Origin of the sequence: Amycolatopsis sp. NPDC101161, assembly GCF_044768185.1 — a bacterium.
GTDB lineage: Bacteria > Actinomycetota > Actinomycetes > Mycobacteriales > Pseudonocardiaceae > Amycolatopsis.
Window position 1 is genome coordinate 899,961 of sequence record NZ_JBIWPI010000003.1, and the last position, 57,671, is coordinate 957,631.

23 protein-coding genes (2 of these 23 cut by a window edge) are annotated in these 57,671 nt (G+C 75.1%); 20 read left to right on the top strand and 3 right to left on the bottom strand.

Annotated features, from left to right (window positions below; genetic code table 11):
- The 5 genes from ACIRSS_RS25805 to ACIRSS_RS25825 form a co-directional block, all read left to right on the top strand.
- Positions 1-10,266, top strand: partial view of an SDR family NAD(P)-dependent oxidoreductase gene (locus ACIRSS_RS25805; RefSeq protein WP_400899146.1) — the 3' portion only. Its footprint begins 96 nt before the window's first position; only the last 10,266 of its 10,362 coding nucleotides appear in the window; its start codon lies off the left edge, out of view; the stop codon is at positions 10,264-10,266.
- Positions 10,267-10,278: 12 nt separating this feature from the next.
- Positions 10,279-20,052 (top strand): type I polyketide synthase, encoded by a 9,774-nt coding sequence (locus ACIRSS_RS25810; RefSeq protein WP_400899148.1) that lies wholly within the window; start codon positions 10,279-10,281, stop codon positions 20,050-20,052.
- The gene (locus ACIRSS_RS25815) at positions 20,045-27,457 is read left to right on the top strand and encodes an SDR family NAD(P)-dependent oxidoreductase (RefSeq protein WP_400899150.1); all 7,413 of its coding nucleotides are present in this window, start codon (positions 20,045-20,047) and stop codon (positions 27,455-27,457) included. The genes ACIRSS_RS25810 and ACIRSS_RS25815 overlap by 8 nt, the downstream gene beginning before the upstream one ends.
- A complete protein-coding gene (locus ACIRSS_RS25820; RefSeq protein WP_400899152.1) occupies positions 27,447-28,223 on the top strand; it encodes a thioesterase II family protein in 777 nt (258 codons plus the stop codon). Before ACIRSS_RS25815 ends, ACIRSS_RS25820 begins: the two co-directional genes overlap by 11 nt.
- A 78-nt stretch (positions 28,224-28,301) precedes the next feature.
- A complete protein-coding gene (locus ACIRSS_RS25825; protein ID WP_400899154.1) occupies positions 28,302-29,786 on the top strand; it encodes an MFS transporter in 1,485 nt (494 codons plus the stop codon).
- A gap of 90 nt (positions 29,787-29,876) precedes the next feature.
- Here ACIRSS_RS25825 and ACIRSS_RS25830 read toward each other — a convergent pair whose 3' ends face one another.
- From ACIRSS_RS25830 to ACIRSS_RS25840, 3 genes are all read right to left on the bottom strand, one after another.
- Positions 29,877-30,458, bottom strand: coding sequence for a TetR/AcrR family transcriptional regulator (locus ACIRSS_RS25830; RefSeq protein ID WP_400899156.1), 582 nt, complete (start codon positions 30,456-30,458; stop codon positions 29,877-29,879).
- 146 nt (positions 30,459-30,604) lie between these two features.
- Positions 30,605-31,438, bottom strand: coding sequence for an LLM class flavin-dependent oxidoreductase (locus tag ACIRSS_RS25835; protein WP_400899158.1), 834 nt, complete (start codon positions 31,436-31,438; stop codon positions 30,605-30,607).
- A 64-nt stretch (positions 31,439-31,502) separates the two neighbouring features.
- The gene (locus tag ACIRSS_RS25840) at positions 31,503-33,062 is read right to left on the bottom strand and encodes an FAD-binding oxidoreductase (RefSeq protein ID WP_400899160.1); all 1,560 of its coding nucleotides are present in this window, start codon (positions 33,060-33,062) and stop codon (positions 31,503-31,505) included.
- A 270-nt stretch (positions 33,063-33,332) separates the two neighbouring features.
- Here ACIRSS_RS25840 and ACIRSS_RS25845 point away from each other — a divergent pair, with 270 nt between their 5' ends.
- The 15 genes from ACIRSS_RS25845 to ACIRSS_RS25915 form a co-directional block, all read left to right on the top strand.
- Positions 33,333-34,985, top strand: a complete 1,653-nt coding sequence (locus ACIRSS_RS25845; RefSeq protein WP_400899162.1) for a beta-ketoacyl reductase — start codon at positions 33,333-33,335, stop codon at positions 34,983-34,985.
- Positions 34,986-35,022: 37 nt separating this feature from the next.
- On the top strand, positions 35,023-35,814 hold the full coding sequence (locus ACIRSS_RS25850; protein ID WP_400899164.1) for an SDR family NAD(P)-dependent oxidoreductase: 792 nt from the start codon (positions 35,023-35,025) through the stop codon (positions 35,812-35,814).
- An 83-nt stretch (positions 35,815-35,897) separates the two neighbouring features.
- Positions 35,898-43,745, top strand: coding sequence for a type I polyketide synthase (locus ACIRSS_RS25855; protein ID WP_400899166.1), 7,848 nt, complete (start codon positions 35,898-35,900; stop codon positions 43,743-43,745).
- Between the two features lie 174 nt (positions 43,746-43,919).
- On the top strand, positions 43,920-46,268 hold the full coding sequence (locus tag ACIRSS_RS25860; protein ID WP_400899168.1) for an ABC transporter permease subunit: 2,349 nt from the start codon (positions 43,920-43,922) through the stop codon (positions 46,266-46,268).
- Between the two features lie 102 nt (positions 46,269-46,370).
- Positions 46,371-47,330: a glycine betaine ABC transporter substrate-binding protein gene (locus ACIRSS_RS25865; RefSeq protein WP_400899170.1), complete on the top strand. Its 960-nt coding sequence runs from the start codon at positions 46,371-46,373 to the stop codon at positions 47,328-47,330.
- Positions 47,331-47,413: 83 nt separating this feature from the next.
- The gene (locus tag ACIRSS_RS25870; protein WP_400899172.1) at positions 47,414-47,899 is read left to right on the top strand and encodes a YbaB/EbfC family nucleoid-associated protein; all 486 of its coding nucleotides are present in this window, start codon (positions 47,414-47,416) and stop codon (positions 47,897-47,899) included.
- A gap of 23 nt (positions 47,900-47,922) precedes the next feature.
- The gene (locus ACIRSS_RS25875) at positions 47,923-48,261 is read left to right on the top strand and encodes a hypothetical protein (protein ID WP_400899174.1); all 339 of its coding nucleotides are present in this window, start codon (positions 47,923-47,925) and stop codon (positions 48,259-48,261) included.
- Positions 48,258-49,397, top strand: a complete 1,140-nt coding sequence (locus ACIRSS_RS25880) for a hypothetical protein (RefSeq protein ID WP_400899176.1) — start codon at positions 48,258-48,260, stop codon at positions 49,395-49,397. The genes ACIRSS_RS25875 and ACIRSS_RS25880 overlap by 4 nt, the downstream gene beginning before the upstream one ends.
- A gap of 29 nt (positions 49,398-49,426) precedes the next feature.
- On the top strand, positions 49,427-50,032 hold the full coding sequence (locus tag ACIRSS_RS25885; RefSeq protein ID WP_400899178.1) for a hypothetical protein: 606 nt from the start codon (positions 49,427-49,429) through the stop codon (positions 50,030-50,032).
- A gap of 66 nt (positions 50,033-50,098) precedes the next feature.
- Positions 50,099-51,271 (top strand): ROK family protein, encoded by a 1,173-nt coding sequence (locus ACIRSS_RS25890; RefSeq protein WP_400899776.1) that lies wholly within the window; start codon positions 50,099-50,101, stop codon positions 51,269-51,271.
- Between the two features lie 586 nt (positions 51,272-51,857).
- Positions 51,858-53,039, top strand: a complete 1,182-nt coding sequence (locus tag ACIRSS_RS25895; protein WP_400899180.1) for an ROK family protein — start codon at positions 51,858-51,860, stop codon at positions 53,037-53,039.
- Complete coding sequence (locus ACIRSS_RS25900) at positions 53,036-54,535, top strand: sugar ABC transporter ATP-binding protein (RefSeq protein WP_400899183.1); 1,500 nt, start codon at positions 53,036-53,038, stop codon at positions 54,533-54,535. The genes ACIRSS_RS25895 and ACIRSS_RS25900 overlap by 4 nt, the downstream gene beginning before the upstream one ends.
- Positions 54,532-55,533 carry an ABC transporter permease gene (locus tag ACIRSS_RS25905; protein WP_400899185.1) on the top strand — a complete coding sequence of 334 codons (1,002 nt, stop codon included), beginning with the start codon at positions 54,532-54,534 and terminating at the stop codon, positions 55,531-55,533. Before ACIRSS_RS25900 ends, ACIRSS_RS25905 begins: the two co-directional genes overlap by 4 nt.
- A gap of 22 nt (positions 55,534-55,555) precedes the next feature.
- On the top strand, positions 55,556-56,611 hold the full coding sequence (locus ACIRSS_RS25910; RefSeq protein ID WP_400899187.1) for a substrate-binding domain-containing protein: 1,056 nt from the start codon (positions 55,556-55,558) through the stop codon (positions 56,609-56,611).
- Between the two features lie 31 nt (positions 56,612-56,642).
- Positions 56,643-57,671: the 5' portion of a Gfo/Idh/MocA family protein gene (locus ACIRSS_RS25915; protein WP_400899189.1), read on the top strand. 120 nt of this gene lie beyond the right edge of the window; the window shows 1,029 of its 1,149 coding nt (coding positions 1-1,029); it begins with the start codon at positions 56,643-56,645; the stop codon falls past the right edge of the window.

The window sequence follows — 57,671 nt, forward strand, 5'->3', positions numbered from 1 at the left end:
GAGGACCCGGTCGTCGTCGTGGGGATGTCGTGCCGGTACCCCGGCGGGGTCGCCTCGCCGGGGGATCTGTGGGACCTGGTCGCCGCCGGCCGGGACGCGATCTCCGCGTTCCCGGCCGACCGCGGCTGGGACCTCGACGGGCTCTACGACTCCGATCCGGAGCGGACAGGGAAGTGCTATGTGCGTGCGGGTGGCTTTCTCCACGGCGCGGCCGACTTCGACGCCGAGTTCTTCGGCATCTCCCCGCGGGAAGCGCTGGCGATGGATCCCCAGCAGCGGCTCGCCCTGGAGACGACCTGGGAGGCGCTCGAGGACGCCGGGATCGACCCCGGCCTGATCCGGGGCAGCCGGACCGGGGTGTTCCTCGGCCGCAGCTACGAAAACTACGCGACCCGGCTGGCGGAGCCGCCCGCGGACCTCGAGGGGTACCTGCTGACCGGGAACACCGCGAGCGTCCTGTCCGGGCGCGTCTCCTACACCTTCGGCTTCGAAGGTCCCGCGGTCACGGTGGACACGGCGTGCTCGTCGTCGCTGGTGGCGCTGCACCTGGCCGTGCAGTCGCTGCGGCGGCGCGAGTGCGACCTCGCGGTGGCCGGCGGCGTGGTCGTGATGTCGGACCCGGCGATGTTCGTCGAGTTCTCCCGGCAGCGGGGCCTGGCGGCGGACGGCCGCTGCAAGGCCTTCGCCGCGGCGGCCGACGGCTTCGGCGCCGCCGAGGGTGCCGGGCTGGTGCTCGTGGAGCGGCTGTCGGACGCCGAGCGCAACGGTCACCCCGTGCTGGCCGTCGTGCGCGGCTCGGCGGTGAACCAGGACGGCGCGTCGAACGGCTTGACCGCGCCGAACGGGCCGTCGCAGCAGCGGGTGATCCAGGCGGCGCTGGCCGACGCCCGGCTGCTGCCGTCCGATGTGGACGTCCTGGAGGCGCACGGGACGGGGACCGCGCTGGGCGACCCGATCGAGGCCCGCGCGGCGATCGCCGCCTACGGCGAGGGCCGCGAGCACCCGCTCCTGCTCGGCTCGGTGAAGTCGAACATCGGGCACACCCAGGCCGCCGCGGGCATCGCGGGCGTCCTGAAGATGATCATGGCGATGCGGCACGGCGTGCTGCCGAAGACCTTGCACGTGGACGAGCCGACCCCGCACGTCGACTGGGCTTCGGGCGCGCTCGCGCTGCTGACCGAGCCGGTGTCCTGGCCCGGCCACGACCGTCCGCGCCGGTCGGCGGTGTCGTCGTTCGGGATCAGCGGCACCAACGCTCACGTCGTGCTGGAGCAGCCACCGGCGACGGTCGGTGCCCCGGCCGGGGCGGGTGCGGTGCCACCGGTGGTCCCGTGGGTCGTTTCGGCTGCCAGCGAAAACGCGTTGCGCGCCCAGGCCGCCCGGCTGGCGGAGGTCGCGGACGCGCACGCCGCCGAAGACATCGGCTTCTCGCTCGCGACGACGCGCGCCGCGCTGCCGTTCCGGGCGGTGGCATTGGGCGGCGACCCCGGCGCGGCGCTGGCCGCGTTCGCCGCCGGCTCGCCGTCCGGGGTGCTCACCGGCCGGGCCCGGCCGGGCCGGCGGACCGCGGTGCTGTTCAGCGGCCAGGGCAGCCAGCGGCCGGGCATGGGCCGGGAGCTGTACGCGGCCTACCCGGCGTTCGCGACCGCCCTCGACGAGGTCTGCGCGGCGTTCGGGTCCCGGCTGCCGAGGCCGCTGCGGGACGTCATGTTCGGCGAGGACGCCGCAGTGCTGCAGCAGACCGTCCACACCCAAGCCGCGCTGTTCGCCTTCGAAGTCGCGATGTACCGGCTGCTCACGACCTTCGGCGTGGCGCCGGAGCTGCTCGTAGGGCACTCGGTCGGCGAGATCGCCGCGGCCCACGTGGCCGGCGTCCTGTCGCTCGCGGACGCGTGCACGCTCGTGGCCGCGCGCGGGAACCTGATGCAGGCCCTGCCGCCGGGCGGCGCGATGGCCGCGGTCGAGGCCACTGAGGACGTCGTGCGGGAAGCGCTTTCGGCGGGGATCGAGATCGCCGCCGTCAACGGGCCGTCGGCGATCGTGGTCGCCGGCCGCCAGACCATTGTGGACGCTTTCGTCGAAGACTTCCGCGCCCGTGGCTTCCGCGCTCAGCGGCTGCGCGTCGGCCACGCCTTCCACTCGGCCCTGGTGGAGCCGGTGCTCGACGCCTTCCGGACCGTCGTGTCCGGTTTGGAGCTGCGCGAACCCGAGCTGCCCGTGGTGTCCACCGTGACCGGGGTCCTCGCGGCGGCCGGCGAGCTCACCGACCCGGAGTACTGGGTGCGCCAGGTCCGCGAGCCGGTGCGGTTCGCCGACGCGGTGCGGAGCCTGGACGCGGCCGGCGCGAACATCTTCGTCGAGGCCGGTCCCGACGCCACCCTGACAGCGATGGCGGCCGAGTGCCTCGACGCGCCGGTGCTCGCGGCGGCGTCGCGCAAGGGCAAGCCGGAACCCGAAACGTTCCTGACCGCGCTCGCGGTGCTGCACGGCGCCGGCGTGGACATCGCCTGGGACGCCGCGTTCGCCGGTTCTTCGGCGCGCCGCATCGCATTGCCCACCTACGCGTTCCAGCGCACGCGGTACTGGCTCGACGCCGGGCGCCGGACCGGCGACGTCGCGTTCGCGGGCCTCGGCGCGGCCGGGCACCCGCTGCTCGGCGCGGTCGTGGCCGTGGCGGGGTCCGGCGGGGTCGTGCTCAGCGGCCGGCTGGCCACCGCCGACCAGCCGTGGCTGGCCCAGCACGCCGTGGCAGGCACGGTGATCCTGCCCGGCACGGCCTTCGTCGAACTGGCGGTGCGGGCGGGGGAAGAGGTCGGCTGCGGGCGCGTCGAAGAGCTGACGCTCGCCGCGCCGCTGGTCGTCCCGGAGCGCGAAGGCGTGGCGATCCAGGTGGTCGTGGACCCGCCGTCGGCAGACGGCCGCCGCGCGCTGAGCGTGCACTCCCGCGACGGCGACACCTGGGTCCGGCACGCCACCGGGTTCCTCGCCGACGACGTCGTCGACGATCCGGACGCGCCGGACCTGCGCACCTGGCCCCCGCCCGGCGCGGTCGCCGAAGACGTCTCGGCGGCCTACGAGCGGCTTTCGGCGCGTGGCTACGACTACGGCCCGGTGTTCCGCGGCCTGCGGGGGCTCTGGCGCCGGGACGACCGGATCTTCGCCGAGGTGGCGCTCCCGGACGACGCGGACGCCGCCGCCTACGGCCTGCACCCCGCGCTCCTCGACGCCGCCCTGCACCCCTTGGTCCTCGACGAAGGCCACGAAGTCCTCCTGCCTTTCGCCTGGCAGGACGTCACCCTGCACGCGGTGGGGGCGACGGCGCTCCGCGTGGTGCTGACGAGGACCGCCGAAGACGCGTTCTCGGTGTCCGTCGCCGATCCGGCGGGCCGCCCGGTGGCGTCCGCGCGGTCCCTGCGGCTGCGGCCGCTCGCGCCCGGCACGCCGGCCGCGGGCAACGACCTCTTCGCCGTCGACTGGCGGCCGGTACCGGGGCCTGCCCCGCTCGACGCGGCGACGCTCGGCGACGGTGGCCTGGCCGCGCTCCCCGAAGCCGTGCCGGAGGTGGTCTTCGTCCGCGTCGAGACACCCGGCGACGACCGCCCGGCCGCGGCGCACGCGGCGGTGCGCCAGGTGCTCGAACTCGTGCGGGCGTGGCTCGCCGACGCGCGCTTCGGGCGGTCCCGGCTCGTCGTCGTCACGTCCGGGGCGACCGGGCCGGGCGACGGCCCGGTCGACCCCGCCGCGGCGGCGGTGTGGGGACTCGTGCGCTCGGCGCGGTCGGAACACCCGGGCCGGTTCGGGCTGCTGGACACCGACGGCACGCTGCCGCCGCGGGAGTCGCTGCCGCCGGGCGAACCCGAGGCCGCCGTGCGGGACCGGCGGTGTCACGTGCCGCGGCTCGTCCCGTTCACCGCCACCGGCACGTTCTCCTGGGACCCGGCCGGGACGGTGCTGCTCACCGGCGGCACCGGCGGTCTCGGCGCGGTCGTCGCGCGGCACCTGGTGACGGTCCACGGCGTGCGTCGGCTGGTCGTGGCGAGCCGCCGCGGTGCCGCGGCGGCCGGCGGGCTCGTCGAAGAGCTGACCGCGCTGGGCGCGGACGTGACGGTCGAAGCCTGTGACGTGACGGACCGGGCCGCGCTCGAAGCGCTCGTCGGGCGCGTCACGGCGGCAGGACCGTTGACCGCCGTGGTGCACCTGGCGGCGGTGCTCGACGACGCCACCGTCGGCTCGCTCACGCCCGACCGGCTGGAGCGCGTGCTCGCGCCGAAGGTCGACGCGGCGTGGCACCTGCACGAGCTGACGCGCGACCTCGACCTGGCGGCGTTCGTGCTGTTCTCTTCGGCGGCGGGCGTGCTCGGCGCGCCGGGGCAGGGCGGGTACGCCGCGGCCAACACCTTCCTCGACGCCCTCGCCCGCCTCCGGCGCGCCGAAGGCCGGCCGGCCACATCGCTGGCCTGGGGCCTGTGGGCGGCCCAGGGCATGGCGGGCGTCCTGCGGGACGGCGACGTCGAGCGGCTGGCCCGGGCCGGCGTCGCGCCGCTCGCGCCCGGGCGCGGACCCGCGCTCCTCGACGCCGCGCTCGGCGCCGATCGCGCGGACCTCGTCCCCGCCCGGTTCGCCCTGGACCGGCTGCGCGCCGACGTCCCCGCGCTGTTCCGCGCGCTGGTGCGGACGCGGCTGCCGCGGGCTGCGGCCGGGGTGGCCGGTCCGGCGCTGCCGTTCGCGGACCGCCTCGCCGGGCTGTCCAGCGACGACCGGCTCGCCGTCGTCACCGAGCTGGTCCGGACCGAGGTCGCCACCGTGCTGGGGCACGCGAGCCCGGCCGCGATCGCGCCGGACGCGGTGTTCAGCGGGCTCGGCTTCGATTCGCTGACCGCCGTAGAACTGCGCAACCGGCTCGCCGCCGGCACCGGCCTGCGGCTGCCGAGCACGCTCGTCTTCGACCACCCCACCCCCGCGGCGGTGGCCAGGTACCTGGGCGGCGAGCTCGCCGGCGAGCGCGCCCCGGTGGCTCCGGCGCGGGTGAGCGGCCCGGCCGAGGACGACCCGATCGTGGTCGTCGGCATGGCCTGCCGGTACCCCGGCGGGGTCCGCACCCCGGACGAGCTGTGGGACCTGGTGGCCGGCGGCCGGGACGCGATCGGGGAGTTCCCGGCCGACCGCGGCTGGCCGCTCGCCGAGCTGCACGACCCCGATCCCGCGCACCCGGGCACCAGCTACGTCCGGGAAGGCGGGTTCCTGCTCGACGCCGCCGAGTTCGACGCGGAGTTCTTCGGGATGAGCCCGCGCGAGGCGCTCACCACAGACCCGCAGCAGCGGCTGCTGCTGGAGGTCGCCTGGGAGACGTTCGAGCAGGCGGGCATCGACCCGGCCGCCCTGCGCGGCAGCGACACCGGCGTGTTCGCCGGGATCATGTACCAGGACTACGGCGCCCGGCTGCACCAGGCGCGGGGCGTACCCGCCGAGTACGAGGGCTACCTGGTCAACGGCAGCGCGGGCAGCATCGCCTCCGGCCGGATCGCCTACACCTTCGGCTTCGAGGGACCGGCGGTGACCGTCGACACGGCGTGCTCGTCGTCGCTGGTCGCGCTGCACCTCGCGGCCCGCTCGCTGCGGGCGGGCGAGTGCGGGCTCGCGCTGGTCGGCGGAGCAACGGTGCTGGCCAGCCCGGCGGTGTTCGTCGACTTCTCGCGCCAGCGCGGCCTGGCCACCGACGGGCGCTGCAAGGCGTTCGCGGCCGCGGCCGATGGCACGAGCTGGGCCGAAGGCGCCGGGCTGCTCCTGCTGGAGCGGCTGTCGGCCGCGGAGCGCAACGGCCACCGCGTGCTGGCGGTCGTCCGGGGCAGCGCGGTGAACCAGGACGGCGCGTCGAACGGGCTGACCGCCCCGAACGGGCCCGCGCAGCAGCGCGTGATCCGCGCGGCACTGGCGGACGCGGGACTGGCACCGTCCGATGTGGACGTCGTGGAGGCGCACGGCACCGGGACGACCCTCGGCGACCCGATCGAGGCGCAGGCCGTGCTGGCCACCTACGGCCAGGACCGGGAAACCCCGCTGTGGCTGGGTTCGCTCAAGTCGAACGTCGGGCACACCCAGGCGGCCGCGGGCGTCGGCGGCGTCATCAAGATGATCATGGCGATGCGGCACGGCGTGCTGCCGAAGACCCTGCACGTGGACGAGCCCACCCCGCACGTCGACTGGGCGGCGGGCGCGGTTTCGCTGCTCACCGAGCCGGCGGATTGGACGGACCGGGATCACCCGCGCCGGGCCGGCGTCTCGTCGTTCGGGGTCAGCGGCACCAACGCGCACGTCGTGCTGGAGCAGCCGCCGGCGCGGGTCGAGCCCGTGGCGGACGCGCCGGCCGGGTCGCTGCCGCTGCTGCTGTCGGCCAAGACCGGCGCCGCGCTGCGGGCGCAGGCGACCCGGCTGGGGGAGTGGGTGCGGCGGCGTCCGGAGCTGACCCCGGCGGAGCTCGCGCGTTCGCTCGCCACCACCCGGTCCGGGCTGGCCGAGCGGGCGGTCGTGGTCGCCACCAGTCGCGACGACGTCCTCGCCGGGCTCGCGGCCCTGGGCGAGGACCGCGCCGCGGGCACCGTCCGCCGCGGCACCGCCGTCACCGGCCGCACCGCGTTCCTCTTCACCGGCCAGGGCGCCCAGCGGCCCGGCATGGGCCGTCGCCTCCACGAGACCGTCCCCGGCTTCGCCGCGGCGTTCGACGAGGTCTGCGCGCACCTCGACGGGCCACTCGGCCGGTCGCTCGCCGACGTCGTGTTCGCCGGCACCGGCTCGCCGCTGGACCGGACGATGTTCACCCAGGCCGGGATGTTCGCACTGGAGGTCGCGCTCTTCCGGGCGCTGGAACGCGCCGGCGTCTGGCCCGACCTGCTTCTCGGCCACTCGATCGGCGAGGTCGCGGCCGCCCACGTGGCCGGCGTGCTCTCCCTGGAGGACGCGTGCGCGCTGGTCGCCGCGCGCGGCCGGCTGATGCAGGCGCTGCCGGAGGGCGGCGCGATGATCGCCGTCCAGGCGGAACCGGCCGAGGTGCGCGCGGAACTGGGCGAGCGGGTGTCGGTCGCGGCGGTCAACGGGCCGGACTCGGTCGTGCTGTCCGGGGAAACGGCCGCGGTCGAGGACGCCGCCGCCCGCTGGCTCGCCCGGGGCCGCAAGGTGAAGCGGCTCAACACTTCGCACGCGTTCCACTCGCCGCTGATGGAACCGATGCTCGCCGAGTTCGGCGAAGTCCTCGCCGGCCTCACCTTCCACGAACCGCGGATCCCGGTCGTGGCCAACCTGACCGGGCAGGTCGCCGAGCCGGGGCTGCTGACCGACCCCGGCTACTGGGTGCGGCAGGTCCGCGGCGCAGTGCGGTTCGCCGACGGCGTCACGGCGCTCGCCGCCGCGGGCGTCACGCGGTACCTGGAGCTCGGGCCCGACGGCGTGCTGACCGCGATGGTGCGCGACTGCCTCGCCGAGACCGAACCCGCCGCCGCCGTACCGCTCCTGCGCCGCGGCCGTCCCGACGACGAAGCGTTCTTCACCGCCCTCGGGGAGCTTTACGTGACAGGCGCCGAGCCGGCGTGGGCCGAGCTGCTGCCCGCCGCGCGCCGGGTCGACCTGCCGACCTACGCCTTCCAGCGCTCCCGGTTCTGGCTCGACGTGCCCCGCGCGGGCGGCGACGTGACCGGTGCCGGACTGGACTCGCCGGGGCACCCGCTGCTCGGCGCGGTCGTCGAAGTCGGGGACTCCGGCTCGGTCGTGCTGACCGGACGGCTCTCGCCGGACGCACTGCCCTGGCTCACCGAGCACGCCCTCGGGGGCGTGCCCGTCGTGCCGGGCGCGGTGTTCCTCGAACTGGCCGCGCGGGCCGCCGAGGAGACCGGTTGTGCGCTCGTCGAAGAGCTGACCGTGGAGACCCCGCTGGTGCTGCCCGCCGCCGGCGTCGCCGTCCAGCTGGTCGTCGAACGCCCGGACGACGACGGCAGGCGCGCGGTCGCCGTGTACGCGCGGGCCGGGCAGGACGACTGGACCCGGCACGCGGCCGGCGCGCTGGCCCCCGGGACCGGGCCGGCCGCGGAACCCCTTCCGTGGCCGCCGCCCGGCGCGGAACCCGTGTCACTGGAAGGCTTCTACGAGCGGCTGGCCGGCAGCGGCGTCGGATACGGGCCGGCGTTCCGCGGGCTGCGCCGGGCCTGGCGCCACGACGGCGAGGTACTGGCGGAAGCCGCGTTGCCCGCCGGGCTCGACACCGCCGGGTACGCGGTGCACCCGGCCCTGCTCGACGCCGCCCTGCACACCGTGGCGCTCACCGGCCGGCCGGAGACGGTTCTGCCGTTCTCGTGGTCCCGCGTCGCGGTGGCCGCCGCCGGGGTCGCCGCGGTGCGCGTCCGGCTGCGCCCCGGCGGCGCGGACGACGTCGCCCTCGAGCTCACCGACGAAACCGGGCGGCCGGTGGTCTCGGTGGGGGCGCTGGCCCTGCGGCCGGTCGAGCCGGCCCGGCTGCGGTCCGGCCGCGGCGACGGACTGTACACAGTGGACTGGACGACCGGGCGCGCGGCGGCCGCCGTGCCCGCCGGCGCTCCCGAGGTCGCCACCGCCGACGCGCTGGCCGCGCTCGCCGACGTGCCCGCGGTGGTCGTCCACCGGTGCCGCGCCGGCGCCGGTGACCTGCCGGCCGCGGTGCGGGCGGCCACGGGCACCGTGCTCGAGCTCCTGCGGGCGTGGCTGGCCGACGAGCGGTGCGCGACCTCGACCCTGGTGGTGGTGACCGAAAGCGCCGTCGCCGCCGGGCCCGGCGAGCCGGTGCGCGACCTGGCCGCGGCCGCGGTCTGGGGCCTGGTCCGGACGGCGCAGACGGAGAGCCCGGGCCGGTTCGCGCTGGTCGACGTCGAACCCGGGACGGGCGCCGTGCCGTTCGCGCCGGACGAGCCGCAGCTGGCCGTCCGGGCCGGAACCGTGCGGGTCCCGCGGCTCGTGCGGGCGAAGGCACCCGAAGCCGCCGTCCCGCTCGCGGACCCCGCGGGCACGGTCGTCGTCACCGGCGCCGGCGGGGGACTGGGCACCCTCGTCACCCGCCACCTCGCGACTTCGCGCGGAGTCCGGCACCTGCTGCTGGTCAGCCGGCGCGGGGCGGTCGACCCCGGGCTGCTCGCGGACCTCGCGGAGCTGGGCGTCTCGGTGCGCGTCGCGGCGTGCGACGTCGCCGACCGCGCGGCCCTCGCCGGCGTCCTCGACGCCGTGCCGGCCGAGCACCCGGTGCGCGAGGTCGTGCACCTGGCGGGCGTGCTCGACGACGGCGTCCTGCCGGCGCTCACCCCGGACCGGCTGGACCGGGTGCTCGCCCCGAAGGCCGACGGCGCGTGGCACCTGCACGAGCTGACCCGCGACCTCGGCCTGACCGCGTTCGTCCTGTTCTCCTCCGCGTCCGGGGTCCTCGGCACGGCCGGGCAGGCGAACTACGCGGCCGCCAACACGTTCCTCGACGCGCTCGCCGCCCGCCGCCGGGCCGAGGGGCTGCCCGCGACCTCCATCGCGTGGGGCCTCTGGGAAGACGGCATGGGCACCCGGCCCGGTGCGCGCCGGGCCGCCGTGACCGGGTTCTCGGCCGAGGAGGGCCTGGACCTCCTCGACGCGGCCACGCGGCTGGACCGGCCCCTCGTCGTGGCCGCCCGGCTCGACCTGACGGCTCGCGAAGACGTGCCGCCGTTGCTGCGCGGACTGGTGCGGACGCTGCCCGGCACCGGTCCGTCGCTCGCGGACACCGCGGCGCGGCGGCTGGCCGAAGCCGCCCCCGCCGAACGGCCCGGGCTGCTGGCCACGCTCGTGCGGGCGGAGGTCGCCGCGGTGCTCGGGCACGGCGGGGCGGACGCGGTCGCCATGGACCGCGCGTTCACCGACCTCGGCTTCGATTCGCTGACCGCGCTGGAGTTCCGCAACCGGCTCGGCGCCGCCACCGGCCTGCGGCTGCCGGCCGCGCTGATCTTCGACCACCCGACACCCGCCGACGTCGTGGCCTTCGTCACGACCGAGCTGGCCGGCGACGCCCCGGACGCCTCGCCCGGCCTGTTCGGCGAGCTGGACCGGCTCGGCGCGGAGCTGGCCGCGGGCGAGCTCGACGAGCTGACCCGCGAACTGCTCGCCGACCGGCTCGGCGACCTGCTCGCCCGGCTGGCGCCGGCGGGCGCACCGGACAGCGCGTCCGTGGCCGAACAGCTGGGCGCGGCCAGCGACGACGAGATCTTCAGCTTCATCGACAACGAGCTGTAGAAGGGGATACCTGTGTCCAACGAAGCCAAGCTCCGCGACTACCTCAGGCGGGTCACCGCGGACCTGCACGAGGCCCGCGAACGCTTGCGCGAGCACGAGGTCCGGGCCGCGGACCCGATTGCGGTCGTGGGCACGGCGTGCCGGTTCCCGGGCGGGATCGCGTCCCCCGGCGAGCTGTGGGACCTGGTGGCCGGGGGCCGGGACGCGATCTCCGGGTTCCCCGCCGACCGCGGCTGGGACCTGGCCGGCCTGTACGACCCCGATCCGGACCACCCCGGCACCAGCACCACCCGCGAAGGCGGCTTCCTGCACGACGCGGCGGAGTTCGACGCGGGGTTCTTCGGGGTCTCGCCGAGGGAAGCGCTCGCGATGGATCCGCAGCAGCGGTTGCTGCTGGAGACGTCGTGGGAAGCGTTCGAGGACGCCGGGATCGACCCGGGGTCGGTGCGCGGCAGCCGGGTCGGGGTGTTCACCGGGATCATGTACCACGACTACGGATCCCGGCTGCAGCACCGCGGGAGCCCCGAGTTCGAGGGGTACCTCGGCGAAGGCAGCGCGGGCAGCATCGCCTCCGGCCGCGTCGCCTACGTGCTCGGCCTGGAAGGGCCGGCGGTCACCGTCGACACGGCGTGTTCGTCCTCGCTGGTCGCGTTGCACCTGGCCGTCCAGTCGCTGCGCCGCGGCGAGTGCGAGCTCGCGCTGGCCGGCGGGGCCACGGTGATGGCGACCCCGGCGACCTTCGTCGAGTTTTCGCGCCAGCGCGGACTTTCCCCGGACGGGCGCTGCAAGGCCTTCGGCGAGGCCGCGGACGGCACCGGCTGGGGCGAAGGGGCCGGCGTGCTGCTCGTCGAGCGGCTTTCGGACGCGCGGCGCCTCGGGCACCGGGTGCTGGCGGTGGTGCGGGGCACCGCGGTGAACTCCGACGGCGCGTCGAACGGGCTCACCGCGCCGAACGGGCCCGCGCAGCAGCGGGTGATCCGGGCCGCGCTGGCCGACGCCCGGCTGGTTCCGTCCGATGTGGACGTCGTCGAAGCGCACGGGACGGGCACCGTGCTCGGCGACCCGATCGAGGCGGACGCGCTGCAGGCGACCTACGGGGCCGGGCGCCCGGCGGACGCGCCGCTGTGGCTGGGCTCGGTGAAGTCGAACCTCGGGCACACCCAGGCCGCGGCGGGTGTCGCGGGCGTACTCAAGATGATCATGGCGATGCGGCACGGCGTCGTGCCGAAGACGCTGCACGCCGACCCGCTCTCGTCCCATGTGGACTGGTCGGCGGGCGGGGTCCGGCCGGCGCTGGAACCGGTGGCGTGGACCACTTCCGGGCGGCCGCGCCGGGCCGGGATCTCGTCGTTCGGGATCAGCGGCACCAACGCCCACGTTGTCCTGGAACAGGCGCCGGCCGCCGAACCCGCGCCGGAACCGCCGGCCGTGCCCGTGGTGCCGTGGGTGCTGTCGGCCCGTTCGGAAACCGCGCTGCGCGCACAGGCGGCCCGGCTCGCCGAGGTCGACGCGCACCCGGTCGACGTCGGCTGGTCGCTGCTGACCACGCGGGCGCTGCTGCCGCACCGGGCCGTCGTGCTGGCCACCGGCCGCCCGGGCGCCGAGGCGGGGCTCGCGGCGCTTGCCGAGGGTATGTCCGCGTCGAACGTGCTGACCGGGCGGGCCACCGCGCGGCGGGAGCCGGCGTTCGTCTTCTCCGGCCAGGGCAGCCAGCGGCCGGGCATGGGACGCGAGCTGGCCGAGAGCCGGCCGGAGTTCGCCGAGGCGCTCGAGGAGGTCTGCGCCGCGTTCGCGGGCCGGCTGCCGCGTCCGCTGCGCGAAGTGATGTTCGCCCCCGAAGGGCACCCCGACGCGGCTCTGCTCGACGAGACGCGGTACGCCCAGCCGGCGTTGTTCGCCCTGGAGGTCGCGCTGTACCGCCTCGCGGTGTCGGCCGGCCTGACGCCGAAGGTGCTCGCCGGGCACTCGATCGGCGAGATCGCCGCCGCGCACGTCGCGGGCGTGCTGACCCTGGCCGACGCCTGCGCGCTCGTCGCCGCGCGCGGTGCGCTCATGCAGGACCTGCCGCCGGGCGGCGCGATGCTCGCCGTGGCGGCACCCGAGCGGGACGTCGCCGGGTTCCTCGGCGACGGCGCCGGGCTCGCCGCGGTCAACGGGCCCGAAGCCGTGGTGATCTCCGGCGAAGAGTCCGTTGTGGACGGTGTGGCCGCGGAGTTCCGGGCGCGCGGCACGCGGGTCCACCGCCTGCGGGTGAGCCACGCCTTCCACTCGCCGCTGATGGACCCGATGCTCGAGGACTTCCGCGCCGTGGTGCGGAGCCTGGAGCTGCGGGAGCCGGACCTGCCGATCGTGTCGTCGGTGACCGGGCGCGCCGTCGCGCCGGGTGAGCTCACCGACCCGGAGTACTGGGTGCGGCACGTGCGCGAGACCGTGCGGTTCGCCGACGCCGTCGACGCGCTGCGGGCCGCGGGCGCGACGGCGTTCGTCGAAGTCGGTCCCGGTTCGGTGCTCGCCGGGATGGTGCGCGGCTGCCTCGGCGAGGACGCGGCCGAGCCGGTCGTGCCGCTGCTGCGCGGCGGCCGGCCGGAACCCGAAGCCCTGCTCGCCGCGATCGGCACGGCGTTCGTCTCCGGCGTCGAGACCGACTGGCGCCCGCTCCTGCCCGCCGGGCGCCGGATCGATCTGCCCACCTACCCGTTCCAGCGCGAGCGGTTCTGGCTCGACGCGCCGGACGACGGCGTCGCCGCGGGGTTCGGCGCGGCGGGGCACCCGCTGCTGGGCGCGGTGCTCGGCGTCGCGGGGTCGGATCGGCTCGTGCTGACCGGCCGGCTGTCCGGCGCGACCTCGCCGTGGCTGACCGAGCACGCGGTGTCGGACACGGTTTTGCTACCCGGCACGGCGTTCGTCGAGCTGGCCCTGCGCGCCGGGTTGGAGGCCGGGTGCCCGCTCGTGGACGAGCTCACCCTCGAAGCGCCGCTCACGCTGTCCGGAACCGACGGGGTCGACGTCCAGGTCGTGCTCGAACCGCCGGACGACCGGGGCCGCCGGGCGGTCACCGTCCACGCCCGCGACGGCGAGACGTGGATCCGGCACGCCGCCGGAATGCTCGCGCCGGGCGGGGAACCGGCCGGCGACGCCGGTGCCTGGCCGCCCGCCGGCGCGCGTGCCGAAGACGTGTCCGGTCTCTACGACCGGCTGGCCGCGCTCGGCTTCGGCTACGGGCCGGCGTTCCGCGGGCTGCGCGGGCTCTGGCGCCGTGACGGCGAGCTTTTCGCCGAAGTGGCGCTGCCGCCCGAAGCCGGGCAGGCGGGCTACCTGCTGCACCCCGCGCTGCTCGACGCCGTGCTGCACGCACTGGCCGCCGACGGCGGTGCCCGGCCCTTGCTGCCGTTCTCCTGGCACGGAGTCGAGGTGTACGCGGCGGGCGCGGCCGTGGTCCGCGCCCGGATCACCCGCACCGGCGACGCCGTCTCGCTGCTGCTCTCCGGCGAGGACGGCCGTGCCGTCGCCTCGGTCCGGTCGCTGGTGCTGCGGCCCCTGGACCCGGCGCTGCTGCGCCCGCGCGGGATCGCCGACGCGCTGTTCGCCTTGGAGTGGGTCCCGGCCACGCCGTCCGGGACCGCGCCCGGCCGGTGCGTGCTGGTGGGGCCGGCGCACGACGGGACGCTCGAAGCGTTCCCGGACCTGGCGGCGCTCGCGCTGGACCCGGGACCGGAGCCGGCGTTCGTGCTGGCCCCGGTGCCGCGCGGCGACGGCGACCCGGCCGGCGCGGCCCGCCGGATGACCGCCGACGTGCTGCGCCTGGTGCGATCGTGGCTCGCTCTCGACCGGTTCGCCACCTCGCGGCTGGTGCTGGTCACCTCCGGGGCACTGGAGGAAGACCCCGCTTCGGCGGCCGTGTGGGGGTTGGTCCGGTCCGCGCAGGCCGAACATCCGGACCGGTTCGTGCTCGCCGACGTCGAAACGCCGGATGACCTACCGGTCCTGGTCGCCGCGTTGGGACCGGGCGAGCCGCAATTGGCCGTCCGCGCCGGCGCGGTCACCGTGGCGCGGCTGGCTCACCTCGACTTGGCACCGCGTCCGGGCGACGCGGAACCGGTGCCCGGCTGGGACGCCGACGGCACGGTCCTGATCACCGGCGGCACGGGCGGGCTCGGCGCGCTGGTCGCCCGGCACCTGGTACGGCGCCACGGCGTCCGGCACCTCGTGCTGCTCAGCCGGCGTGGTCCGGCGGCCGCCGGCGCGGCCGGGCTGGTGACCGAGCTGACCGGGCTGGGGGCCCGGGTTTCGGTGGCGGCGTGCGACGTCGCCGACCGCGCCGCCCTCGCGGACGTGCTCGCGGGGATCCCCGCTACGCACTCGCTGCGCGCGGTCGTGCACGCCGCCGGGGTGCTCGCGGACGCGACCGTCACCGGGCTCACCCCCGACCGGCTGGAGCGGGTCTTCGCGCCCAAGGCGGCCGCGGCCTGGCACCTGCACGAGCTGACCCGCGGGCTCGACTTGCACGCGTTCGTCCTGTTCTCGTCCGTGTCCGGCGTGCTGGGCGCGGGTGGGCAGGCGAACTACGCCGCGGCCAACGCGTTCCTCGACGGCCTGGCCCGGCACCGCCGCGCGGCCGGGTTGCCCGCCGTCTCCCTCGCCTGGGGGCCGTGGGAGACCGGGATGGCCGCGCGGCTCGGGGAACGGCAGGCGAGCCGGGTGGCCGGCCGCGCGATCCCGCTGTCCGATGAAGACGGGCTCGCGTTGTTCGACGCCGCGCTGGGCGGCCCGGCCGTGGTGCCGGTGCCGGTCCGGCTGGCCACCGCCGGCACCTACGACGACGTGCCCGCGGTGCTGCGCGGCCTGGTGCGCGCGCGGCCGCGCCCGGCCGCGGCCCCGGCGTTCGCCGCCCGGCTCGCCGCTGCCGGTGAGCCCAACCGCGAGCGGCTGCTCGCCGAGCTCGTCCGGGCCGAGACCGCGGCGGTGCTCGGGCACGCGGACCCGGCGGCGGTCGACCCCGCGGTCCCGTTCGGGGAGCAGGGGCTCGACTCGCTGACCGCGCTGGAGCTGCGCACCCGGCTCAACGCGGCGACCGGGCTGAAGCTGCCCGCCGCCGTCGTGTTCGACCACCCCGACCCGGGCGCGCTGGTCCGCTTCCTGCTGGCCGAGCTCACCGGGCTTGGCGAAGCGCCGCTCGTCCCGGCCGCGCGCGCGGCCGCCGAGGAGCCGATCGCGATCGTCGGCATGGCGTGCCGTTACCCGGGTGGCGTCTCGTCGCCGGAGGACCTGTGGGACCTGGTCGCCGCCGGGCGCGACGCGATCGGCGGGTTCCCCGGCGATCGCGGCTGGGACCTCGGCGCGCTGTACGACCCCGACCCGGAACACGCCGGCACGAGCTACGTGCGCGAAGGCGGTTTCCTCTACGACGCCGCGGAGTTCGACGCTGGCTTCTTCGGGATCTCGCCCCGCGAAGCGCTGGCGATGGACCCCCAGCAGCGGCTGCTGCTGGAGACGTCGTGGCTCGCGCTGGAGCACGCCGGGATCGACCCCGCCGCGGTCCGGGGGAGCGCGGCCGGGGTGTTCACCGGCCTGATGTACCACGACTACGCCAGTGGCGCCGCCGCCGTGCCGGACGAGGTCCGCGGCCTGCTCGCCACCGGCAACTCGGGCAGCGCGGCCTCGGGCCGGCTGTCCTACACGTTCGGTTTCCAGGGCCCCGCGGTCACGGTGGACACGGCGTGCTCGTCGTCGCTGGTGGCGCTGCACCTCGCGGCGCAGTCGCTGCGCCGCGGCGAGTGCGACCTGGCGCTCGCGGGCGGGGTGACGGTGATGGCGACCCCGGCGACGTTCCTCGAGTTCTCGCGCCAGCGCGGGCTCGCCCCGGACGGCCGCTGCAAGGCGTTCGCCGCGTCCGCGGACGGCACCGGCTGGGGCGAAGGCGGCGGGATGCTCGTCGTGGAACGGCTTTCCGACGCCCGGCGCAACGGGCACCCCGTGCTGGCCGTCGTGCGCGGCTCGGCGGTGAACCAGGACGGTGCGTCGAACGGCTTGACGGCGCCGAACGGGCCCGCGCAGCAGCGGGTGATCCGCGCCGCGCTGGCGGACGCGGGACTGGCACCGTCCGATGTGGACGTCGTGGAGGCGCACGGTACCGGCACCACCCTCGGCGACCCGATCGAGGCCGGCGCGCTGCTCGCGACGTACGGCCAGGAGCGGGCGGACCCGCTCTGGCTGGGCTCGGTCAAGTCGAACCTCGGGCACACGCAGGCCGCCGCCGGGGTGGCCGGCGTGATCAAGGTGATCATGGCGATGCGCCACGGCGTGCTGCCGAAGACCCTGCACGTGGACGAGCCGTCGCCGCACGTCGACTGGGCGGCGGGCGCGGTTTCGCTGCTCACCGAGCCGGTCGCGTGGCCGGCGCGCGACCGGCCGCGCCGGGCGGGCGTCTCGTCGTTCGGAGTCAGCGGCACGAACGCCCACGTCGTGCTCGAAGAGGGCACGGAGACCCCGCGTGAGGGCGCCGCCGTCATTCCGGCCGGGCCGCTGCCGTGGCTGGTTTCGGCGCACGACCCGCAGGCTTTGCGGGCGCAGGCCGGACGGCTGCACCGCCGGCTGGCGGAGGCTGACTTCGCGCCCGCCGACGTCGGGTTCTCCCTGGCCGCCCGGGCAACCCTGCCGCACCGGGCCGTGGTGCTCGGCGCCGACAGCGAGGAGCTGCTGGCCGGTCTGGCGGAACTGCGCGACGGCGGACCGGTCGCGGCCGAGGGCGAGGCGCCGAGGACGCCGCCCGAAGTCGTCTTCGTCTTCCCCGGCCAAGGCTCGCAGTGGCCGGCGATGGCGCGCGAGCTGCTGGCCGGCGCGCCGGTGTTCCGGGAGCGCCTGCACGCGTGCGCGGCGGCGCTGGCCCCGCACGTCGGCTGGTCGCTGCTCGACGTCCTGGCCGGCGCCGACGAGGACGCGCTCGACAGGGTCGACGTCGTGCAGCCCGCGTTGTTCGCGGTGATGGTGTCGCTGGCGGAGCTGTGGCGCTCCTACGGCGTGGAGCCGGCGGCGGTGGTGGGGCATTCGCAGGGGGAGATCGCGGCGGCGGTGGTGTCGGGTGCGCTGTCGCTCGAGGACGGTGCGAAGGTGGTCGCGTTGCGCAGCAAGGCGATCCGGCGGATCGCCGGCCGCGGCGCGATGGCTTCGATCCCGCTCCCGGCCGACGAAGTCCGGGCGCGGCTGACCGGGTCGGTGGAACTGGCCGTCCACAATGGACCGTCGGCTACGGTGGTCGCCGGACCCGTCGACGAGGTCGAGGACCTGATCGGCCGCTGCGAACGGGACGGCGTCCGGGCGAAGCGCGTCCCGGTCGACTACGCGTCGCACTCGTTCGCCGTGGAGGAGATCGAGGACGCGATCGTCACGGCGCTGGCGGGGATCACGCCGCGGCCCGCGCGGGTCGCGTTCCACTCCACGGTGACCGGCGGCGAGCTCGACACCACCGGGCTGGGGGCGGAGTACTGGTACGCGAACCTGCGGCGGCCGGTGCTGTTCGAGGAGGTGGTCCGCGGTCTCGCGGCCGGCGGCCACCGCGCGTTCGTCGAGGTCAGCCCGCACCCGGTGCTGACGGCGGCGGTCCAGGACACCCTCGGTACCGACGGCGTGGTGACGGGCTCCCTGCGCCGGGAAGACGGCGGCCTGCGCCGGTTCGTCACATCGCTGGCCACGGCGCACACGGGCGGGGTCCGGATCGGCTGGACGCCGCTGTGGCCGGACGCGCGCCGGGTGGAGCTGCCCGGGTACGCGTTCCAGCGGCAGCGGTACTGGCTCGAAGCAGCCCAGCCGGCGGCCGACCCGGCACAGGACCGGTTCTGGGCGGCGGTCGAGGCCGGAGACGCGGTGGGGCTGGCCGGCACGTTGGGCGTGGACGGCGAGGAAATCGAGGCGTTGCTGCCGGCATTGGCAGGGTGGCACCGCGGCCGCCGCGAGACGGCGGAGACGGACTCGTGGCGGTACCGGGTGGAATGGCGGCGGGTGCCGGTGAGCGGGGAGGAGGCCAGGGGCCGCTGGCTGGCCATCGTGCCGCCGGTGGTCGAGGCCGCCCTCCCACCTGTCCTCGATGGACTCGACCTCGTCACCGTCGTCGCCGAGCCCGGCAGCAGCCGGAGCGAGCTCGCCGCCCTTCTCGCCGGCGCCCTCGCCGACGGACCTGTCTCCGGCGTCCTCTGCTTCCCCGGCGGCCCCGCCGAAACCGCCGTCGCCACCACCCTCGCGACCCTGCAAGCCTTCGCCGACATCGGGGGCGGCCCCGCCCGCCTCTGGTGCGTCACCCACCGCGCCGTCGCCACCGGGCCCGGGGATGCTCCTCCCGATCCGGCGCAGGCCGCCGTCTGGGGGGCCGGCCGGATTGCCGCTCTCGAGCACCCCGGCCACTGGGGCGGCCTGATCGACCTGCCCGGGGCGGACGCCTTCCGCGGCCTCGCCGCGGCGCTCGCGGCCGGTCCCGAAGACCAGCTGGCCGTCCGGGACTCCGGCCTCCACGCGCGCCGGCTGGTGCGGGCCCTTCCCGGTGGCGAAGCTTGGCAACCCTCCGGCACCGCGCTGGTCACCGGCGGGACCGGCACCCTCGGGGCCGCGACCGCCCGGTGGCTCGCCCGGCGCGGCTGCGACCACGTCGTGGTCACGGCCACCGCCGCCGACCCCGGCCGGACCGCGGAGCTGGACGGCGAACTGTCCGCGCTCGGCGCCAAAGCCACCTTCCTGCACTGGGATCCCGCCACTCCGGACGCGGCCGCGGCACTGGCCGCGGCGCTGCCCGGCGTCCGGTTCTCCGTCGTGGTGCACGCCGACGCCGGGTTCGCCGCCACGCCGATCGCCGCGCTCGACGCCACCCGGGTCGCGGACGTGCTGCGGCCGATGGCCCGAGCCGCGACCACCCTCGCCGAGATCGCCCGGGCCCACGAAACGCCGAATTTCCTGCTCTACCACGGCGTTTCGGGCGTCTGGGGCAGCGCGGGCGGCGGTGTCCACGCGGCGGCCGACGCGTTCCTGGAGGCGTTCGCCGAGCGCGCCCGCGCCGAAGGCCTGCCGGCCGGCGCGGTCGCCTGGGGACCGTGGAGTGCCCCCGAGCCGGACGACCTCGCCGAGACGACCCGGCGGCATGGCCTGCCCGCCGTGGACCCGGACCGGGCGCTGTCCGCGCTGCGCCGGCCCGGCGGCGGACCGCAGATCGTCGCCGACGTCGACTGGACGCGCCTGGCACCCGCGCTCACGGCGGCCCGGCCTTCACCGCTGCTGGCCGACTTCGCCGAGGCGCCACCCGAAGCGCCCGCTCAGGATCTCGCCGCGCTGCCGCCCGAAGAGCGGCGGACCGCGATCGACCGGCTGGTCCGCGGGACCGCGGCCGCCGTGCTGGGGCACGGGCCGGCGGGCAGCGTCGGCGCCCGCCGCGCGTTCAAGGAACTGGGCTTCGACTCGGTGACCGCCGTCGAGCTGCGCAACCGGCTGACCGCGGCTACCGGACTGGCCCTGCCGGCGACGCTCATCTTCGACCACCCGACGGCCGAAGCGCTCGCCGCGTACCTCTACGCGGAGCTCGAACCGGAGCCGGAGCCGCTGCCCGAGCTCGTCGCCCGGCTGGAAGCGGCGCTGCCCCGCGCGACGGTGGCCGAGCCGGAACGCGCGGCCCTCGCCGCCCGGCTCGCCGCGGCGCTGGAGTCACTCACCGGGGACCCCGGCCGGTCCGGGGACGAGCACGGTCTGGCGACCGCCTCGGCCGACGAGGTGCTCGCCTTCATCGACAGGGAGTTCGGTAACGATGGCTGACGAGCAGAAGCTGGTCGACTACCTCAAGCGCGTCACCGCGGACCTGCACGCGACGCGCGAACGGCTGCGGGAGAGCGAACGGCGGGCGAGCGAGCCGATCGCGATCATCGGCATGGGCTGCCGGTTCCCGGGCGGCGTGACGTCTCCGGACGAGCTGGGCGACCTGGTGGCCGCCGGCGGCGACGCGATCTCGGGCTTCCCGGCGGGACGCGGCTGGGAGGGCACCTACCGCCACGGCGAGGACGCCGACCTCCCGGGGACCGTCACCACGCGCGAAGGCGGCTTCCTGCACGACGCGGCGGAGTTCGACGCGGGGTTCTTCGGGGTCTCGCCGCGGGAGGCGCTGGCGATGGATCCGCAGCAGCGGTTGCTGCTGGAGACGTCGTGGGAGGCGTTCGAGGACGCGGGGATCGACCCGGCGTCAGCCCGCGGCGGGGAGACCGGCGTCTTCGTCGGCACCAACGCGCAGGACTACGTGGTGGGCCTCGCCGGCGCGGCCGACGAAGCGCTGGAGGGCCACCTGCTCACCGGCAACGCCGCGAGCGTGCTGTCCGGCCGGATCGCCTACGTGCTCGGGCTGGAGGGGCCGGCCGCGACCGTGGACACGGCGTGTTCGTCGTCGCTGGTCGCGCTGCACCTGGCCGCGCAGGCCCTGCGCGGCGGGGAATGCGCGCTCGCCCTCGCCGGCGGCGCAACGGTGATGGCCACGCTCCTGCAGCTGCGGGGCTTCAGCCGCCAGCGCGCGCTCGCCGCGGACGGCCGGTGCAAGGCGTTCTCGGCCGCCGCGGACGGCATGGGCATGGCCGAAGGGGCCGGGGTGCTGCTGCTCGAACGGCTCTCGGACGCCCAGCGCCACGGCCGCCGGATCCTCGCGGTGGTCCGGGGCAGCGCGGTCAACCAGGACGGCGCGTCCAACGGGCTGACCGCCCCGAACGGGCCGGCGCAGCAGCGGGTGATCCGGGCGGCACTGGCGAAAGCCGGGCTGGGACCGTCCGATGTGGACGCCGTGGAGGCGCACGGCACCGGCACCGGGCTGGGCGACCCCATCGAGGCGCAGGCGCTCCTGGCGACCTACGGCAAGCACCGCGACCGGCCGCTGTGGCTCGGGTCGGTGAAGTCGAACATCGGGCACACCCAGGCGGCCGCGGGCGTCGCCGGCGTGATCAAGGTGGTGCAGGCCCTGCGGCGGGAAGAGCTGCCGCCGACGCTGCACGTGGCCGAGCCGACCCGGCAGGTCGACTGGTCGGCGGGCGCGGTCTCGCTGCTCGCCGAGCCGGTCCCGTGGCCCGCCGGCGACCGGCCGCGGCGCGCCGGCGTCTCGTCCTTCGGGATGAGCGGGACGAACGCGCACGTCATCGTCGAAGAGGCGCTCGCCGCGCCCGAGCCCGGTGGCCGGCCGACGCCGGAGTCGGTGCCGTGGGCGCTGTCCGCGCGCAGCACGCGGGCCCTGGCCGGTCAGGCGGCCCGCCTCCGGGCGCGGCTCGCCGAGCTGCCCGGGCTGGACGTCGCCGACGTCGGCCTGTCGCTGGCGACCACGAGAACCGCGTTCGAGCACCGGGTCGTGCTGACCGGCGGCCGCGAAGAGCTGCTGGCCGGCCTGGCCGAGCTCGCCCGCGGTGCGGAGGCCGGGGTCGGCGGGGTTGCCGGCGAGGACGACCGCCCGGTCGTGTTCGTCTTCCCCGGCCAGGGCACGCAGTGGGACGGCATGGCCCGGGAGCTGTTCGTCCGCTCGGACGTCTTCCGCGCGCGGCTGACCGAGTGCGCCCGCGCCCTCGAACCGCACACCGGCTGGTCGCTGCTGGACGTCGTGCAGGGCGTGGCCGGCGCACCGGGGCTCGACCGGGTCGACGTCGTGCAGCCGGTTTCGTTCGCGGTGATGGTGTCGCTGGCCGGGCTGTGGCGCTCCTACGGCGTCGAACCGGCGGCGGTGACCGGGCATTCGCAGGGCGAGATCGCGGCGGCGGTGGTGTCGGGTGCGCTGTCGCTCGAGGACGGCGCGAAGGTGGTTTCCCTGCGCAGCAAAGCGATCCGCCGGATCGCGGGCCGCGGCGGCATGCTCGCGGTCGGGCTGCCCGAAGCGCGGCTGCGTGAGCTGCTCCCGGACGGCTTGGTGGTGGCGGCGGTCAACGGGCCGTCGGCCGCCGTGGTCTCCGGGGATGTCGCGGCGGTGCGCGCCTTCGCGGACCGGCTGACCGCGGACGGCGTCCGCGCCAAGGTCGTGCCGGTCGACTACGCGTCGCACTCCCCGCACGTCGAAGAGCTGCACGCAGAGATCGGCACCGCGCTCGCGGGGATCACGCCGCGGCCCGCCGAGGTGCCGTTCTGGTCGACGGTCACCGGCAGCCCGCTAGACACGACCGCGCTCGACGGCGGCTACTGGTTCGAGAACCTGCGCCGCCCGGTGCGGTTCGCCGAGGTGGTCGCCGCGCTCGGCGCGGCCGGGCACCGCGCGTTCGTCGAAGTCAGCTCGCACCCGGTGCTGACGCCAGGCATCCAGGACATCGAGGCCGACGCCGTCGTCACCGGCACGCTCCGCCGCGACGACGGAGGTCTCGAACGGTTCTGGGCGTCGCTGGCGGAACTGCACGTCGCCGGCGTGCCGGTGGACTTCACCCCGGCGTTCCCGGGCGCCCGCCCGGTGTCGCTGCCGACCTACGCGTTCGACCGGACGCGGTACTGGCGCAGCGGTGCCCCGGCCCGGGGCCGCGCGGTCGTCGACGACTGGCGCTACCGCGTGACCTGGCGGCGGCTGGCGGGCGAGCCCGCCGAGCCGACCGGTCGCTGGTTCGCCGTCGGGTCCCTGGCGGACCTGCCCGCCACAGCCGGCTTCGATGGCGTCGACCTCCGCTGGATCGCCCCGGGCACCGACCGGGCGGACCTCGCGCGTCGGCTGCGGTCCGCCGCGGCCGACGGGCCGCCCGCCGGGGTGCTCGCCCTGCCGGCCGGAGCGGACGCAGTGCTCGCGACCGCCGTCCTGGTCCAGGCGCTCGGCGACGCCGGTGTCGAAGCGCCGCTGTGGTGCCTGACCCGCGGGGCGGTGGCCGCGGTCCCCGGTGACGTCGTCGTGCCCGGCCAGGCCGCCGTGTGGGGCCTCGGCCGGAGCCTCGCCCTGGAGCACCCCGGGCGGTGGGGCGGGCTCGTGGACCTCCCGGCCGACGCCGGCGAAGCCGTCTGGGCCCGGGTGCGCGGCGTGCTCGCGGGCGCCGCTCGGGAAGACCAGGTCGCGGTCCGCGCGGCCGGTCTCCACGCGCGCCGGCTGGTCCGCGCGCCGCTCGCCGTGTCCGGGCCGCCGTGGCGGCCGGAGGGCACGGTGCTGGTCACCGGCGGGACCGGCGCCGCCGGTGCCCAGGTCGCCCGCTGGCTCGCGCGCGCCGGAGCCGAGCACCTCGTCCTGACCGGGCGGCGCGGCGAGGCCGCGCCCGGTGCCACCGACCTCGCTGCGGAACTGACGGCGCTCGGCGCCCGCGTCACCGTGGCGGCGTGCGACGTCGGTAACCGCGCCGCGCTGGCGGCCCTCCTCGACGGCCTTTCCGGTCCCCCGCTGCGCGCCGTCTTCCACGCGGCGGGCGTGCTCGAAGACGGGGTCGCGGACTCGCTCACCGCGCGGCAGCTGGCCGCCGTCGCGCACCCGAAGTCCCGGGCCGCGGCCCACCTGCACGAGCTGACGCGCGACCGCGAACTCACCGCTTTCGTCCTGTTCTCTTCCTTCGCGGGCACCTTCGGCGGCGCGGGGCAAAGCGCTTACGCGGCCGCGAACGCCGAACTCGACGCGCTCGCCGAACTCCGCCACGCAGAGGGCTTGCCCGCCACGTCGGTGGCCTGGGGGTTCTGGGGCGGCGCCGGCCTGGCGGCCGACAACGCGGCCGCCGACGAGCGCCTGCGCCGCGGCGGCGTCCTCCCGATGGCGCCGGAGCAGGCGGTCCTCGCGCTCGGGCGGGAGCTGACGGCGGGCGACCCGGCGGTCGTGCTGGCCGACGTCGACTGGGAGCGGTTCGGTCCCGCGTTCACCGCGGCGCGCCCGAGCCCGCTGCTGGCCGATCTGCCGGACGTCCGCGCCGAAGACCCGGGCGTGGCCGACGGCGACATCACGGCGGAGCTGGCCGCGCTGCCGGCGGCCGCCCGGCGGGACCGGCTTGCCGGGATCGTCCGCGCCGCGGCCGCCCGGGTGCTCGGTCACGACGGCGCGGAGGCGGTCGAGGCGTCGCGGCCGTTCAAGGACCTCGGGTTCGACTCGCTCACCGCGCTCGAGCTGCGCAACCGGCTCGGCGCCGTGACGGGGCTGCGGCTGCCCGCGACGCTCGTCTTCGACCACCCGACCCCGGCAGCGCTCACCGCGTTCCTGGCGGCCGACTTCGGCGACAGCGCCGAGCCGGCACCGGAGGAGACCGTGGCCCGGCCCGGGGACGAGCCGATCGCGATCGTCGGCACGGCCTGCCGGCTGCCCGGCGGCGTCCGGACCGCGGCCGACCTGTGGCGGCTGGTGGCCGGCGAGGTCGACGCGATCGGGCCGTTCCCGGCCGACCGGGGCTGGGACGTCGAGCACCTCTACGACCCGGACGGCACCCGGCCCGGGACGGTCTACGTCCGCGAAGGCGGTTTCGTGGCCGACGCGGCGGACTTCGACGCCGGCTTCTTCGGGATCTCGCCGCGGGAAGCGCTGGCGATGGACCCCCAGCAGCGGATCCTGCTGGAGACCGCCTGGGAGTCCTTCGAGGACGGCGGGATCGACCCCGCCTCGCTGCGCGGCAGCCGGACCGGGGTGTTCGTCGGCTCCAACATGCAGGACTACGGCGTCGGGCTCGCGGGCGCGGACGCCGAGGACCTGGCGGGACACCTGCTGACCGGCAACGCGTCGAGCGTGCTGTCCGGCCGGGTGGCCTACACGTTCGGCTTCGAAGGGCCGGCGGTGACCGTCGACACGGCGTGCTCGTCCTCCCTGGTGGCGCTGCACCTGGCGGTGCAGTCGCTGCGGCGCGGCGAGACCGACCTGGCGCTGGCCGGCGGGGTGACGGTGATGTCGTCCCCGGTCGCCTTCGTCGAGTTCGCCCGCCAGCGCGGGCTCGCCCCGGACGCCCGCTGCAAGGCCTTCGGCGACGGCGCCGACGGCACCGGCTGGGGCGAGGGCGCCGGGCTCCTCCTGGTGGAACGGCTTTCGGACGCGCGGCGCAACGGGCACCGGGTACTGGCGGTCGTGCGGGGCAGCGCGGTGAACTCCGACGGCGCGTCGAACGGCTTGACGGCCCCGAACGGGCCTTCGCAACAGCGGGTGATCCGGGCGGCGCTGGCCGACGCCGGGCTGGCACCGTCCGATGTGGACGTCGTGGAGGCACACGGCACCGGGACCGCGCTGGGCGACCCGATCGAGGCCCAGGCGCTGCTCGCGACCTACGGCCGGGACAGGGAAACCCCATTGTGGCTGGGATCGGTGAAGTCGAACATCGGGCACACCCAGGCGGCCGCCGGGGTGGCGGGCGTGCTCAAGGTGGTCGAGGCGATGCGGCACGGCGTCGTGCCCCGGACCCTGCACGCCGGCACCCCTTCGTCCCATGTGGACTGGAGCTCCGGCGCGGTGCGGGTGGCCGCCGAAGCGGTGCCGTGGGCGGACCCCGGGCGTCCCCGGCGCGCGGCGGTCTCCTCCTTCGGCATCAGCGGCACCAACGCCCACGTCGTCCTCGAAGCCGCCGACGAGACCGGGCCGGACCCCGAACCGAGCCCGCGGGCGGTGCCGGTGGTGCCCTGGGTGCTGTCGGCGGCCGGCGAAGCCGCGTTGCGCGCCCAGGCGATCCGCCTGGCCGAGTTCGCCGGGGGCGACGACGCGCCGCCGGCGGCCGACATCGGGTTCTCGCTGGCCACCACGCGGTCGGCGTTGCCGCACCGGGCGACGGTGCTGGGCAAGGACCGGGACGAGCTGCTGGCCGGGCTGCGAGCCCTGGCCGACGGCGCGACCCCGGCGTTCGTCCTGACCGGGAAAGCGCGGGAGGGCAGGCGGATCGCCTTCCTCTACACCGGCCAGGGCAGCCAGCGCGCGCGGATGGGCAGCGAGCTGGCCGCCGCGTACCCGGTGTTCGCCGAGGCGCTGGCGGAGGTGCTCGCCGAGTTCGAAACCCGGCTGCCCCGGTCGCTGCGCGAAGTCCTCTTCGCGCCGCCAGACGACCCCGACGCCGTGCTGCTGGACGAAACCGAGTACACCCAGCCGGCGCTGTTCACCTTCGAGGTCGCGCTGACGCGGCTGCTGGCGTCCTTCGGCGTCGTGCCCGGCTACGTGGTCGGCCACTCGGTGGGCGAGATCGTCGCGGCGCACGTCGCCGGGGTGCTCGACCTGCCGGACGCCTGCGCGCTCGTCGCGGCGCGTGCCCGCCTGATGCAGGCCCTGCCGCGCGGCGGGGCGATGGCGGCGATCGGCGCCGAGGAGAGCGTGGTGCGCGCCGAACTGCCCGCCCGCACGGACATCGCCGCGGTCAACGGGCCGGCCGCCGTGGTCGTTTCCGGGGTGGAGTCCGAAGTGGACGATCTGGTTACGGCGTTCCGCGCCCGCGGCGTCCGGGCCCGCCGGCTGCGGGTCAGCCACGCGTTCCACTCTTCCTTGGTGGAGCCGGTGCTCGGCGAGTTCCGCGAAGTGGTCTCCGGGCTGGCGTTCGCCGAGCCGCGGCTGCCGGTCGTGTCGAACCTGACCGGCGCCGCCGCCGCGCCCGGCGAGCTGACCGACCCGGAGTACTGGGTGCGGCACGTGCGGGAGCCGGTGCGGTTCGCCGCGGGCCTGCGCGCGCTGGAGGCCGCCGGGGTGGACGCGTACCTCGAGGTCGGGCCGGACGCGACGCTGACCGCGATGGCGCGGGACACCCTGGCCGGCCCCGCGGTCCTGGTGTCGGCGGCCCGGAAGTCCTGGCCCGAGCCGGAAGCGCTGCTGGCCGCCCTCGGGTCGCTGCACGCGGCCGGCGTCGGTGTCGCGTGGGGCGAGCTGTTCGCGGGGTCGGGCGCGCGGACCGTCCGCCTGCCCGGGTACGCGTTCCAGCGCACGCGGTTCTGGCCGGCCCGCCTCCGGGACGCCGTCCCCGCCCCGGAGGTGCCCGCCGCACCCGCGCCGACGCTGCTCGGCGAACTGGCGGCTGCCGAGCCCGCGGAGCACGACCGGCTGATCGCGGCGTTCGTCCGGGCGCAGGTGGCCGAAGTGCTCCGGCTGCCCGAACCCGTCGACGAGACGGCGGAGTTCCTCGAGCTGGGCTTCGACTCGCTGACCGCGATCGAGCTGCGCGACCGGCTGGCCGCGGCGCTCGGCCTGGACCTGCCGCCGACGCTGGTGTTCGACCAGCCGGCCCCCGGCCTGCTCACCGACTACCTGCGTGCCGAACTGAAGTACACCCAGCCGGCCGCGGCCGGGGAAGGCAAGGTGTCCCATGAAGGCTGACCGGGAGCGCTGGCTCCGCCGGTTCCACCCCCGCGACGACGCCGGCGTGGTGCTGCTCTGCTTCCCGCACGCCGGGGGAGCGGCGAGCGCCTACTACGCCCTGTCGGCGCAGGCACCGCCCGGCATCGACGTGCGCGTTGTGCAGTACCCCGGGCGGCAGGAACGCCGGACCGAGCCGTGCGTGGAGAGCGTCACCGGCCTGGCCGCCGGGGCGGTCGGCGCGCTGGAGCCCGACGGCCGCCCGGTCGCCGTCTTCGGCCACAGCATGGGGGCACTGGTCGCGTTCGAAGCGGCGCGGGCGCTCGAAGCCGGCGGCGCCGATGTGCGCGGGGTCTTCGTCTCCGCACGCAGCGCGCCGTGCCTGCGGCGTACGGACAAGGCGCTCGACGAATGGCCCGAAGAGGTCGTGCTCGCCGAGCTGGCCGCGCTCGGCGGTGCGAAGGGCGCGCGGCTCGCGAGCGAGGAGATCGTCCGGATGATGCTTCCGTCGCTGCGGTCGGACTACCGGGCCCTGCGCGGTTACCGGCCCGCCGACGACGTCCGCACGGCGAGCCCGATCACGGCGTTCGTCGGCGACGCCGACCCGACCACGCCCGTCGCCGACGCCGAAAGCTGGGGCCGGCACACGGAATCCGCGTTCGCACTGCACGTCCTGGAAGGCGGGCACTTCTACCTCGACGACCGGCTCGGGGCGGTCCTCGCGCGCATCGGCGCGGATCTTGCCCGGCCGCCGTTGACCGGTCAGGACGCCTGGTCTAAAGTTTAGGACACGTGACCTGATTCGCGCGGATCAGCGCTGGTCACGGACTCGCCGATCCGTAAGTCTGCAGCAGGGGGTTGCTCGATGACCACAACGCCACGTTCCACCGATGCGGCGGCGGGCGTGTCGCCTCCCGGCGCGCCCGAGGAGCCGCGCAACCTCGGCCTGGCCCTGATCGTGATCGCCGCGGCGACCTTGCTGATCATGCTGGACGCCAGCATCGTGAACGTCGCGCTGCCGACGATCCAGGCCAGCCTGGGCTTCTCGACCGAAAACCTGGAATGGGTCGTCACCGCGTATTCGGTGGCCTTCGGCGGGCTGCTGCTCCTCGGCGGCCGCACCGGCGACCTGTTCGGCCGGCGCCGGATGTTCATGGTCGGCATCGCGGTGTTCACGCTGGCCTCCTTCGCCGGTGGCTTCGCGATGAACCAGCCGTGGCTGATCGCGGCCCGCGCGGTACAGGGTGTCGGCGCGGCGATCGCGGCGCCGACGGCGCTTTCCCTGATCGCCACGACGTTCCCCGAAGGCGCGCGGCGCAACAAGGCGATGGGCGTCTACGCGATCGTCTCCAGCGGGGGCGCGGTGCTCGGGTTCATCCTCGGCGGCGTGCTGACCGACATCGCCACCTGGCGGTCGGTCCTGTTCGTCGTCGTCCCGATCGGGATCCTGGTCCTGCTGGCGGCGCCGAAGGTGCTGCCGGAGTCGAGCCACCGCGGGGGCAAGCTCGACCTGCCCGGCGCGGTCACCGTCACCGCCGGCATGGCGCTGCTGGTCTACGGCCTGATCCGGGCGTCGGCGACGTCGTGGTCGAACACGTCGACCTGGGTGCCGCTGGCCGTCGCGGTGGTGCTGCTGGTGGCGTTCGTGGTGATCGAGTCCAAGGTGGCCGCACCGCTGCTGCCGTTGCGCGTGCTGGCCGGGCACAACCGGTCCGCCGCGTACGCGATCACGCTCGCCGTCGGCGTCGGGCTGTTCGGCGTGACGTTCTTCCTCACCCTGTTCCTGCAGAAGATCCTCGGGTTCGGGGCGATCGAGGCCGGTCTCGCGTTCCTGCCGATCGCTGTCGCCATCGGGTTCATGGCCTCGACCATGGGCCGGCTGGCCGCGAAGGTCGGCACCCGGATCGGCGTGATCACCGGGCCGCTGGTCGCCGGGATCGGCGCGCTGCTGCTGTGGCTGACGACTTCGGCGGACGGCAGCTACGGGTGGGTCGTCGGGCCGATGATCCTGCTCGGCTGCGGCATCGGCATCGCGATCGTCCCGCTGACGCTGACCGCGATCACGTCGGTGCAGCCGATGGAGGCGGGCATCGCGTCCGCGCTGGTGAGCGTGAGCCAGCAGGTCGGCGGCGCGATCGGGCTGGCGGTGCTCGGCACCGTAGCGATCACGACCACGCGCGGCCGGCTCGGTGGCGACACCTCCGCGGCGCACGTCGCCGAAGCCACGGTCGCGGGTTACCAGAACGCTTTCCTCGTGGCGGGATGCGTGCTCATCGCCGCGTTCCTGCTCGGGCTCGTCGCGGTCAAGGCCAAACCGAAGCCGAAGACCCCGGCCGGCGCCGCTTCCTGATCCGGGGAGGTGCGCGGGCGACCGGGGCGGCCGCCCCGCCGGTGATCCCGGCGCGGTGGCGGCCCCGGTCTTCCGCGTCGGGCCGCCCGGTCAGCCGAGCGGGCAGAGCAGGGTGATCTCGTCCTGCACGACGGCGAAGGGCCGCTCGGTGACGGCCTGCCGGGTCGCCGCACCGATCAGGTACGACGTCAGCATGCGCGCCCGCAGTTCGGCGTTTTCCACGCCGACGGCACGCAGCAGGTCGTGGAAGATCCCGGTGACGTCCCGGGTCATCGAATCAATGGCGCCGAGCCGCCCGGCGCGCACCGAATGCAGCCAGTATTCGTGCCAGAGAACAATGGTGCCGGGCGCGGCGTTGAATATCTTCAGGTATTCGTCGACAGCCGACCAGAACCGGTCCAGGACGTCGGTGTGCTGCGCGACGGCTCGCCGGATGGCGCGCACGAAAGCGGCGATGTGCGCGGCCATCGCCTGGTCGATGAGCTCGTCCATGTCGGAGAAGTAGTAGTGGATGGCGCTCTTGGTGAGTGGGCTCGCCGCGGCGACGGCACGCGCGGTGCACCCGGCGAGGCCGCTCTCGACGAGGACGATCTTGGCCGCTTCGACGATTTTCGCCCGCTTCTCCTCCTGGTTGGGGGAGAATTCCTGCTTTTCGGCGCGGCCACTCTGCATGGTGGTAAGGATACCGTATTTCCCAGGTATGACGTCTCCGCAAAATCCCGGCCGGGTGAATGCGCGGTTCCGAAGTGGATGGACCGGAAAACGCGGCGAGGCGGTCGCGAACCCGGTTCGCGACCGCCTCGCCGGTGTCGCCTGCGTCAGCCGGCCGCGTCGGCGATCCGGTCCACTTGGTCCACGTCGGTCGTCCAGCAGTAGACCACCACTTCGTCGGCGCCCAGGCGCTCGTAGGTGGCCACCGCCTCCCGCAGCCGGTCGGGAGTCGTCAGCACGTCTTCCAGCACCTTCTCCGCGTACGGGCCCAGGCTCCGGTAGTACGCCGCGATGGCAGCCAGGCCGCGGTCGACGCGCTCGGGCGGCCCCAGCACCGCGTTCACCTGGGCCACCAGCCGGGGCGTGCCGGGGCGTTCGGCCGCCTGCCAGGTCTTCTCGACCGCGCGGAACAGCTGGTCGGTCAGGTCGGCGGGGGAGACGCTGATGAACCCGTCGCCCCAGCGGGCCACCCGGCCGATCGCCTGCGGGCTGAACCCGCCGAAGAGCAGTTCGGGTCCGCCGGCCCGCGTCGGGGCCGGGCCGATCGCGCTTCCGGCCGCCCAGAGCTCGCGCAGCCGGGCCAGCTGGTCGTCGAGACGGCGGCCGCGGCGGTGGTAGTCCTGGCCGGTGGCCGTGAAGTCGTCCGGACGCGGGCCGATCCCGAGGCCGAGGGTGAAGCGGCCGCCCGAAATCCGGTCCAGCGTCGCGGCCTGCTTGGCGAGCAGCACGGTTTCCCGGGCCGGCGCGAGCAGGACGTTGGTCTGCACGCGGATCCGGGTCGTGGCCGCGGCGACAGCCGCGAGCGCGACGAGCGGCTCGGGGTTGTCGTACACGACGCGATCGCCCAGCCCGACCGACGCGAACGGGCCGGTGTCGGCCCGGCGCGCCCAGTCGAGCAGGACACCGGGATCCTGCAGGGGAAGGCCGAGCCCGATCTTCATGAAAGCCACCTCTCCGGGGAAACTGCCGCTGTCGGAGACAGATTACCTTTCCCGGCAAGGGAAGTCAGCCGGGCAGCCGGACCGATTGGGAGTGGTGGAAGAAGTCCGTCGGGTCCCAGCGCGCCTTGACGCGCTGCAGCCGCGGGTAGTTCGCCCCGAAGTACAAAGTGGACCAGGGGACGCCGGAGCGGTTCACCGCCGGGTCGATGATGTCCGGGTCGGGGTTGTTGATGTTCGTGCCGTCGACGATCTCGCCGGGCACCGGGTAGCCGCCGGTCGCGGCGAAGGTGCCGGCGTAGAGGTCGCGCAGCCAGGCGAGGTTCACCTCGTCGTCCGCCGCCTTCGTCCAGAAGGTCTCGAACTCCGCGTACAGCACGGAATCCCGATGCGGCATGGCGGTTTCGGCGCTGCCGACCGCGTTGAGCCTGCCGCCCATGCTCATCAGCTGGAACACCCCGAGCGGGTTGGGGTAGTCGTCGCGCTGGAGGGCGCGGTACACCGCGCCCAGCTGCTCGTCGGTGAACCCGCGCCGCATCCAGGCGCTCTTCACGGCGCTGCGCAGCGTCGGGTCGTAGAGCAGCGTGCCGCCGCCGACGAACTTCGTCGAGGCCAGCCACGAAACTTCCCGCGGGGGCGCGGCCATCGTGATCCCGGTGCCGGCGACGACGGCCGCGCCGAAGCCGTCGAGCAGGTCCCGCGCCCCGGGCACGGTCGCGTCGACCTGGGTCAGCGTGCCGACGCCCATCCCGGACTTCGGGCGGGCGAACAGGATGCTCGCGAGCGCGGTCCCGGGGTCGTCCGGGGCGCTGTTGTCCTCGTGCCACTTCGAGAAGTTCCGGATCAGGGTGTGGAACTTGTCTTCGTCGAGCTTCTGCCACGGCACCCCGGCCGGGCCGACGAGCACCGACGCCGGCGGCCGCGGGAGCAGGTGGGCCGGGTCGGTGCCCTCGGCGTCCGGGCTGCGGAACCAGAACCGGGTGACGACGCCGAACGTGCCGCCGCCGCCCCCGGTGACCGCCCACCACAGGTCGTGGTCCGGGTCCTCGGGGTCGCGCGACGCGATCACCGTCCGCACCCGCCGGTCGGCGTCGACGACGACCACCTCGACCGCTTCGAGGTGGTCGACGACCGAGCCGTACTTCCGCGTGAGCAGGCCGAAACCGCCGCCACTGGTGTGGCCGGCGATGCCGACGGTCAGGCAGATGCCGCCGGGGATCGTCACGCCCCAGGTGCGGTAGAGCGTCTCGTAGATGCGCCCCAGCTGGGTGCCCGCCCCGATGCAGAACGCCCGGCGCGCCGGGTCGTAGTGCACCTCGTTCAGGTTCGAGACGTCGAGCAGGATCTGGGTCTGCGGGCCGGTGACGAAGTCGGCGTAGCAGTGGCCGCCGCTGCGGACGGCGAGCCGTTTGCCGCTCGCCACGGCTTCCCGGACGACGTCGGCCACCTGGGCGGTCGAAGCGGCCAGCCGGACGGACTCGGGGGTGCCGACCCAGCGCTGGTTGTAGCCGACCACGAGTTCGGCGTACCGGGTGTCGCCGGGCCGGACGATCGCGGGAGCCGGCAGCCGGGTCTCCTCCCGCGGCTGGTCCGGCGCGAGCGTTCCCCGCCCGTCGCGGTGCGTCATGGTGCGTCCTCCCCAGGCAGTGTGCGGCCGCGCGATCACCGCGCTGTGCCGCAGAATATGGAGCCGTCGGGCCTGGCAGGTACCCCTACGCCCCCTGTCCGGCCCCTAACCGCCGGGGTAAGGGCTTGACGGGCCCGCGCGTTAAGGGTTGACCCGGCCGCGCGCCCGCTCGGAGACTCCGTCTGACACACCTGCCCGCCGCTGTTCCGCGCGGCCGGGGCGATCCGGTGATCCGCATGGGGGCGATCTGTTGTGAGGTCCGGCGATCCGATGACGGCGGCGATCCCGCCGTGGCGCTACCGCGTCGAGTGGCGGCCGCTGCCGGCGGCGGAGGCGGCGCCGTCCGGCCGCTGGCTGGTGCTCGAGCCCGGGACCGCCGGCTGGGCGGCGGACTGGTCCGCGGCGCTCGCCGCCACCGGGGCGCGCGTCGTGCGGGTTTCCGCGGGCGCCGAGCTTTCCGAACTTTTCCGTGACACTGCAAGCCTTTCGGGCATCGACGGGGTCGTGTCCCTGCTCGCCGCGGACGGCAGTGCCGACCCCCGCGAGCCCGCGGTGACGGCCGGGGTCGCGGCGACCTTGACGCTCGTGCGGGCGATGGCCGACGCCGGCATGACCGCTCCGCTCTGGTGCCTGACGCGCGGCGCGGTGTCCACCGGAGCCGCCGACCCGGTGCGCGAACCGGGACAGGCGCAGGTGTGGGGTCTGGGGTTCGTCGCCGGGCTGGAACACCCCGAGCTGTGGGGCGGCCTCGTCGACGTGCCCGCGGCCGCCGACGCCACCGCGCTCGCCCGGCTGTGGGCGGTTTTGGGTGGCGTCGAGGACCAGGTCGCGGTCCGGGCCGAGGGCGTCTTCGGACGCCGGGTGGCGCGAGCGCCCGGGATCGCGGCCGATCGCCCGTGGCGCCCGAGTGGCACCGCGCTCGTCGCCGGCGGGCAGGGCGCCCTCGGCCGGCACGTCGCGGACTGGCTGGTCCGGTCCGGATGCGAGCACGTCGTGCTGGCCTCGCGCGACGCCGTCGCCGGTGAGTTCGAAGCGGGCCTCGCCGCGCTGGGGACCAAGGTCGACGTCGAACGGTGCGACCTGGCCGACCGGGCGTCGGTAGCCGCGCTGGCCGAGCGGCTGCGGGAGGCGGGCACCCCGCCCCGGGTCGTGTTCCATTGCGCGGGCGCGGCCGAAATGACAGGACTGCGGGACCAGACGGTGCCCGCCTTCGCCGCCACCAGCGCCGCGAAGACCGCCGGGGCCGCGCACCTGGCCGAGTTCTTCGGCGCCGGCCTGGAAAACTTCGTCATGTTCGCGTGTTTCCCCGGCGTGTGGGGCAGTTACGGCCGGGCCGCGAGCGTGGCGGCCGACGCCTACCTCGACGCCTTCGCCCGGTACCTGCGGAGCACGGGTGTGCCCGCCATTACCGTGGCGTGGGGTGCGTGGGCGGCCGGGGGTACGCTGGCCGACCCGAAGGTGGTGGAGCAGTTGCGCCGCGGCGGGGTGCGCCCGCTCCCGCCACACGGGGCACTGGACACCCTGTCCGCGCAGCTCGCCGCCGGCGTCACTGCGGAGCTGGTGATCGACCTGGACTGGCCGACCTTCGCCGCGGTGTTCACGGCCCGCCGCCCCAGCCCGCTGCTCGGCGGCATCGCGCACGCGCCGGGCCGGCCGGTCGCCGAGCTGCCCGCGGCGGACCGCCGGCAGGCCCTCGCCGACCTGACCCGCATCGAGGTCGCGGCCGTGCTCGGACTCAGCCGCCCCGACCTGGTCGCCCTGGCCGAACCGCTGGCCGCGCAAGGACTCGACGCCGAGCGCGCGGAAGCGTTGCGGGAGCGGCTTTCCCGGCGCGCCGGGGCCGAGTTCCCCGCCGGGGCGGTGGTCGTGACGGACACGCCGAACGAGCTGGCCGCCCGGCTGGCGGCCGTGCTCGGCGGCTGAGTCGTTTCGTTCCGGTCCTTTTCGAGGGGGAGATCCAGTGCAGGTTTCGGGAATCGCGGCCGTGGTCACCGGCGGCGCGTCGGGGCTGGGGGCGGCGACCGCCGCGCACCTCGCCAAGCGGGGCGCCCGGGTCTTCGCGCTCGACTTGCCGGCGGCGCTCGCGCGGGCTTCGCTGCCCGCCGGCGTGGCCGGCGTCGAAGCCGACGTCACGAGCGAGGACGACGTCCGCGCGGCGCTGGCGACGGCCGCGGGCGACGGTTCGCCGCTGCGGCTCGTCGTCAACTGCGCGGGCGTCGACACGCCGGGCCGCGTGCTCGGCGCCGACGGTCCCCACGACCTCGCCGGGTTCCGCCGGGTCGTCGAGGTGAACCTGGTCGGCACGTTCAACGTCCTGCGGCTGGGCGCGGAGCTGATGGCGCGCACCGAGCCGCTCGCCGACGAGCAGCGCGGCCTCATCGTCAACACCGCGTCGCTGTTCGCCTTCGAAGGCCAGGCCGGGCACGCCGCCTACGCCGCGGCCAAGGGCGGCGTCGTGTCCATGACGCTGCCGGCCGCGCGCGACCTGGCGCGGTACGGGATCCGGGTGGTCACCATCGCGCCGGGGATCTTCGAGACGCCGCTGGTGGCCACGCTGACCGAAGAGCTCAAGGCGGCCGGCCTGGCCGAGCAGTTCGTCTCGGGACTGGCCGGCGGCCCGCCGTGGCCCCGCCGCTACGGACGCCCGGAGGAGTTCGCGGCGTTCGTCGAGGCGATCGCCGAACACGACTACCTGAACGCCGAGGTCGTCCGCTTCGACGCCGGGCTGCGGGTCGCGTTCGGCAAGCCCTGAGCCCAGCTTTCCCGTCCCACGCCCGACTTTCCCGCTCCCGGCGGTCTTCGCAGGTGACCGCCCGTTCCCGGAAGGGGTCTCCGGTGTCCGCGCAAGGAACCGCTCAGGAAGCACTTCCCGCCGTCGTCGGCCTTTCCGCGGTGCCGGAGGGCGCCGCGGGCACGGTTTGGCACCGGCTCGCGCCGTGGGCACCGCCGGCGGTGGACCGGGCCGAGCCCGGGACGTTCGACCGGGAGCTGTTCGGCCTGTCCGGCCCGCAGGTCGCGGGGCTGACGCTCGGGCAGCGGTCGCTGCTGGAGCTCGCCCGCGACGCGTGGGAAGACGCCGGAGCGCCCGCCGGCCGGGTCTCGGTCACGATCGACGCCGGCTGGGACGCGCGTGGCCGGGTGCTGGTCCGCACCGCACTGGCCGCGGTTGTGCCCAGGCTGGCCCCGGCCGCGGTCACCTTCGCACCCGGCGCCGGGATTCCGGTCCCGGCCGCCGGGGAAGTGGTGCTGTACGGCTCGGCGGCGCCGGGCGCGGGGTTCGCCGTTCTGAAGCAGCCGGCCCCCGGGGACCGGGTGCGCTGCCTGCTGCGTGCCGGTGAAGTCCTCGCCCCGCCCGCCGCCACCCACAGCACCGGGACCGTGCCGGGTCCGGTGCCCCTCGTGCTGTCGGCGGCCGTCCCGGCCGCGCTGCGGGAGAACGCCGTCCGGCTGCGGACACACGTCGAGAGCCGGCCCCTCGGTGACGTCGGCTGGACGCTGGCCACCCGGCCGAGGCTGGCGCACCGGGCGGTCCTGCTGGCCGAGGACCACGCGGACGCCGCCGGGCTGCTCGACGCCCTGGCCGGCGGAACCGCGGTCCGGAACCTGGTCACCGGCCACGCGGCCGAAGGCGGCGACGTCGTCTTCGTCTTCCCCGGGCAGGGACCGCAGTGGGTCGGGATGGCGGAAGAGCTCCTGGCCACCTCGCCGGTCTTCGCGCGGACGATCGACGACTGCGCCGAGGCGCTCGCCCCGTTCGTCGACTGGTCCTTGGCGGACTTCCTCCGCGGCGCGCCGGGCGCGCCGCCGCCGGAGCGGGTCGACGTGGTCCAGCCCGCTCTGTTCGCGGTCATGGTCGGGCTGGCCGCGCTCTGGCGCGCGCACGGCGTGCACCCGGCCGCGGTCGTCGGGCACAGCCTCGGGGAGATCGCCGCCGCCCACGTCGCCGGCGCCCTCTCGCTGGCCGACGCCGCCCGCGTGGTCGCCGTGTGGAGCCGGCTGCAGGCCGAGCTCACCGGCCGCGGGGACATGGCGTCGCTCCCACTGTCCGAAGAGGACACCGCGGCCGCGCTGGCGGGCTACGCCGGCCGGGTCACCCTCGCCGCGGTCAACGGCCCGCGCCAGGTCGTCGTGTCCGGCGACTCCGCCGCCGTCACCGAGCTGCTCGCGGACCTCGCGGGCCGCGGCGTCCGCGGCAAGCTCCTGCCCGTCGGGCTGGCGGCGCACTCCGCGCACATCGACGAGATCACGCCGCGCCTGGCCGAGGCGCTCGCGCCGCTGCGGCCGCGACCGGCGGAGATCCCGCTCTACTCGACCGTGACCGGCGAGCCGCTGGGCACACGGCTGGCGGACGCCGGGTACTGGTGCGCCAACCTGCGGCAGCCGGTCCGGTTCGCCGAGGCGGTGGCGGCGATCGCCGGGGCGGGGGCCGGCTTCTTCGTCGAGGTGAGCCCGAACCCGGTGCTGACCATGGGGATGCAGCAGACGTTCGACCAGATCGCGCCGGCCACGACGGCGGTCGGCACGCTGAAGCGGGGCAACGGTGGCCTCCGGCAGTTCTTCGCCGCGGCGGCGGAGCTGCACGTCCGGGGCGTGGACGTCGACTGGGCCGCGGTCACCCGCGACTCGGACCCCCGGCGGCTGGACCTGCCGGGGTACGCGTACCAACGCGTCGCCGTCCCGGACGTCGCGCCGCCCGAACCGCACGCCCTGACTTGGCGGCCCACACCCGGTGCGGAACCGGCGAAGCTCACCGGCCGGTGGCTGGTCGTGCACCCGGAAGGCGCGGACACCGCCGTGGCGCACCAGGTCGCGGCCGCCCTCGGCGACCGCGGCCCGGCGGCCGTCCGGGTGGTGGCGTGGCCGGGGGCCGCGCCGGAAGCCGGGGTGGCCGGGGTCGTTTCGTTGCTGCCGTCGTCCACTGTGGACGAACTTCGCACTGCCTTTCCCGGCGCGCGGCTGTGGTCGGTCACCCGGTCGGCGGACACCGCCGACGCGGTCTGGGCGACCGGTCCCGCCACCGGCCGGGGAGTTGTCGATGTCGGCCGCTTCGACGCTGACGCGGTCTGGGCGACCGGCCCAGCCGCTGGCCGCGCCGTCATCGACCTCGGCCGCTTCGACGCCGACGCCTGTGCCGCGCTCGCCGGGCTGGTCGCCGCCGGTTCGCCGGGTGCCGTGCGCGCATCCGCCGTGGTCGTCCCGGAGTGGCGCCCGGTCGCGGTGCCGCCGCGGCCGCTGTCCGGTTGGGACCCCGCCGCCCTCGCCGCCGGCCGGCCATTTGAGGTGCGCGACCCGGAGGGCGAGCCGGTCGCCCTCGTCGTGCCTGCGCCGCCGGTCACCGACGGCCAGGCGGCCGACGCCGTCATCGCGGCCACGCGGGACGCCGTGGCGGCCGTGTCCACTGACCTCCCGCTGGTGTTCCTCGCCGCACCGGGCGCGGCCGGGGAACCGGGGCTCGTCGCCGCCGCGCTCCAGGCGGAATTCCTGACCGCGGCGGCCGCGGACCTGCGGGCCCGCGGGCGAACGGCGAGCGTGCTCTCGGCGCCGGTCGACCGCCTCCCCGCGCTGCTGCCGGCCGCGCTGGGCGAGCACGCACTCGTCGTCGTCCCGCTGGATCCCGGCCGCTTCGCGCCGCCGGCGGACGCTGAGACCGCGGCGTCCCCGCTCGCCGAGCGGATGACCGGGCTGTCCGGCCTGGAACGGCGCCGCCGACTGGAAGAGCTCGTCCGCGGGGTCGCCGCGTCGGTGCTCGGGCACGACTCCGTGCGCGCGGTACCGGCCGGGAAACCCTTCCGGGACCTCGGGTTCGACTCGCTCACCGCCGTCGGGCTGCGCAACCGCCTGGTCGCCGAGACCGGCGTCGCGCTGCCGGCCACCGTCGTCTTCGACCACCCGACGCCCGCGGCGCTGGCCGAGCTCCTCGACGGTGAGCTCGACGGCGGTGCGGGGCCGGAAGCCGAACCGGACGGCCCGGCCGCGGCCGCCGACGAGCCCATCGCGATCGTCGCGATGGCCTGCCGGTTCCCCGGCGGCGTCCGGACCCCCGAGCAGCTGTGGGACCTGGTCGAAGCGGGCGGGGACGCGATCACGGCGTTCCCCGACGACCGCGGCTGGGACGTCGAAGGGCTCTACGACCCGGAACCCGGCGCACCCGGCCGGTTCTACCAGCGCGAGGGCGGGTTCCTGGCGGACGCGGGTGCCGCCGACCCGGCGTTCTTCGGGATCGGCCCGCGCGAAGCGCTGGCGATGGATCCCCAGCAGCGGGTGCTGCTGGAAGTCGCGTGGGAGACGTGGGAGCGGGCCGGGATCGTGCCGTCGTCGGTGCGGGGCAGCCGGACCGGGGTGTTCGTCGGGGCGATGACGCAGGACTACGGCCCGCGCCAGCACGAGGCGCCGGCGGAGCTGGAGGGGTACCTGCTCACCGGCACCACCGGCAGCGTCGCGTCCGGCCGGATCGCCTACACGCTCGGCCTGGAGGGCCCGGCCGTGACGGTCGACACCGCCTGCTCTTCGTCGCTGGTGGCCAGCCACCTGGCGGTCCGGGCCCTGCGCGCGGGCGACTGCGAGCTCGCGCTCGCGGGCGGTGCCACGGTGATGGCCAACCCGGGCATCTTCGTCGAGTTCAGCCGCAAGCGCGGGCTCGCGCCGGACGGCCGCTGCAAGCCCTTCTCCGCCGCCGCCGACGGGTTCGGCCTCGGCGAGGGCGCCGGCCTGCTCCTGCTGGAACGGCTGTCCGACGCGCGCCGCAACGGCCACCGCGTGCTCGCCGTGATCCGGGGCTCGGCGGTCAACCAGGACGGCGCGTCCAACGGCCTCACCGCGCCGAGCGGGCCGGCCCAGCAGCGGGTGATCCGCCGGGCGCTCGCCGACGCCGGACTGTCCACAACGGACGTCGACGTCGTCGAGGCGCACGGCACCGGCACCCCGCTCGGCGACCCCATCGAGGCCCAGGCGCTGCTGGCGACCTACGGGCGGGGCCGCGCGGCGGACGACCCCGTCCTGCTGGGCTCGGTCAAGGCCAACATCGGGCACGCGCAGGCCGCGGCCGGCGTGGCCGGCGTCATCAAGACCGTGCTGGCGATGCGGGCCGGCCGGCTGCCGGCCACGCCGCACGTCACCGAGCCGACCCCGCACGTCGACTGGTCGGCCGGCGGGCTGGCGCTGCTCACCGGCGAGCGGGCGTGGCCGGACCGGGACCGGCCGCGCCGCGCCGCGGTCTCGTCCTTCGGGGTCAGCGGGACGAACGCGCACCTGGTCCTCGAGGCCGCGGACGACGAACGCGCCGAAGACCCCGCGCCCGTGAACTCGGCGGAAACCGTGCCCTGGCTCCTGTCCGCGAAGACGGCGGACGCGCTGGCCGCGCAGGCGAGCCGGCTGCTGCCGCTGCTGGACGCCGAGCCCGCGCCGCGGCCCGCCGACGTCGCCGCCGCGCTCGCCACCGGCCGCGAGACCTTCGACCACCGGGCCGTGGTCCTCGCCGCGGACCTGCCGGACTTCCGCCGGGGCCTGGCCGCGCTCGCCGAGGGGACGGATACCGCGGGCCTGGTCCGCGGGGTCGCCGTCGAAGGGCGAACCGCCTTCGTCTTCCCCGGCCAGGGCTCGCAGTGGCTGGGCATGGCCGTCGACCTCGCCGAGCGGTCGAAGGTGTTCGCGCGCAGCATGGCCGAGTGCGCGGACGCGCTGGCGCCGCACGTCGGCTGGGCGCTGTGGGACGTCATCCGCGGCGTGCCCGGCGCGCCGTCGCTGGAGCGGGTGGACGTCGTGCAGCCCGCTCTGTTCGCCGTGATGGTTTCGCTCGCGGCCGTCTGGCGCGCCCACGGCGTGCACCCGGACGTGGTGGTCGGGCACAGCCAGGGCGAGATCGCGGCCGCGTGCGTGGCCGGCGCGCTCTCGCCGGCCGATGCCGCGCGGATCGTCGCGGTGCGAAGCGCGGCCCTGGCGGATTTGGCCGGGCTTGGCGGGATGGTCGCGGTCGAGGCTCCGGTAGACGACGTGCGCGCAAGCATCGCCGGCGTTGCCGGGCTGGACGTCGCCGCGGTCAACGGCCCCCGCTCGGCCGTCGTCTCGGGGGTCGTCGAAGCGCTCGACGCCTGGTACGCCGAGCAGGTGGCGGCCGGGATCCGCGTCCGCCGGATCGCCGTGGACTACGCGTCGCACTCCGCGCAGGTGGCGGCGATCGAGGACCGGCTCGTCGCCGAGCTGGCGGACGTCCGGCCGCGCGCGGGTGAGATCCCGATGCTCTCGACCGTAACCGGCGACCTGGTTGCTCCGGCCGAGCTGGACGCCTCCTACTGGTACCGGAACCTGCGCGAGCCGGTCGCGTTCGCGCCCGCGATCGCGTCGCTCGCCGAGGGCGGGCACCGCTTCTTCGTCGAGGTGAGCCCGCACCCGGTGCTTACCGGCGGGATCGGCGACGTGCTGGCCGACACGGCTCCCGACGCGGTCGTCTTCGGCACTCTGCGGCGCCGGCAGGACGGGCCGGCCACGCTGCTCGCCGCACTCGGCCACGCCCACGTGCACGGGCTGGCCCCGGACTGGACGAGTGTCACCGGGCTGGGCACCGGGCGCGCTGTCGACCTCCCGACCTACCCGTTCCGGCGCGAGCACTACTGGCACGTGCCGGCCGCGGCGAACCGGGCCGACGCGGCCGGGGACGCGTTCTGGGCGGCGGTCGAGGAGGGCGACGCCGAGGTGCTCGGGCAGGTGCTCGACCTGCCGGCCGACGACACCGCGTCCGCGCTGGCCGGACTGCGCCGGTGGCGGGCGCAGTGGCGGGCCGAGCCGGCCGTCGACGGCTGGTGCTACGCCGTCGACTGGCGGCCGGTCCCGGTGCCCGTCGGGTCCGCGTTGGCCGGACGCTGGCTGGTGCTCGGCGCCGAACTGGACAAGGAGCTGGTGACGGCGCTGGCCGGGCTGGGCGCGGACGTCGTCGAAACCGGGCTCGGCGACCTGGCGGCCGAGGCGGGCCGGCCCGTGGCGGGCGTGCTGTCGTTGCTGGCGCTCGACGAAGAGCCGCTGCCCGAAGAGCCGGGCGTGCCCGCCGGGTACGCCGCGACGCTCGCCGCCATCCAGCAGCTCGGCCGCGCGGGCATCGAAGCGCCGTTGTGGTGCGTGACTCGGGGCGCGGTGCGGACCGGGGACGGCGACCGGCCGCCGGTGCCCACGCAGGCGCTGACCTGGGGGCTCGGCCGGGTGGTCGCGCTGGAGCACCCCGAACGCTGGGGCGGGCTGATCGACCTGCCCGCCGAAGGCGGTGAAGCGCCGGCGAACGCGCTCACCGCCGTGCTCGGCGGCCTCGGCGGTGAAGACCAGGTCGCGTTGCGCGGCACGACGGTGCTCGCCCGGCGGCTGCGGCGCGCGCCGGCCCGCCGGACCGGGCGGTCGTGGCGGCCGGAGGGCACGGTCCTGGTCACCGGCGGCACCGGGGCGATCGGCGGCCACGTCGCCCGCTGGCTCGCCGGGAACGGCGCCGCGCACCTGGTCTTGGCGAGCCGGCGCGGGCCCGCCGCACCGGGTGCGGCGGAGCTGGAAGCGGACCTGCGGGCGCTCGGCGCCGAGGTGACGCTGGCCGCGTGCGACGTCTCCGACCGGGAACAGCTGGCCCCCCTGCTGGCCACCCATCCGGTGACCGCCGTCTTCCACACCGCCGCCGACCTCGACGACGGGCTGGTGGACTCGCTCACCCCCGCCCAGGTGGGCCGGGCCCTGCGCGCCAAGGCGGTTTCCGCGCGGCATCTCGGCGAGCTGACGCGCGACCGCGAGTTGTCCGCGTTCGTGCTGTTCTCGTCCATCTCGGCCGTGTTCGGCATCCCCGGGCAGGGCAATTACGCGCCCGGCAACGCTTTCCTCGACGCCTTCGCCGAGCAGCGCCACGCCGAGGGGCTGCCGGCGACGTCCATCGCGTGGGGCGCCTGGGCGGGCGGGGGACTGGCCGAGGGCGACGTCGGCGACCTGCTCGACCGCCACGGTGTCCCGGAGATGGCGCCCGCCGTCGCGCTCGCCGCGCTCCAGCGGGTGCTCGACGCCGGGAAGCCGGCGGTGACCGTGGCCGACATCCGGTGGGACCGCTTCAACCTCGCCTTCACCGCAGCCCGGCCCAGCCCGTTCGTCCGGGACCTGCCGGAGGTCGCGGAACTGGCCGAACGCGGCGCGACCGGAGCGGCCCCCGCCGGGCCGGCACCACTGGCGGCCCGGCTGGCCGGCCTCGACCGGGCCACGGCGGCTCGCGAGCTGATCGCTCTGGTCCGCGCGCAGGCCGCGGTGGTGCTGGGCCACCCGTCACCGGACGCCGTCGAGGAGCATCGCGCGTTCCGCGAGCTCGGCTTCGATTCGGTGTCCGGCGTCGAGCTCCGCAACCGCCTGAACGCCGCGACGGGCCTGCGCCTGCCCGCGACGGTCGTCTTCGACCACCCGACGACGACCGCGCTGGCCGAGTACCTCGGCGGCGAGCTGCTCACCGACGTCGGCGGCACGACCGGGGCGGCGGCGCTGGACCGGGTCGAAGAGCTGCTCGACGGCCTGCCCGCCGAGGACCCCGGACGCACCCGGCTGGTGGTGCGCCTCGAACGGCTCCTGGCCCGCGCGCGGGGAACGGAGGTGGTGGCCGAAGAGCCCGCGGAGGACCTCGCCGGCGCGTCGGACGACGAGCTGTTCGAGCTCATCGACCAGGAATTCGGCGCGGCGTGAGCGGCGGCCGCACGGTCGTCCCGCCGCGCGGGCGGTGGACAAGAGCCCGGTGGGCGTGTTGGGCTGGGTGGGCAGCCGGGCGGTTGTTCACCGACGTCGAGGAGCACGGCACTGAGCCTGTGGGAGTACCTCCGCGAAAACTGGATCGACGTCGTCAACGACGCGATCCTCCACGTGGACCTCACGCTCGCCGCCGTGGCGCTGGCCGTGCTGGTCGGGATGGCGCTCGGCCTGCTCACCTACCGGCGGCGGTGGCTGGGTGAGCTCGCGACCACGACGACCGCCGCGTTCCTGACCATCCCCTCCATCGCGCTGCTGGGCATCCTGATCGGCCCGTTCGGGCTCGGGCTCACCAACGTCCTGTTCGCGCTGGTGCTCTACGCGCTGCTGCCGATCACGCGCAACACGATCGTCGGGCTGCGGGGCGTCGACCCGGCCGTCGTGGACGCCGCGCGCGGGATGGGCCTCGGCCGCGCGCGGGTGCTGTGGCGGGTGCGGCTGCCGCTGGCCTGGCCGGTCGTCCTCTCCGGCATCCGCGTCTCGACGCAGATCACCATCGGGATCGCGGCCATCGGCGCCTACGTCAAGGGTCCGGGCCTCGGCAACGAGATCTTCGACGGCCTCGGCCGGTTCGGCTCGGTCAACTCCCTGAACCAGGTGCTGACCGGGACGCTCGGGATCGTGCTGCTGGCGCTGCTGTTCGACCTCGCCTTCGTGGTGCTCGGCAAGCTCACGACGTGGCGGCGGCCGCGCCCTCTTGGCGAGATCAAGCCGGAGCAGAGCAACGGCGCGGCCGGCGAGACGATCGAACTGCGGAACCTGCGCAAGCACTACCCGGGACAGGCGGCGCCCGCGGTCGAGGACCTCACCCTGCGGATCCCCGCGGGCGAGATCGTCGTGCTGACCGGCCCGTCCGGGTGCGGCAAGACGACGACCATGCGGATGATCAACCGGCTCGTCGAGCCCACCTCGGGGGTCGTCACGGTCGGCGGCACCGACGTTTCGGCCCTCGACCTCGACGAGCACCGGCGGCACACGGGGTACGTCATCCAGCAGGTCGGGCTCTTCCCGCACCTGCGGGTGGCCGCGAACATCGGTGTGGTGCCCCGGGTGCTGGGCTGGACGCGGCGGCGGATCGCCGGCCGCGTGGGCGAGCTGCTCGACGTCGTCGGCCTGACCCGCGAGCACGGCGACCGGTTCCCGCGCGAGCTTTCCGGCGGCCAGCAGCAGCGCGTCGGCGTGGCGCGGGCGATGGCCGCGGACCCGCCGGTGCTGCTGATGGACGAGCCGTTCGGCTCCACCGACCCGATCACGCGCGCCCGGCTGCAGGACGAGTTCCTGCGCCTGCAACGGGAAGTGCGCAAGACGATCGTGTTCGTCACGCACGACTTCGACGAGGCGCTCAAGCTCGGCGACCGGATCGCCGTGCTGCGCCCGCGTTCGGTGCTCGCGCAGTACGACACGCCCCAGGCGATCCTCGCCGCGCCGGCCGACGACTTCGTCGCGTCCTTCGCCGGTTCGAAGCGGAACCTGAAGCGGCTGGCGCTGATCCCGGTGGCGGACCTCGACCTCGGGCCGCCGGCGGACGGCTTGCCGCCGATCCCGCGCGAGGCCACGCTCCGGGACGCGCTGGACACGATGGTGCGCACCGGGAGTCACGCGGTCTCGGTGAACGGGCGGACACTCGACGTCCCGCGGCTGCTCTCGGCCCTCCAGCCCGTCGTCGACACCCCGCCGGCGGCCGTCGCGGAAACCCCGCGCAAGACGGACCCGGCACGGCCGCGGCGGCGCCGGCTCGGGCTGCTGGTCCGCCCGGTACTGCTCGCCCTCGCGCTGCTGGCGCTCTTCCTGGTCGTGCGCGCGTACCCGCTCGACTCGATCGAACAGCGCTACCTCAACGCCGGCGAGATCTTCGCCGAGCTCGGCGCGCACCTGCGGCTGACGCTGATCTCGACGGTCTGCACCATCGCCGTCGCCCTGCCGCTGGGTGTCCTGCTCACCCGCGCCGGCGCCCGGTGGGCCCGCCCGATCGGGCTCGGGCTCGGCAACCTCGGCCAGGCGATCCCGTCGATCGGGCTCGTCGTGCTGCTCGCGCTCTGGGTCGGCACGGGCACCGCGACGGCGGTGGCGGCGCTCGTCGTCTACGCGACCTTGCCGGTGCTGCGCAACACGATGGTCGGGCTCGACGGCGTCGACCCGACGCTCGTCGACGCCGCGCGCGGCATGGGCATGACGAAGACGGCGATCCTGTGGCGGATCGAACTGCCCCTCGCCGTCCCGGTGATCCTCGCCGGGATCCGGACGGCGCTGGTGCTCACCGTCGCGAGCGCGACGCTGGCGACGTTCATCGACGGTGGCGGGCTCGGTGGCGGGCTCGTCGCCGGGATCGGGCTGTACCGGCCGATCCTGAGCCTGACGTTCGGCATCGTCGTCGCCGCCCTGGCACTCTTCGCCGACTGGCTGGGCCTGGTCGCCGAGGAGGTCCTGCACCCGCGCGGAACGTGCCGTGCCGATCGTTGCTGATCCGACCACAGCCACGGCCGACGGCTTTCGTGGTCACGGTTACGTGCCGCTCGGGGGCCGGCCTGCTTTTGTTCGGATCAGCAACCCCAAGGAGGACAAGCCATGCGACGCACGACAGCCGTCGTTCTCGCCTTCGTCACGGCGCTCGCCGCCGGGTGCACGATCGGCAAGGACCAGACCGGCGCCGGAGTGGGCGAGGGGTCCATCAAGAAGATCGACGCGTTGAGCGGCGCGCAGATCCGGGTCAGCTCCAAGGAGTTCGACGAGCAGCTGCTGCTCGGCCAGATCGCGCTCGTCGCCCTGCAGGCGGCCGGGGCGAGCCCGCAGGACAAGACCAACATCACCGGGTCGAGCAACGTGCGCCAGGCCCTCACCAGCGGCGCGGTCGACCTGTACTGGGAGTACACCGGCACCGCGTGGATCAGCTACCTCCACGAGACCAAGCCGATCGCCGACGCGCAGGCGCAGTACGACGCGGTCAAGAAGGCCGACGCGGCCAACGGCGTCACGTGGTGGGCGCGCTCGCCGGCCAACGACACCTACGCGATCGCGGGCAACGCCGCGACGGTGGCCCGGACCGGCGTGAAGACGATCTCGGACTACGCGGCGCTGGTGAAGCGCGATCCGGCGGCGGCGTCGACCTGCATGGGCCCGGAGTTCAAGAGCCGCGACGACGGCTTCCCCGGGCTGGCCAAGGCGTACGGGTTCACGCTGCCCGAGCCACAGGTACACCTGCTCAACGACGCCGTCGTCTACCCGAGCGTCGGCAAGGGGGAGCCGTGCGGCTTCGGCTCGGTCGCGTCCACCGACGGGCGGGTGGCCGGCCAGAAGCTGACCGTGCTGGAGGACGACAAGCACTTCTTCCCGACGTACAACCCGGCCATCTCGATCGCCGCCGGGGTCGCGCAGAAGTACCCGCAGCTGGAGCAGGTGTTCACCCCGATCGCCGCGAAGCTCGACACCGCGACGCTCACCGACCTCAACAAGAAGGTCAGCGTGGACGGTCAGAAGCCGGCGACGGTGGCCCACGACTGGCTCAAGGCGGCGGGCTTCATCGGCTGAACTTCGCATTCCGGCGAAATGCCGCGGGGACGCGCCGGATCTGTCATGATCCGGCCAAGCCCAGTAGCGCGAAGGAAGTGAAGATGTCGGCCGAGATGGACCAGCTGATCGCCCAGTTCGAGACCTTCCAGGCCAAGGTGCGCCAGGCCGAGGCCCGGTTCGCCGAGGTCGGGGACATGCAGGAGCGGGTCGCGCAGGTCTCGACGTCGGTGACCTCGCCGGACGGCACCGTGACCGTCGTCGCCGGGGCCGGCGGCACCGTCACCGACCTGCGGCTGACCGCCGGGGCGATGCACCTCGAAGCGGGGCAGCTCGCCCAGCGGATCATGGCGACGCTCCGCCAGGCCGTGGCCGGGGCCGCGCAGCAGCAGGCCGGGATCGTCGACGAGGCGTTCGGCGACCAGCTCGGCTTCGACGTCGGCGCGCAGGTCCGGCAGGCGCAGGCCGAAGCGTTCGGAACCGCGGCGCCCGAACCCGCGTCGGAGCCGCAGGCGCCGCGCCCGCGGCGCCGTCCCGATCCCGGGGACGACGACGACTTCGACCAAGGCCCGATCCTCCGCCGCTCCTGAAACCGACCGAGGGAACTTCCGCGATGTCAGACGGAATCCAGACCAACATCGACGCGATCTCCGGATACGCGCGCCAGCTGCCCTTCTACGAGCAGGAAGCGGACAAGTTCGGAGCGAAGATCGACGCCGCCGACGTGACCGACACGGCCTGGGGCGTCGTCGGGATCTGGGCGAAGCAGGGCTACACCGAGCGCCTCGGCGAGCTGCGGTCGCTGCTCGGCGAGCTGAAGGACGGCGTCGACGGGCTCACCACCAAGATGACCAAGGCCGCCGAGATGTACCGCGGGACCGAAGAGGCGGGCGTGATCGCGTTCGGCCGGTACGAGGCGGAGATCGACGCGATCGGGGGACAGGGCAAGTGACCGAGCCCAAGAAGAGCATCGCGGACGCGCTCGACGTCCAGCCGTACGACGAGAGCATGAGCGCGAACCTCGACCGCGCCGCGGCGGCCGCGCCGGTCGTCGGCACCGTCTACAAGTCCGGCAAGTCGATCGCCGAGCACGCCCAGCAGGCCGCTTCGGCCGACGGCGTGGGTGAGCTGGCGTCGGCGGGCAAGGCGCTGGTCGGCGACGGCGCGGCGTTCGTCGGCGCCGCCGCGACCGACATGGTCACCTTCGCGATGGACCCGATCGGCTGGCTGGTCAGCCACGGGCTGAACATGCTGCTCGAGCTCGTCCAGCCGCTGCAGGACGCGCTGCACGCCGTCACCGGCGACGGGCCGGCCATCGGCCACGCGTCGGAGAACTTCGCTTCGATCGCGCACGGCTTCGTCGCGCTCGCCGAAGACTTCGAGCAGACCGGCGACACGGCGCTGGCCGAGTGGGTCGACGAGGCGGGCAAGGCGGCCAAGGAAGCGCTGGGCGACTTCTCCTCGGGCATCCGCGGCGTCGGTTCGGCGGCCGGGTCGGTCGCCGAGGTGCTGCAGATGTGGTCGATGGTCATGCAGGTCATCGAAGAGGTGATCAAGGCGATCATCACCGAGCTGGTGTCCTGGCTGATCACCATCTGGCTGCCCGCGCTGGCCGCGTCGGTGATCAGCTTCGGCAGCTCGGTCGCCGCCGCGATGACGGCGTCGATCGCCAAGGCCGCGAGCGTGCTGCAGAAGGTCACCCGCTACCTCGGCAAGTTCGGCAAGCTGCTCGACACGTTCATCGAGTTCCTCGCGAAGTACTCGACGAAGGTCGTGGAGATGACCCGGAAGTTCCGCCTCGGCCGGTACGCCGGCGAGTCGCGGTTCGGCCTGGACACGCTCGAGAACACCGCCGGGGTGGCCTTCACGCCCGGGAACCGGGCGCTCACCACGATGTTCGGCACGTCGGTCGGCGCCAGTCCGCTGGTGGCCGGCGCGAGCGTCAAGGCCGGGATCGCCGCGGGCAAGACTGCGTTCGCCGAAGGCAAGGAAGCCGTTACTCCCGAGGAGGACGAGCCGTGGTTCGACAAGAGCCGGATCGGTGGCGACCGGACGCCGGACGAGACCCGGCGGAACTTGGACATCTAGAGCGCAAGGCCGTCGAGTTCGCCGAGCGCATGGAGTCCACGAAGGACGCTGCCCTCGTGCGTCCCGGGTTCCGCGAGCGCGTCGAGGAGCTGATGCGCGACCGCTGGCGGGAGCCGGTGATCGTGCTGCGCCTGGGCGACGCGGACCTGCGCTTCGCCGTGCCTGGCCGCCGTCCGGACGGCACGGTCGAGGGCGAAGGCCTGGTACGTCAGGGTTTCCTGACCGTCGCGCGCGGGATCGGCGCGGCGGTGGGGTACGTCGCGTACCTGGCGAGCGCGGCGGGCAGCGGCGGCGGCGAGGGCGAACGCGAGGTCCACGTGACCGGCCCGGCCGGTGCCCAGGTCCTCGAGCCGCTCGACCTGCTCCGGCGGGCGAAGGGTCCGTGGCTGGTGTGCTCGCCGTCGTCGGTCGCGTTCGTGGACACCGGATCGACGTACCTGGACCCGGCCGACGCGCCCGAACCGGTCGTCGTGTGGGAGGCCCGGGGCAGCGCGGCCCCGGAGGTCAGCTTCCGCAAACGCACGCTGACCTGGCCGGACGATTCCCGCTTCAAGTTCCCGCTGCAGGGCCGCACGGAAGAGCGGCACCTGCGGCAGTTCCACCAGTACCCGGACGAGGTGCGCTGGCCGGAGTGACCCGGTCGCGCGCGCCGACGCACTACGCTGGGCCGAATGAGCGCGGTATCCAGCCCGGAGCAGTCGATGGTCGAGACCCGGCACCAGACCCGGTTGCTCACCCTGCTGCGCGACGAGGGCCCGATGTCGCGGGTCGAGCTGGGGGAGCGGCTGGAGCTGCCGCGGGCCCGCGTGGGCGCCGAGGTGACCCGGCTCGGGGAGGTCGGGCTCGTCGAGACGGCGGGCCCGTCGGCCAGCCGCGGCGGCCGGCGCTCCACGCTCGTCCGGCTCGCCGGCGACCTGCGGGTGCTCGGGGTGGACGTCGGCGCGACGTCGGTCGGCCTGGCCGTCACCGACGCTTCGTGCGAGGTGCTCGCACACACCGTCGAAGACTGCGACGTCCGGCAGGGGCCGCACCCGGTGCTGCGGCGGGTCGCCGAGCTCGCGGCGAAGGTCCGGGACCAGGCGCCCGGCCGACTGGTCGCGGCGGGGATCGGCCTGCCGGGGCCGGTCAGCTTCGCCGAGGGGATGGCGGTGGCGCCGCCGATCATGCCCGGCTGGGACCGGTTCAACGTGCGCGACCACCTCGGCGGCCTGTGGGGCTGCCCGGTGGCGGTCGACAACGACGTCAACGCGATGGCGCTGGGGGAGCGGCACGCGGGGGTCGCGCGGTCGACCGACGACCTGATGTTCGTCAAGATCGGCACGGGGATCGGCTGCGGCATCGTGCTGGGCGGCAAGGTCTACCGCGGGGTCGCGGGCACGGCGGGCGACATCGGGCACATCCGGCTGGACGACTACGGCCCGACGTGCGCGTGCGGCGAGGTCGGCTGCCTGGAGGCGTACTTCGGCGGCGCGGCCCTGGCCCGCGACGGGCTGGCACTGGCCCGCAGCGGCCGTTCGGCGCACTTGGCGGAAGCGGCAGCCGAACGCGGCGCGATCACGGCCCGCGACGTAGGTCTCGCCGCGGCGGCGGGCGACTTCGGAGCGGTGAACCTCATCCGCGACGGCGGCCGCCGGCTCGGCCAGGTGATCGCCTCGCTGGTGAGCTTCATCAACCCGGGGATGGTGGTGATCGGCGGCGGGGTGTCCCAGCTCGGGCACCAGCTGCTGGCGGAGGTGCGGAGCGCGGTGTACCGGAGGTCGCTCCCGCTGGCGACGGGGAATCTGCCGATCGTGCTGTCGGAGCTGGGGGAGACGGCTGGGGTGATCGGGGCTGCTTGGTCGGCTACTGATCGGGCCTTCACGCTCAGCAGCTGAGGTTTCGGGTGGCGCGCGACGGCTGAACACGGCTCACCGGAGCGGCTCGAGGATGCCAACGGGGCGCGCGCTGAGGCTGGAGCCCGCAGCCTCGCGGCCGCCGATCCTGCCGCCTCGCGCGGTGGGCGCCCGCGACGCCAGTGCCGGCCGAGCGCGGATTCGCCGGGTGCCGCTGAGCGCGCCCGGCTGCGGCAACCGGGGCTCGGCCAGCCTCGCGCCCGCTTTGCGGGGTGGGCGGCGCCCAGGGCGCGAGCGCGGATCGCCGGTACCGGCTCAGCGCGCCCGGCTGTGGCACCCGCGCGCTGCGGGGCGCGGACGCCCCGGCCGAACCCACTCGGCGCGGGTCCAATCTCGCCGGAACCCCGCCCCAAGAACCCCCGCCGAGCGTCCTCCCAGCCACCCGCGAAATGTCAGAACCGGCCAGACTTTCGCATCGACCAACCGAAAGTCTGTCCGGTTTCGCACGTCTATCCGGGTGAAAACCGGGCAAAACCCGACTTCATCACCTTGACGAGTGATGCGCGCCACCCTACTTTCGCTGCCTGAGCGACAAAGTCTGTCGACTCGCGACACAAGTGGGGGCATCGTGGCCGACACCAGGCGAGCCGACCCGGCGAGCCCGCGTACGGCCAATCTCGCCTCCGTCCTCCGCGCCCTTCGCGGCGGCCCCCTCTCTCGCACCCAGCTCGCCGCCCGGTGCGGGATCGCGAAGTCCGCCCTTCCGGGCCTGCTCGCCGATCTCGCCGGGCGGGGGCTCGTGCGGGCCGCCGGGGTGCGGGCCGGCAACGGGCGGCCGAGCCGGCTCGTCGAACTCCACGGCGAAGACGCCTACGCCCTGGCCCTCGGCATCGAAGCCGACCGCCTTTCCGCCGTCGTCACCGATCTCACCGGCCGGACCCTCGCCGAAAGAGCCGAGACCGTCGACGTCGCCGCGCTCGGACTTCCGCGCTGCATGGACGAACTCGCCCACCTCGCCCACGACGTGCTGCCCGGCACCCCCGTCGGGGTCGCCGTCTCCGTACCCGGGCTCGTCGACTCGGCCGCCGCCGTGCTGCGGCTCGCCCCCGCCCTGCGCTGGCGGGACGCCGAGATCGCCGGCCTGATGGCCGCCCGGCTGGGCGTGCCCGCCGAGGCCGTCGCCGTCGACAACGAAGCCAACCTCGGCGCCCTCGCCGAGGCCGTCGACGGCGTCGGCAGCGAACTTTTCTACCTCAGCGGTGGCACCGCCGTCGGCGGCGGGCTCGTCTCCGGGGGGACGATCCTGCGTGGCGCGCGCGGCTTCGCGGGCGAGGTCGGGCACATCGCCGTCGACCCGTCCGGCGAACGCTGCTCCTGCGGCCGGACCGGCTGCCTGGAGACGAAGGCGAACCTGGCCGCGGTCCTGCGGGCCGCGGCACCGCCCGGTGACCCGCTGCACGATCCCGCCCTCGGCGTCGGCGGCCGGGTGACGCTGCTCAAGCAGCGCGTCCGGCTCGGCGACCAGCGCGCGGCCACGGCGGTCCACGAACTCGGCGTCGCGCTCGGCGTCGCACTGTCCACTGTGGTCGACGTGCTCGACCCGGATGTCGTCGTGCTCGGCGGTTACTTCGCCGAACTCGGCGACTGGCTCGTGGAACCGATCCGCGTCGAGCTCGCCGCCCGGCCGCTCGGTCACGCCCGGATCGTGCCGTCCCGGCTCGGTCTGGGCGCTCCGCTGCGGGGCGCCGCGCACCTGGCCGCCGAGCGGCTGTTCGAGAACCCGACGCTCGTCGAGGAGGCCCTGGTATGAGCCTGCTGTCCGTCCGCGGGATCGTGAAGACCTTCCCCGGCGTTCGCGCGCTCGACGGCGTCGACCTCGACGTCGAACCGGGCGAGGTGCACTGCCTGCTCGGGCAGAACGGCGCCGGCAAGTCGACGCTCATCAAGGTCCTCGCCGGCGCGCACCAGCCCGACACCGGCGAGATCACCTGGCAGGGCGAGCCCGTGACGCTCGGCTCGCCGGTCGACGCCCTGCGCCTCGGCATCGCCACCATGTACCAGGAGCTCGACCTGGTGCCCGGCCTTTCGGTGGCGGACAACATCTTCCTCGGCCACGAACGCGCCCGCTTCGGCTTCACCCGCCTGAGCCAGGCCCGCGACGAGGCCGCCCGCCTGATGGCCCGGCTCGGCCACCCCGGCATCCGCCCGAACACCGAGGTCGGCAAGCTCTCCGCCGCCGGGCAGCAGCTCGTCTCGATGGCCCGCGCGCTCGCCCACGACGCCCGGCTGCTCGTGATGGACGAACCCACCGCCGCGCTGGCCGGCGAGGAGGTCGACAACCTCTTCCGGATCGTCGGCGAGCTGACCGCCGACGGCGTCGCGGTCGTCTACATCTCCCACCGGCTCGAAGAGCTGCGCCGGATCGGCCACCGCGTGACCGTGCTCAAGGACGGCCGGACCGTCGGCACCGGCCTCGACGCCGCCGCGACGCCGACCGCCGACCTGGTCGCGCTCATGGCCGGACGCAAGGTCGAGACGGTCTTCGGGCCGCGTCACGACGGCCACGCCCGGCCCGAGACGGCCCTCGAAGTCGAGCACCTCTCCCGGCACGGCGAGTTCGAGGACGTCAGCTTCACCGTCCACGCGGGTGAGGTCGTCGGCATCGCCGGGCTGGTCGGCTCGGGCCGCAGCGAACTGCTCGAGACGATCTTCGGCGCGCGCAAAGCCGACTCCGGCACCATCACCGTGGAGGGGAAACCCCTGAGCACCGGCAACGTCCGGGCCGCCGTCAAGGCCGGGATCGGCCTCGCGCCCGAGGAACGCAAGAGCCAGGGCCTGCTGCTGGACCTGCCGGTGGTGCACAACGTGACCCTGGCCAGCCTCGGCCGCTACGCGAAGCTCGGCTTCACCGAGCGCGCCAAGGAACTGGACGACGCCGGCGCGAGCCTGCGCCGCCTCGACCTGCGGCCCGCCGACCCGCGCCGGATCGTCCGGACGCTCTCCGGCGGCAACCAGCAGAAGGCCGTGCTCGCGCGGTGGCTGGTCCGCGGGTGCCGGGTGCTGCTGCTCGACGAGCCGACGCGCGGTGTCGACGTCGGCGCCCGCGCGGAGCTGTACCGGCTGATCGACGAGCTGGCCGCGACCGGCGTCGCGATCGTGCTGGTGTCCAGTGAAATCCCCGAGGTGCTCGGGCTGTCCGACCGGGTGCTGGTGCTGCGCGAGGGCCGCGTCCTCGCCGACCGGCGCTCCGCGGGGCTGACCGAGGCCGAGGTGCTCGACGTGATTCTCGAGGGGAGCGCGGCATGACCGAAACGCAAGCACCGCCACAGGAAGCGCTTCCCACCGAACGGAAGCGGCGGTTCGCCTTCTCCGCCGACCCGCGGCTGCTCGGCCTGGCCGGCGTGCTCGTCGTGCTGTGCCTGGTCGGCCAGTTCACCCGGCCCGAGCTGTTCTTCACCGAAAGCAACATCTCGACGATCCTGCGGCTGGCCGCGGCGATCGGGGTGGTCAGCGTCGGGATGACGTTCGTGATCATCAGCGGCGGGATCGACCTGTCCGTCGGCTCGATGGTCGGCCTGGCCGGCGTCTGGCTGACGACCCTGGCCACGCAGTCGTACGGGCCGTGGGTGATGGTCCTCTGTGGACTCGCCGTCGGCCTCGGCTGCGGGCTGGTCAACGGCGTCCTCGTCGCCTACGGCAAGGTCGTGCCGTTCATCGCGACGCTCGCGATGTACGTCTCGGCCCGCGGGCTCGCCGAGCGGATCAGCGGCCGCCGCACCCAGGTCGTCGCCGACCAGGACTTCCTCGCCTTCTTCCGGGGGAGCTTCCTCGGCATCCCGACGCTGATCTGGCTGTTCGCGCTGGTCTTCGCGGTCGGCTGGGTCGTGCTCAACCGCACCACCTTCGGCCGGCGGACGTACGCGGTCGGCGGCAACGCCGAGGCGTCGCGGCTGGCCGGCATCAACGTCAAGCGCCACCTCGCGCTCGTCTACGGCGTGGCCGGGCTGTGCTGCGGGATCGCCGCGCTCATGGTCGTCGCGCGGACGACGGCGGGCGCGTCGACCAACGGCATGTTCTACGAGCTCGACGCGATCGCGGCGGTGGTCATCGGCGGCACGCTGCTGACCGGCGGCCGCGGCTCGCTCATCGGCACCCTCATCGGCGTGCTGATCTTCACGGTGCTGTCGAACATCTTCACGCTGAACAACCTGGACACCGACATCCAGAACATCGCCAAGGGCGTGATCATCGTGCTCGCCGTGCTCTTGCAGTTCCGGGCCAGGAAAGCCAGGACCGGTCCGTAGTCACCACCGATGGAGGTTCACCATGGCCGAACAACCCTTCCTCGGCCGCCGGGGATTCCTGCTGGGCGGGGCCGCCGTCGGCGCCGGCGCGCTGCTGGCCGGCTGCACGTCGAACACGCCCGCTAACTCGGAAGCAGGCGCGCCGGTCGCCAACGCGGGCAACAACGCCCAGCCGGGCAAGCCGATCACCATCGGCTTCTCCGCGCCCGCCGCCGACCACGGCTGGATCGCGGCGATCACCAAGAACGCCAAGGCCCAGGCGCAGAAGTTCAGCGAGGTGAAGTTCAACGCCACCGAGGGCACCAACGACGTCAACCAGCAGATCTCCCAGGTGGAGACGCTGATCAACGCCAAGGTCGACGTCCTGGTGATCCTGCCGTTCGACGGCAAGGCGCTCACCGCGGTCGGCCAGCAGGCGATGGACGCCGGCATCCCGGTGATCAACCTCGACCGCGTCTTCGACACGCCGCTGGCGTATAGAACGTGGATCGGCGGCGACAACTACCGGATGGGCGTCAACGCGGGCAACTACATCGCCGCGGAGCTCAAGAAGAAGAACGTCGCCAACCCGATCATCGGCGAGGTCGCCGGGATCGACTCGCTGCCGCTGACCCAGGAACGCAGCAAGGGCTTCAAGGACGCGCTGGGCCGCGCCGGGTTCAAGGTCGGCCCGCGCGTGTCGGCGCAGTTCACGTCGGAATCGGGGGAGCAGCAGACGGCGAACCTGCTGCAGGGCGCGCCCAAGCTGGACGCGCTGTGGAACCACGACGACGACCAGGGCATCGGCGTCAACGCCGCGATCGACACCGCGGGCCGGAAGGAGTTCATCATGGTCGGCGGCGCCGGCTCGAAGAACATGATGAACCTGATCAAGGCCGACGCGTCGCCGATCAAGGCGACCGTGCTCTACAGCCCGTCGATGGCCTCGACGGCGGTCGCGCTCGCCCGGCTGCTCGGGCAGAACAAGGGGATCGGCGACCTGGCCGAGCACGACATCCCGGCCGACATCACGACGTACTCGGCGGTCGTGACCAAGGAGAACGTCGACCAGTACCTGGACGTCGGCTTCGACTCCTGACCGGTCTGTCCACAGAGAACAAAGGAGGGGTATGAGCCCGGCACGGGAAACGATCGGGATCGGGATGGTGGGCCACGCGTTCATGGGTGCGGTGCATTCGCACGCCTGGCGCAGCGTCCACCGGTTCTTCGATCCACCGCTGGTGCCGCGTCTCGCCGTCCTCGCCGGGCGCGACGAGGCCCGGGCCAAGGCCGCCGCGGAGAAGTTCGGCTGGGACGCCGTCGAGACGGACTGGCGCAAGCTCGTCGCCCGGGACGACGTCGGCCTGGTCGACGTCTGCACGCCGGGGGACAGCCACGCGGAGATCGCGATCGCCGCGCTCGAGGCCGGGAAGCACGTGCTGTGCGAGAAACCGCTGGCCAACTCGGTCGCGGAGGCCGAGGCGATGGCCGAGGCGGCGCGGCGGGCCCGGGACCGCGGGGTGCGGGCCATGGTCGCGTTCAACTACCGCCGGGTGCCCGCGCTCGCGCACGCCAGGAAGCTGGTGTCCAGCGGGGCGCTCGGCGAGATCCGGCACGTGCGGTCGGTGTACCTGCAGGACTGGTTGTCCGACCCGGAGGCGCCGATGACCTGGCGGCTGCGTCGCGAAAGCGCGGGCTCGGGGGCACTGGGCGACCTGGGCGCGCACATCGTCGACGCCGCCCAGTTCGTCACCGGCGACCTGATCACCGGCGTCTCGGCCCTGACGAACACCTTCGTGAAGCAGCGGCCGGCCGAGAACGGCGGGACCGACGACGTGACGGTCGACGACACCGCGTTGTTCCTGGCCCGGCTGGCCGGGGGCGCGGTGGCGACCTTCGAGGCGACGCGGTTCGCGCTGGGCCGCAAGAACGCGATGCGGCTGGAGATCAACGGGTCGAAGGCGAGCCTGGCGTTCGACTTCGAGTCGATGAACGAGCTCCAGTGGTACGAGGGAAGCGGGACCGAAGCCGGCTTCCGCCGCATCCTCGTCACCGAGCCGCAGCACCCGTACGTCGGCGCGTGGTGGCCGCCGGGGCACCTGCTCGGCTACGAGCACACGTTCACCCATGAGGTCGCCGACCTGCTGGACGCCATCGGC

Coding starts and splice junctions, on each gene's coding strand:
- ACIRSS_RS25840 (WP_400899160.1), bottom strand. CDS start 33,062: ATGACGCACCGCGACGGGCGGGGAACGCTCGCGCCGGACCAGCCGCGG.
- ACIRSS_RS25865 (WP_400899170.1), top strand. CDS start 46,371: ATGCGACGCACGACAGCCGTCGTTCTCGCCTTCGTCACGGCGCTCGCC.
- ACIRSS_RS25910 (WP_400899187.1), top strand. CDS start 55,556: ATGGCCGAACAACCCTTCCTCGGCCGCCGGGGATTCCTGCTGGGCGGG.
- ACIRSS_RS25815 (WP_400899150.1), top strand. CDS start 20,045: ATGGCTGACGAGCAGAAGCTGGTCGACTACCTCAAGCGCGTCACCGCG.
- ACIRSS_RS25900 (WP_400899183.1), top strand. CDS start 53,036: ATGAGCCTGCTGTCCGTCCGCGGGATCGTGAAGACCTTCCCCGGCGTT.
- ACIRSS_RS25905 (WP_400899185.1), top strand. CDS start 54,532: ATGACCGAAACGCAAGCACCGCCACAGGAAGCGCTTCCCACCGAACGG.
- ACIRSS_RS25875 (WP_400899174.1), top strand. CDS start 47,923: ATGTCAGACGGAATCCAGACCAACATCGACGCGATCTCCGGATACGCG.
- ACIRSS_RS25825 (WP_400899154.1), top strand. CDS start 28,302: ATGACCACAACGCCACGTTCCACCGATGCGGCGGCGGGCGTGTCGCCT.
- ACIRSS_RS25885 (WP_400899178.1), top strand. CDS start 49,427: ATGGAGTCCACGAAGGACGCTGCCCTCGTGCGTCCCGGGTTCCGCGAG.
- ACIRSS_RS25835 (WP_400899158.1), bottom strand. CDS start 31,438: ATGAAGATCGGGCTCGGCCTTCCCCTGCAGGATCCCGGTGTCCTGCTC.
- ACIRSS_RS25890 (WP_400899776.1), top strand. CDS start 50,099: ATGGTCGAGACCCGGCACCAGACCCGGTTGCTCACCCTGCTGCGCGAC.
- ACIRSS_RS25820 (WP_400899152.1), top strand. CDS start 27,447: ATGAAGGCTGACCGGGAGCGCTGGCTCCGCCGGTTCCACCCCCGCGAC.
- ACIRSS_RS25830 (WP_400899156.1), bottom strand. CDS start 30,458: ATGCAGAGTGGCCGCGCCGAAAAGCAGGAATTCTCCCCCAACCAGGAG.
- ACIRSS_RS25870 (WP_400899172.1), top strand. CDS start 47,414: ATGTCGGCCGAGATGGACCAGCTGATCGCCCAGTTCGAGACCTTCCAG.
- ACIRSS_RS25845 (WP_400899162.1), top strand. CDS start 33,333: ATGACGGCGGCGATCCCGCCGTGGCGCTACCGCGTCGAGTGGCGGCCG.